A 57,011-nucleotide genomic window follows, 5' to 3' on the forward strand; every position below is an offset into this window, starting at 1 on the left:
GAGCCTTACGGCTCAAGCCAAAGGGTGGGTCAGTTTGAGATGGAAATGGCGGGTCAGTTTTGCGTGGAAATTAACAGTACGGTGTGATGTGTAGCTTCCTGCCTTGCTTGGTTCTGGTAAATATGCGCTTGGAAACTCCCTGGTAATGCTTGGTCAGAGCATCTGGGTCTGGAATTGCTCGAAGGGAGCCCTGCATCCTTGAACTCTTGGATGAACCAGTAGGGGGATGATTTCGCAGATCTGCAGCTCAAATCTCCGCTCGACTTGCCCTGCTCAGGGTTTGCTGTTCAGCAGCTGTATCGCAAGCCAACTCTGCGGTTGCTAGTGAAGCCTCTGGAGTCCTTGCAGTCTCACCTGCGGCCTTGTTGCTGGATGGCTTTTCACCCAGTCTTGGGGATGGCTGCAGGACCGCAAATTCGCCGTCCGCGGCGGACGTTGCATTTGCGAGTGCTTGGCTAAGCTAGTCCGCCAGTTCCGGGCAGATGCGAGCCACATTATTAGAACTCTGCGAGAGCTTCGCGTCTTCGGTTCTGATAATGTGTTGAGCATGACTACGACTTGCCAGGACATGTAGCTGCGCTTGGTGATACTGGCCATCTCGTACTCCTCGTGCCTGTGGCATGTTGCGGAGTTCATTGGCGCAGAATTAGCACCGGGTCACGAAATTACATGTTGAACATGCGTCAATGGGATAAATCGGAAGAATAACAAAAAACCCTCTTAAATCAACGACTTAAGAGGGTTTTTGTCTGGTGCGCGATACATGGATCGAACATGTGACCCCTGCCGTGTGAAGGCAGTGCTCTACCGCTGAGCTAATCGCGCTTTAACTGGTGGGTGATACATGGATCGAACATGTGACCCCTGCCGTGTGAAGGCAGTGCTCTACCGCTGAGCTAATCACCCGAAGACCGCAATTCTAGCAGCAACTTTGGGCGTCTTCGGGAAAACTCGTAAATTTTCTGAAAAAACTCAGTTCGAGCGCAGTTCGCGCCGCAGGATCTTGCCCACATTGGTCTTGGGCAGTTCGTCGCGGAACTCGATATAGCGTGGCCGTTTGTAGCCGGTCAACTGCTCCTGGCAGTAGCGCATGACTCGATCCTCCGTCAGCGAGGGGTCGCTGCGCACCACATAGACCTTGATCGATTCGCCCTGCTGATCGTCCTTGACGCCCACGGCTGCGCATTCGAGCACGCCGGGGCACATGGAGATGACGTTCTCCAGCTCGTTTGGATAGACGTTGAAGCCGCTGACCACCATCATGTCCTTCTTGCGGTCGATGATGCGGGTGTATCCCTCGTCGTCCAACACACCGATATCGCCGGTGCGCATATAGCCGTCGGCCGTGAAGGCCTTGGCGGTCTCTGCAGGCTGGTTGTAGTAACTGTGCATGACGTTGGGGCCCTTGATGCAGAGCTCTCCCGCCTGGCCGTTCGGCAGGTCGTGGCCTTCATCGTCCTTGATGGCGATCGAGATGCCGGGCAGAGGCAGGCCTATGGTGCCGGTGAACTCCTTGTTGGTGACGGGATTGTTCGTGCCTATGGCGCAGGTCTCGCTCATGCCCCAGCCTTCGATCATGGCGCAGCCCGTGGTCTGCTGCCACTGACGCGCCGTGCCTTCGGACGCCGCCATGCCGCCGGCCTGGGAGATGAATAACTGCGAGAAATCGAGCTGGCGGAACTCCGGGTTGTTGAGCAGCGCATTGAACAAGGTGTTCACCGCAGGCAGCACATGGAAGGGCCGCTTCTTGAGCACCTTCACAAATTTCGGGATATCGCGTGGGTTGGGGATCAGACTGAGGCTGCCGCCCAGCCGCATGGCGAACAGGCTCACGGTGAGCGCGAAGATGTGATAGAGCGGCAAGGCCGCCACGATATGGGTTTCATTGGCCTTGACCCTGCCTTCCAGCGCAGGCGTGAACCAGGTGTGGGCCTGCAGCGTGGCGGCGACGATATTGCGATGGGTCAGTACTGCCCCCTTGGACAGGCCTGTTGTGCCGCCCGTGTATTGCAAAAAGGCGATCGAGTCCAGCGTGGCCGTGCTGGGGATGAGCTTGCGTCCAGTGCCCTCGGCTAGGGCCTTGCTGAACTGGGTGACCTGGCGCGGTTGGCTGCCGGCGCCTGAATCCGAACCAAGGGGCAGGTCAAAGGCCGGCACCATCTTGGCCAGGTGGCGCACGGCAAAGGTGATCCAGCTGCCGTACAGGCCGCCGAGCAGATCGCCCATGCTGGTCAGGCAGATATGGCGGATATGGCTGCGCTCCAGCACCTGGGCCAGGGTGTGGGCAAAGTTCTCCAGGATGATGATGGCCGTGGCACCCGAGTCCTTGAGCTGATGCTCGAGCTCGCGTGCGGTGTAGAGCGGATTGACGTTGACGCAGGTAAAGCCTGCGCGCAGCACGCCGGCCATGCTGACGGCGAACTGCGGCACATTGGGCAGCATGATGGCCACGCGTGCCCCTGGCTCCAGACCCAGGCTCTGCAGCCAGGCCCCCATCTGCGCGGATAGCTTGTCCAGCTCGGCATAGCTCATCCAGCGGTCCATGCAGACGGAAAAAGGGCGTTCTGCATGCTGGGAAAAGGCTTCTTCGAGCAGGTGTACCAGCGAGCGGTACTGCTCGGGCTGTACATCGTGCGGCACATTGGGCGGATAGTTCTTGAACCAGGGAGCGGCAGCGTCCATAAAAGAGGTACCTTGCAGAAGCCGCTCGTCGTCCAGGGAAGCGGGCGGCGGGTTGAACAAAGAAGGCCAGCGTGCAAAACCTGCGCTGCGGCTGATTCTGCGGATGCGCTCTGTCAGGGTCTACGGGGGCTTGTCCTAGGCGCTGAGCGGCATGCTTGCTACGGTAGTGCTTGGAGGTGCAGGCTTTGAATACCTGGTTCTGGCGCGCAGTGGTGATGGGCAGCTGGCTGGCGCTGCTGCTCTGGTGCGGCTATTGGTGGCCGCGCTCAGTTGCTGTGGCACTGCTGGGCGCGGGCCTGATTGCGGGCGGAGCCGGGCTGCAGCTGGGCACGCAGATGCTGATGATGCGCATGGTGCTGCGCCGCCGCGGTGTGCCGCTGCCATCCGCCATGATTGCGCTGCGGGCCTGGCTGTCGGAGTGGCGCTGGGCCTGGCGGTTGTTTGGCTGGCAGATTCCTTTTGGCGAACATGCAGAGCCCGATGGAGTGCCTGTAGATCGCGAGGACATGCAGCTGCAAGGGCAGGTGCAAGGGGAGGTGCAAGGCCAGGTGGGCGTGGTGCTGGTGCACGGCTATTTCTGTAACCGTGGCGTGTGGACCGTCTGGCTGCGCAGGCTCAAGGCGCGCCGCATTGCCTGCATGGCCATGACGCTGGAGCCCGCGCATGGCAGTCCTGTCGACGCCATGGTGGACGATCTCGACAGATGCGTGAAAGCCATGGTCCAGCAAACCGGCCGTGCCCCGCTTCTGGTTGCGCACAGCATGGGCGGTCTGGTGGTGCGGGCCTGGCTCAAGCGGCTCGATGCCGATGAGCGTGCGCGCCATGCGGCCCATGTGGTCACCGTGGCCACGCCGCATGGCGGAGCCTGGCTGGCGCGGTTTGCGCAGCGCCTGCCGGCCGTGGAGATGCGCGAAGGCAGCGACTGGCTGCAGCGGCTGGGGCCGCCGCCCCAGGATGTGTCATTCAGCTGCTGGTGCAGCAGCAGCGACAACATCGTCTTTCCTCCCGATCTGGCGGTCCTGCCGAATGCGCAGTGTCATCAGGTCGACGATGCAGCGCATATGCAGTTGCTGTTCGATCCTCGGGTCTGGCAGCACTGCCTGCAGTTGCAGGCGCAACTGCAGGCACGACCTCAGGAGCGATCGCAGGAGCGGTATCAGGCAGCCGAGGTGGGCGCTTCCGCAGCCGACGCCGGGGCACGGGCCTGCGGGTCTTGAATCAGGTGGATGTCGGTGGCGGAAACCAGGGCGATCTTCTGCTCGGCGCAGCGCTGCAGCAGGCCGAACAGCAGGTCGCTGCGCGTGCTGTAGACATTGCGCGAACTGGAGACATGGCCGAAGCTGGTGATGTTGACCACGCTGCCATTGATGGAGTCCACATACATTGAAGGGGCCGGGGTGCTCAGCACGGCCTCATGCTCGGCATAAAGGCCCAGCAGCACCTCGCGCAGCTTGACGATATCGGTGTTCAGCGGCACCGAGAACGCGATCGAGATGCGGCCCAGCGCGCCATCCATGGTCAGGTTCTGCACGGACTTGGTGATGAACTCCGAGTTGGGCACGATGACGGTGGATTTGTCATCGGTCTGGATCTCGGTGGCGCGCACGCTGATGCGGCGGATGTCGCCGACCTGATCGCCGATGCGCACGCGGTCGCCCAGCTTCACGGGGCGCTCGGCCAGCAGAATCAGGCCCGAGACGAAGTTCTGCGTGATGGCCTGCAGACCGAAGCCGATGCCGACGGACAAGGCGCTGGCCAGCAGAGCCACTTTTTCAAAGCCTATGCCCAGGGCCGCCAGCGTCCATAGGCCGGACAGCAAAATGCCCATATAGCGGGCCACGGTGCTGATGGAGTTGCGTGCGCCTATATCCAGCTCGGTCTTGGGCAGAAAGGTCTCCACCAGCCAGTGCTGCAAGGCACCAAACAGCGTCAGCCCCGCAACCAGCACCAGCAGGCCGCGCAAGATTGTCATGGGGCGCAGGAAGGAGTCGCCAACGGGCAGACCGTTGGTCAGCGTATCGGCCAGCACGATCAGGCTGCTGGAGTTGCCAAAGGGCGCGATCAGCGCCATCAGCCCCAGCAACAGCAGACAGACACGCGTGAGAGCCGACAACAGCACGCCGACCTGCTCCAGGCGCGAGGGCTTGAGCCCCGTGCCGGCAGCGAAGCCCTGGCCGATACGGCTCTCGCTGGAGCACAGCCAGGTAAAGACGTCGTCGGCAAACTTCATCAGCAGCGAGGTGGCCAGAACCACCACGGTGATCCAGACCATTTGCGTGGCTGCGAATACCGAGAAGTTCAGATAACCGATCAGCGCTGCGATGAGCGCGGCCAGCACCGTCAGATGCCCGCCCAGCCAGGCCAGCATCAGCCAGCGACTGGTTGCCGCAGGCCGGTAATCGTCACCATGATGAGCGGCCTTCTCGCGCTCGGCCAGTTGCTGGCGCTTGCGTTGCTTGTTGATGACCATCAGCACCGACATGATGAGCAAGGCATAGACGAGCGCAATCAGTCCGTCCAGGGCCACGCTGCTGACGGCACTGGTGCGTGCGGCAATGTCCACCGCGTTGAGCATCATGGAGAACCAGGTCAGACCGGCGGCTCCCCAGGCAAAGCGTGTGAGCGCAGGGGCGGCGATGTCGTCGATGTTGAGCAGTCGCCAGGTCGGACGCTTGGGCACCAGCAGGCAGGCGCTGACGGAGAGGAAGAAGGCGGCGACAAATGAGGATTGAATCCAGGCATCGGCCACGGTCTGCAGGCGCGGTGCAATCGCGTCTATGGAGCGCAGGCTCTCGATGAATACCAGGCTGGCCAGGCCGGGCAGGGCCGTGCCCACTACCAGCATCCAGACAGCCAGACCCGTGCGGCGCAGCCGTCCGTTGGGCGCGCGTTCGGAGGACGCAAATTTTCGGCCCGCGTAGCGCAGGCCGATGCGCAGCGGAAACATCACAAACAGCGCCAGGGCGATGCCGTTCAGCGTGGCCGACCAGCCATGTTCGGCAATGGCTGCCGCAAAGCTGGCCTGGCCCTGGCGTGTCAGGGCCGCAATGCGCTGCAGGTCGGTCGGCAGATGCTCGGCAAACTGCTTCCACAGCGAGGGCGACAGCGGCGATGCCACCTTGCGGGCGATCTGTGCGTTGAACTGCTGGGTGCGGATTTTCTCGATGCTGTCCGTGGTCTGTTTGGCCTCCATGGACAACAGCTTGCCGCGCTTGAGCGCGGAGTCCAGCTCGCTGTGCTGCTGCGCCAGATCCTTGCGCTGCAGGCTCAGTTCGGGGGATTCCTCGCTGCCTTCGGCCACCGGACCCAACTGGGCAATGCGAGCGTCGATTTGCTTGAGCAGCGGCTCCAGCGCCGTGACGGCATTGTCGGCATCGCGTTTGGACTGCAGGGCTTTTTCGGACAGTGCCTGCAGCGTTTCGGAGGTGTCGGCGTCATCGAGCGACTGGCGTACCTTGTCCAGGGTGTTCGATGCCTGTTGAATCTGGGCGATGGACGTGGTCTGGATATCGCCATTGGCAGGCAGCTCGGCCGCGACGGCCAGACCTATGCAAAGTTGGAGCGCTAAAAGCCAGCGCAGCAGTTGGTTGCAGCGGTAATGCATTGTGAAGAAGTGAGTGGGCGGCAGTTTGCCTCTGGCGCTCACTATAGGTGCAACGCTGCGGTCAGGGTTTCAGGGCGCAGCCAAGTCATGCAGGGCTTGCAGCCTGGATATTCTGCGTCGGATGCTATTGAAAATGGAGCTTTATGCGCTTTTCTGGAAAGGAATAGAGCCGAATTCTCATCTGACAATTCGGCTCTTGACCTCGCGCTTGCCATGGCGCGTGCCGGTATACATCCGCTGACTAAATCAGCTGCTCGCCGGGCAGCAACTCCTTGGCGCCAATGGTGGGCAGCTGACGCAGCTGCTCGTACAGCGGCGCAAAGTCGGCATCGGCCAGGTTCAGCAGGTGGGGCATGTCATCAATCACGAAATAGGTCTGCTGATAGGTGTCGATCTTGTAGAGCGTGCGCATGGTGCGCTCCAGTTGCAGCGGCAGACGATGCGGCTGCGGGCTGTTGACGCTGTACTCCAGCTCGCCCACGGAGCTGAGAATGCCTGCGCCATAGGCACGCACGCCGCCGCTCTCACGGATCAGACCGAATTCCACCGTGTACCAGTACAGGCGCGACAGCATCTCGCAGGCGCCGAGCTCGGCGGCCTTGAGGCCGCCCTGTCCGTAGGCCTGGATGAAATCGGCCATGACGGGGTTGAACAGCAGCGGCACATGGCCGAAGAGGTCGTGAAAGATGTCGGGCTCGACGATGTATTCAAACTCCTCGGGCTTGCGTATCCAGTCCGTGACCGGGAATTTGCGCTGGGCCAGCAGCGAGAAGAACGGTACCTCGGGAATCAGACCTGGAACGCCGACGATCTCCCAGCCCGTGGCCTTGAATAGTCGCTCGTTGATTTCCTCGAAGCGTGGAATGCGCTCCTTGGCGCCCAGCGACGGCAGGGCGTCGATGAAATGCTGGCTGGCGCGGCCCGGCAGCAGCGCGGATTGGCGCTCGTAGAGGCGGTGGTAGGTGTCATGCTCGGCCTCGGTATAGGCGGCATAGTCCTGCGTGCAGGTGTAGTCGGCATGGGCACGCGTGTAGTCGCCGCGTGGCGGGCGGTCGGACTGGCCATAGACGACGGGGGCCGCGCCGATGCCGCCGGCCATGGTGGTGTTGTTCTGGATGCTGTTCATAAGGCACTCCCTGAGATGAGGGGTCGCGAAGGCTGCGACCAGAGCTCGTGGCCGGGGCGCAGCAGGGAAAAGGAGAAGCGAGCCGAAAGCTGGCTCAGTGCATCTGTATCTGGGCGCGCTTGACGAGCTGTCCGTAGCGCGCATGCTCGGCCTGCACCAGGCGGGCAAAGTCCTGCAGACGCAGGTCGTCGCGCACCACGCCCATGGCGTCGAAGTACTGCTGTATATCGGGCCTTTGCAGCGTCTGGGCAAAAGCCTCCGACCAGCGTTTGGCCTGGCTGTCCGTGATGCCGGCAGTGGCAAAGATGCCGAACCAGGTGGTCAGATTCATGCCCTTGATGCTGTCGTCCAGGCTGGGCACTTCCGGCAGAGCCGGCAGCGGCGAGCGCCAGGTCACGCCAATGGCCTTGAGTCTGCCGGCCCGCAGATGAGGCAGAGCCGAGGCGATGTTGTCGAACATCAGATCGGCCGTGCCCTCGAGCAGAGCCGACAGAGCCGGTCTGGCCCCGCCAAACGGCAGGTGCTGGAGCGGAACCTGGGTCAGCGACTGGAACCACTGGCCCGCGATATGGCCGATGCTGCCGTTGCCCGCCGAGGCATAGCGCAGGGGCTGCCGGTGCTTGGACATGAAGCGCAGCAAATCCTCGGGCGTGTAGATGCGCCACTGCATGGCCAGTTCGCTGCGCATGACCAGCACATGAGGCATGCGGGCCACGAGTGTCAGCGGCTGAAAGTCGCGCAGCGGATCGTAGGGCAACTGGGGGTTGAGCCAGGGAAGGATGGCATGTGTGGCCACGGCACCCATCAGCAGCATGGGCTCGCGCGCTCCTGCTCTGGCCACCATGGCTGCACCCGTGGCGCCACCGTCGCCTGCGACATTGAGTACATTGATATTGCCCAGGGCCGTGGTTTCCTGCGTCAGCTTGCGCGCTGCCCGATCCAGCGGCCCGCCCGCCGCATAGGGAACGACCAGCGAGAGTTCGTTGCGGCTGCGGCTGGAATTCGACGGCAGGGCGCTCGCATCCCTGGCAGCATGCGCGCTGTCCGCGATCAGGGATGTCGCCGAAGCCACCGCCAGCGACATGGCCTGGCGGCGGGAAAGGCGCCAGGTGTCGGCAGGCGCGTCCATCCCCGGTGATCTGCAGTCCTCTGGGGCTGTAGCGGGTGGCTGATGTGGTCGCGACACTGGATCCTTCCGGGCGTTGAAGCTGGCGGCAACGCCTCACGCCAGGCGTGGATGCGGCAGTGCAGCATGGCGGGAAGTATAGGGACGGAAATCGGTCGCCACATGGTCCGTTTGATGGAGTGGTAACCATTGGTATCTTTTTGATGTATTGCGTAGCGACGGAGTCCACGCCAGCCATGCTGCAAGCGAGCAGACGAGGCGGGTGCAGGCCGAGGTGGCGCATGGCAGACTCCGTTGATCTGGCTCAGGTCTTGAGCACGCCGCGGCGCATCTGGTCGAGTTCCATGGTCTCGAACAAGGCCTTGAAATTGCCCTCGCCAAAGCCGCTATTGCCCTTGCGCTGGATGAACTCGAAGAAGATGGGACCCAGCTGGTTTTCGCTGAAGATCTGCAGCAGCAGCTCGCCCGGCTGGCCGTCCACCAGGATGTTGCGCGCCAGCAGCTCGGGAATGGGTTCCTGCAGGTCCGGGATGCGCTTGGGCAGCAGCTCGTAATAGGTCTCGCTGGTGTTCAGCAGCTTGATGCCGTTCATCTGCAGACCGTCCACGGTGTCGTAGAGATTGGTCGAGCCCAGCGCGATGTGCTGTATGCCTTCGCCGTGGTACATGTCCAGATATTCCTGAATCTGGCCGGCCTTGTCGTTGCCTTCCTCGTTGATGGGAATGCGGATCTTGCCGCAGGGGCTGGTCATGGCCTTGCTCTTGACGCCTGTGGCCTGACCTTCGATGTCGAAGTAGCGGATCTCGCGGAAGTTGAAGATGCGCTCGTAGAACTCGGCCAGCTCGGCCATGCGGCCGCGGTAGACGTTGTTGGTCAGATGGTCGATATAGGTCAGGCCCAGACCCTCGGGGTGCAGATCGGCACCGGGCAGAGGCTCGAAGTCCACGTCGAAGAAGCTGATATTGCCCAGGTCACCGTCCTTGGCACCATTCTTGCCGCGCCATTTGTCGATGAAATAGATTAGCGAGTCGCCAATGCCCTTGATGGCGGGAATGCTCAGTTCGCCGGGGGCGGCCTGCTGGGCATAGCCCCAGGCACCCAGCGAGGTGGCGCGCTCATAGGCGTACTTGGCGTCGTTGACGCGGATGGCGATGGCGCAGACGCTGGGGCCGTGCAGACGCGCGAAGCGCTGGGCAAAGCTGTCGGGCTCTGCATTGATGATGAAGTTGATCTCGCCCTGGCGATACAGGGTCACGTTCTTGCGGCGGTGCTTGGCGATGGCCTGAAAGCCCATGCGCTCGAACAGCTGACCCATGGCCACGGGATCGGGGGCCGCGTATTCGACGAACTCGAAGCCGTCCGTGCCCATGGGGTTGTCCCAGGTCTGGAACTGGCTGGCGTTGCTTTGAGTCAGTGGGGCGTTCATGGCAGAGGTCTCCATCGGGTAGGGGCGCAACACATGAAGAACAGGTGTCGACGATGGATGCACTGTAGGACAGGGCGTGGACAAGCTTCATGCAAAAATGCCTTGGCTGCAAACAGATCAATGCATGAAAATTGCATAAAAAATTGATTTCATGCAATTTAAATGGTTATCAAGGGTTAACCATTAATAAAAACTGCGCTTTTTTTATAATCTGCCGCCATGAGTTCCATGCACACCATCGACAAACTGGATAAGGCAATTTTGCGCCGATTGCAGGCCAATGGCCGAGAAACTTATGACGTCATCGGGGAGCAGGTCGGCCTGTCGCCCAGCGCCGTGCTGCGCCGTGTCAAGCGGCTGGAGGAAAACGGTGTCATCGACCGCTATGTGGCTTTGGTGCAGCCCGAGACCGTGGGCCTGGGGCTGACCGCCTATATCAATGTGCGTCTGGAAAAATACACCGAAACCAGCAAGCGCAATCCCATGGATGTGTTCCGCGCCAGCGTGCAGACCTGGCCCGAGGTGGTGGAGTGTGTCTCCCTCACTGGCGAGATGGACTATCTGCTGCGGGTGGTGGTGGCAGACATGCAGCATTACAGTCGTTTCATCATGGACACGCTGCTCAAACACCCCAGTGTGCAGGATTGCAAAACCAGCTTTGTCATGGACCGGGTCAAGGTCACGACGGCCGTGCCGCTCTAAGCCTTCGTAGAGGTCCTTCATATGGACCATGACCTAGCCGGAAACAGAAGCTAAGGTGTTGAATTAGCGGAAAATCCTTACAGGATTGTTGCAATGCAATATGTGGCTTGTGAAACCTCGGGTTTTTACCTATATTTCAGGCTATGAACCTCCCCAAAGACTGGTTGACATCGCCCTGGCAGGCCGGCTCAGGCTGGCTGCGAGACATGGGCAAGTCCCATGGCGCCGAGCGTCGCTCGCCGTCCTTGGTCCCCATCCGTTCGCTGAGCCCGCGCCATCGCGACCGCATCATCAAGCATCTGCTCAAGCTGGATGCGCGTGATCGCTATCTGCGCTTTGGCTATGCGGCCAACGACGAGCAGGTGCGCCGCTATGTCGAGCAGCTCGATTTCGAGCGCGACGATATCTTCGGCATCTTCAACCGCCGCCTGGAATTGATCTCCATGGCGCATCTGGCCTTTGCCGGCCACCCCGAGCATGAGAAATGCGCGGAATTCGGGGTCTCCGTGCTCAAGAGTGCACGCGGCAAGGGGCTGGGGGCACGTCTGTTTGCACGTGCAGTGCTGCATGCGCGCAGCAAGAACGTGAGCATGATGTTCATCCATGCGCTGTCCGAGAACACGGCCATGCTCAAGATTGCGCGCAACGCGGGTGCCACGGTCAAGCGAGAAGGTTCGGAATCCGAAGCCTATCTGGAGCTGCCGCCTGCCGACTTCGAGACCCATGTCAGCGAGCTGGTGACGGAGCACCTGGGCGAGATGGACTACCAGCTCAAGAAGCAGGCCGTCAATTTCTGGGCTTTCCTGGCCGGCGTGCAGGAAGTGCGCAAGGGTGTGCAGGAAGGCCGCCATAAATCAGGCGAGTAAATCGTCTTGTGAAGCCGGCAAGGCTGCAGCCCAATAAAGACAAGCGCAAGCAGATATCAAAATAGCTTTGACTGAGTGCGCTCGGTGACAGCCGTTCATGGCTTTTGTGAGCTAGCAAGCCGTCTGTCAACACAATCCGTTATTCTTGGGGACTTGTTCGACTACCGCACGTCCTGCACTCCAAGACAGTGTCTGACCCCCATCCTGCGCGACTTCCCGAGAAGGAAGACAAGCGAAGCTTCCTGCAAAAGGTGGCTGAGTTCATCCATCCGGCACCGGAGTCTCCCGATGAACTGATCGAAACCCTGGCCGAAGCCGAAGACAACCAGGTCATCGGCACCGAGTCGCGTGTCATGCTGGAGCGCGTGATTCGCATGGCCGACATGAGCGCCGGAGAAGTCATGGTGGCCGCGCCACGCATGGATCTCATCAATATCGATGCTCCGTATGAAGAAATCCTGCACCAGGTTCTGACCACGGCGCATTCGCGCTTTCCGGTCTACCAGGGCGAGCGCGAGAACATCATTGGCATTCTCATGGCCAAGGATTTGCTCAAGCTGCAGCGCTCTCCCACCCTGAACATTCGTGCTCTGGTGCGCCCGGCCGTCTTCGTGCCCGAGAGCAAGGGCCTGAACGACTTGCTGCGTGAGTTCCGCGCCAATCGCAATCATCTGGCCGTCGTCATCGACGAGTTCGGCCGTGTGGCCGGCCTGGTGACGATTGAAGATGTGCTGGAAGAAATCGTCGGCGAGATCGAGGACGAGTTTGACATCCCCGAGGACGAGGGCGATATCTTTGCTCTGGCCGACAACAGCTACCGCGTGGCGGGCGATGCCAGCATCGAGCATGTGAGCGAGGAGTTCGAGACTTCGCTGCATGCCAGCGACCCCGATGCCGAGTTCGATACCATTGGCGGATTGATTGCCCATGAAATCGGCCATGTGCCCAAGCGTGGCGAGCAGATTCATCTGGGCGGGCTGGAGTTCACCGTGCTCCACACCAAGGGCGGCGCGGTGCGCTGGTTCAAGGTGGTGCGCGATCCTTCGCCAGACAGCTTGGTTCGCAACTGATCGCGACCTGCGCAAATCCGGGTCAGGCCTGGTGTGATGCCGGTGGAAATACTGGTTGTGCCTCTTGGTTTGCACAAATCTTGGCGATACCTCGTATGCTTGAATTCACCCAACCGCCCGGTTGGGTGTTTTGTTAGTGCCTGCTGATTCCTATGACCACCACTGCCTCTACCGTTCAGACCGCTGCTGCCAGGCCCAAAGGCTGGATGAGCTGGCTTTTGATGCTGATTGCAGGCGGGCTGCAGGCCTTCTCTCTGGCCTGGCCCTGGGCTCGCGGCCAGGGCGACGGCTGGCTGAGCTTGGCCGGAGGCTATGGCCGTCCGCTGTGGTGGCTGCAGATTCTGTCGCTGGCGGTGCTGGTTCATGCGCTGCTGGCTGCCCGTACCGCCGCTCAGGCGGCAGGCCGGGCCTGGCTGTTCGGCACGGCCTGGCTGGCGGCCACCTTCTGGTGGCTCTTCATCTCCATGCACACCTATGGCGGATTGGCGGCGCCATTGGCGGTGGCCGCCGTGTTGGCGCTGGCGGGCTTTCTGGGTGGCTATTACGCCGTGGCTGCATGGTGCTTCAAGCGTTTGGCAAAGGCGCCGGATGCATTGTCAGCGATGGTCTTTGCTGCACTCTGGACGCTGGCCGAGCTGGCGCGTGGCTGGCTCTGGACCGGTTTTCCCTGGGGCGCAGGCGGCTATGCCCATGTGGAAGGTCCGCTGGCCGTGCTGCCGCGCTGGATTGGCGTCTACGGCACGGGGTTTGTGGCGGCCTGGGCTGCAGCCTGGCTGGCGCTGCTGGTCTGGCGCATGCAGACCAGGTCGGCGTTGCTGAAATTCAGGCCGGCCCTGGCATCTGCGGTGGCCCTGGGCCTGGTCTGGGGCGGGCTGTGGTGGTCGCGTGATGCCGCCATTGAAGCACCTGGTCAGCAGCCCGGCATGAGCGTAGAGCTGCTGCAGGGCAATATTCCGCAGGATGAAAAGTTTGAAATGGGTTCGGGCGTGGTGGTGGCTCTGCGCTGGTATGCCCAGCAGCTGCATGACGCCAGGGCCCAGTTGGTCGTGGCCCCCGAGACAGCCATTCCACTGCTGCCTCAGCAGCTTCCCGAAGGCTATCTGGACTTTGTGCGCGCACCTTTTGTCGCCAAGGAATCCAGCCGCGCGGCTCTGGTGGGCCTTCCGCTGGGGAATTGGGACAAGGGCTTCACCAATACGGTCGAAGGCTGGCTGCCGGGGCAGACCCAGGCCTATCAGTACGACAAGCACCATCTGGTGCCGTTTGGTGAGTTCATTCCGCCCATGTTCCGCTGGTTCACCGAACTCATGAATATTCCGCTGGGCGACTTCAATCGCGGCGCACTGGGCCAGCCTTCCATGAGTTGGGCGGGTGAGCGCCTGTCGCCCAATATCTGCTACGAAGACCTGTTCGGCGAAGAGCTTGCGGCCCATTTCGGCAATGCGGCGACGGCTCCCACGGTGCTGGTCAATCTGAGTAACATTGGCTGGTTTGGCGACTCCGTGGCCATCGATCAGCATCTGTCCATCAGCCGCATGCGCGCGCTGGAGTTCGAGCGCCCCATGTTGCGCGCAACGAACACCGGAGCCACGGTGGTGATCGATCACAAAGGGCAAGTGGTGAAAGCACTGGCGCCTTACGAGCGCGCGGTGCTGCAGGGCCGGGTTCAGGGGCGCGACGGGCTGACGCCTTATGCGCGCTGGGTGCATGCTCTGGGTCTGTTGCCTCTGACTCTGTTGTGCCTCGTGTTCTGCGCGCTGGCCTGGATCTCCTTGAGAAAGACCGAGGAAGGCGTAGTGTCCCGCACGGAATAAGCCACCTCGGCATCAGCGGCTGTGGCATTTGTGGCAGAGTCTTGGGCCTGAAAACGGGTATTGTGTCCCGGGTAGGGGCGTGAGCCTTGATAATCCCTGGTTGTACCGCCCGCAGTGGGCGCGCGCAGCGGGCGCGGGTCCCGTCACCCAAAATACAGAGTAACAGGTAGCTTGCACAGGCTGCCGCGGAGCAATTGAGAGAATGGCTGAATCTTTTTCCTACGAACAACTGATCGCGTCCGGCGAAGGCAAGCTGTTTGGTGCCGATAGCGGACGTCTGCCCCTGCCTCCCATGCTGATGTTCGATCGCATCACACATATCTCCGAGGACGGCGGTGCCCACGGTCTGGGCAAGATTGTTGCGGAACTGGACGTCAAGCCCGACCTGTGGTTCTTTGATTGCCACTTCCAGGGCGATCCCGTCATGCCCGGTTGCCTGGGCCTGGACGCCATGTGGCAGCTGATCGGCTTTTACCTGACCTGGCTGCGTTTGCCGGGTCGCGGTCGTGCCCTGGGTGCAGGCGAAGTCAAGTTTACAGGTGAAGTAGGTCCCGATGTCAAACTCGTGACATATGAAATTGATATCAAGCGAGTAATCAAGCGCAAGCTGAACATGGCCATCGGCGACGCACGCCTGCTGGCCGACGGCAAGGAAATTTACGTGGCCAATGACCTGCGCGTGGGTCTGTTCCTGCGTGAAGGTGATGCCAAGGGAACGGCAGCATGAGCAAGAAGCGGGTAGTGATCACCGGCGCGGGCATTGTCTCGTGCATCGGCAATGACCTGGCAACCGTGGAGGCCTCGCTGCGCGAGGGCAAGAGCGGCATCAAGGCCATGCCCCAGTTCACAGAGCTGGGCATGCGCTCGCAGGTGGCAGGCATTCCCGAGATCGATATTGAAGCGCGCATTGACCGCAAGCAGTTGCGCTTCATGGGCGATGCTGCGGCTTATTCGCAGATCGCCCTCGAAGACGCGATCAAGCAAGCGGGCCTCACGCCCGAGCAGGTGAGCAGCCCGCGCACCGGTCTGATCATGGGCTCGGGCGGCGGATCGCCCGCCAACCAGATCGAGGCAGCCGATACGCTGCGTGAAAAAGGCATCCGCCGCGTCGGCCCTTACCAGGTCACACGCTGCATGAGCTCCACGGTGTCGGCCTGCCTGGCAACCAACTTCAAGGTCAAGGGCATCAACTACTCCATCACCTCGGCCTGCTCCACCTCGGCCCACTGCATCGGTGCTGCGGCCCAGCAGATCGCCTGGGGCATGCAGGATGTGATGTTTGCCGGCGGCGGCGAAGAGCTGTCCTGGGGCATGTCGCTGCTGTTCGACGGCATGGGAGCCATGTCCAGCAAGTACAACGAGACGCCAGAGAAGGCTTCGCGTGCCTACGATGCCAACCGTGACGGCTTCGTGATCGCTGGCGGCGGCGGTGCCGTGGTGCTGGAAAGCCTGGACCATGCGCTGGCACGCGGTGCCAACATCCTGGCCGAAGTGGTGGGCTTTGGCGCAACCAGCGACGGTGAGGATATGGTCGCTCCTTCGGGCGACGGCGCCATCGCCTGCATGAAGCAGGCCATGGAAACCGTGGATGCGCCCATCGACTACATCAACACCCACGGCACATCGACCCCTGTGGGCGATATGCAGGAAGTGCGAGCCATGCGCGAGCTGTTCGGTGACCAGGTGCCTCCGTTCTCGTCCACCAAGTCGCTGACCGGCCACTCGCTGGGCGCGACCGGTGTGCAGGAGGCTATTTACTGCCTGATCATGCTGAACAATGGCTTCATCGCAGGGTCCGTGAACGTGGAGACGCCCGATCCGCTGCTGGGCGATATGCCTCTGGTCACCCAGACCCGCGATGCCGAACTCAAGACCGTGCTGTCCAACAGCTTTGGCTTTGGCGGCACCAATGCCTCCCTGGTGCTCAAGCGCTGGGAAGGGCAGTAAGCGCCGGAGTCTTGGATCGCGAGCCCGCTTGGCCTTGAGGTAAGCGGGCTTTTTTCTGTCGTCGACTACTGTCTCCCCCATGAAGATCGCAATTCTTGACCGTGATGGCACCCTGAACCAATGGGGAGCTCAAGGTTTCATTGGCCGGCCCGATGAGTGGGTTGCAGTCCCCAGTGCGCTGGAGGCGGTTTCGCGCCTGAACCGTGCTGGCTGGCATGTGGTGGTCGCCACCAATCAACCTGGGCTGGGTCGCGGGCTGTTCGATGTGATCGAGCTCAACGCCGTGCACGCCAAGATGCACCGGGAGATGGCAGCCGTCGGCGCGCGGGTGGAGGCCGTGTTTTTTTGTCCGCACGCTCCCGATGAAGACTGCCAGTGCCGTAAACCCGGCGTAGCGCTGTTCGAGCAGATTGCCGATCGCTACGGCGCGGAAGGCCATGAAATCTGGGCCATTGGGAGCGGCGTCGAGCATTTGCAGGCGGGCAAGGCTCTGGGCGCCCATCTGGTATTCGTGGAGTCCACCGCCAGGCCCGAGTGCAGCAGCGATGCCGACCTGCCTGAAGGTAGCGAGCGCTATCCGGATCTGGAGGCCGTGGTGAATATGCTGTTGCCGTTGGGAGGCGATGAGGATGCTCAACCCCTGGATTCGGCGCCTGCCCCGCATTGAGCTCGGGTTTCAGGTCAAAATAGACTCAACTGCTTGAAAGAGCAGCGCAAGCTGCTATGTTTCTTGTTGATAACCGTGCCAAATCAATGGGCCAGACTTCAGGTCTGTGCTCACGTCATTCGATTGCTGTCATGTCCCTGATTCGCTCCGTCCTCCACATGTTGTGGATGGCCATTACCGTCATTCCCTACACTTTCGCGGTGCTGCTGGCCAAGTGGACCAGCGGTTCGTCGGCCAAGGCATACAGCGCTGCCCGCGCCTGGCTCAAGCTCTCGGTGGACAGCGCCCGCGTGATCATGGGAGTCAGGTATCAGGTGCAGGGCATGGAGAACCTGCCTGCGGACCCGAATCAAGGGGTGGTGCTGCTGGTCAAGCACCAGTCCACTTACGAGACCTTTCTCATGCCTGCCATCATGCCGCGCCCGCTGGCCTATGTGTTCAAGAAGGAGCTGCTGAAGGTGCCATTCTTCGGTTGGTCCATCGGTGCGCTGGACATGATCCACATCGACCGAGCCCAGCGCTCGCGCGCTTTTCACAAGGTGGTGGAGCAAGGCAAGCGCCTGCTCGACCAGGGCATCTGGGTCATCATGTTTCCCGAAGGTACACGTGTGAATCGTGGAGAGGTGGGCGAGTACAAGACCGGCGCCACCCGTCTGGCCATCATGACGGGTGCTCCCGTGGTACCCATCGCTGTTACCTCGGCCAAGTGCTGGCCGCGCAAGGCCTTCATCAAAAAGCCCGGCGTGGTGGATGTTTCCATAGGCAAGCCCATTTCTTCGGTGGGCCGCAAGCATGACGAGCTGATGGTCGAGGTCGAGGCTTGGATCGAGTCCGAAATGCAGCGCCTGGACCCCGAGGCCTACCGCAAGTAAGGCAAAACTGCCATGTCCACAGGCGATAGCTTGCAGCAAGCTTGGCAATGGCTGGTGCCGCCTGTGGTGGGGGATGGGCGGGGCGGGTTGATGCCGCGCAAGCGCCGGCGCAGCGGCCCTGAAGCCGTTGAACAGCGTTTGGATCAATCCGAGCTGGAATTTGAGAATTATCAACCTGTAGCGCCCGTCAATATTTCGGTGGACGCTATTGATTCGGATGAGGATGAGCTGCCTGCAGAGCCCGCATTTCTGGTACATCCGGAAGCCAGCCACAGCGCCCGCTTGCAAGGGCGTGAGGTGGCTTATCTGCTGCGCCGTTCGGCGCGCCGCAGCATAGGCTTCAGCGTAGGGCTGCAAGGGCTTGAAGTCACCGCTCCGCAATGGGTGGCCATGCGCGAGATCGAATCAGCGCTGCAGACCAAGGCCGGCTGGATTGTGCGCAAGCTGCAGGAAGCCGGACAGCGACAGCAGATCAAGCAGGAAGCGCGCATTCTCTGGCAGGATGGAGGCGTGCTGGACTATCTGGGCCAGCCCATGAGTTTGCGGCTGACCGGGGATGCGCTGCAACTGCTGCGTACGCGCCAGACGCATAGAGAGCAGGGGATCGATGGCTCGCAAAGCCTGCATCTGCCCTTGCCGACAGGGGCACCGCCTGCCCAGGTGCGCGCGGCCGTTCAGGCCTGGATACTGCGGGAGGCGCGCAGCTATTTCACGGCCCGCATGCTGCACTATGCCGCACTCATGGGCGTGCGCTGGAATGCGCTGCGCCTGACAAGTGCCAGCACGCGCTGGGGCAGTGCCAACAGCAGCGGGATCATTCGTCTGAACTGGCGGTTGATGCAGCACAGCCCGCAAATCATCGACTATGTGGTGGTGCATGAGCTCGCCCATCTGCATCATATGGATCACAGCCCGCAGTTCTGGGCTGTGGTGGCTCAGGTGCTGCCCGACTGGAAGCACTTGCGCAGAGCATTGAGAGACAGGCCTCTGCCCGTTTGGGAATAGCGGCAATGACCGATACTAGGAATGAAATGAGCAATACAACCCAAATCCAACTCGCTGCCGGCTATGCCGGCGATGTGCCGGCGGAGCTGGCCTGGCAATGGCTGCAGGCTGGTGAAGCGGTTCTGGTCGATGTGCGCACCGATGCCGAGCGCGAGTGGGTGGGCAAGGTGCCAGGCGCTGTTGCCGTGGCCTGGAAGCAGTGGCCCGGCATGGCAGCCAACCAGAACTTTGACGCCGAGCTGCGAGCAGCGGTACCCGAGGGCAAGAAAGTGGTGCTGCTATGCCGCAGCGGTGTGCGCTCTGTTGCGGCTGCCCAGCGTGCTGCGGGCCTGGGAATCGAGGCCTACAACATTCTTGAAGGTTTCGAAGGCGACGTTGACGCCAACGGCCAACGAGGCCAGTTGGGTGGCTGGCGCAAGCGCGGCCTGCCCTGGCATCAGTAATGCGCAGGGCTTGGCCTGCAGCTTCTAGACCGAGCGATAGCCGTTGGGGTTCTGGCTTTGCCAGCGCCATGTGTCGGCGCACATGGTGTCCAGATCATGCTCGGCTTGCCAGCCAAGGGTTTTCAGGGCGTGGTCGGGGTTGGCGTAGCAACTGGCCACATCCCCGGGGCGGCGGTCTGTAATCGTATAGGGAAGGGTCTTGCCGCAGGCTTTTTCGAAGGCATGCAGCACTTCGAGCACGCTGTAGCCATTGCCCGTGCCCAGGTTGATGGTCAGCAACTCGGGCTTGGCCAGGCCGGCCAGCTTCTCTAGTGCCTTGACATGACCTCGGGCCAGGTCGACGACATGGATGTAGTCACGCACGCCGGTGCCGTCCACGGTGTCGTAGTCGCCGCCAAAGATCTGCAGCTTTTCACGACGGCCCACGGCGACCTGTGCCACAAAAGGCAGCAGGTTGTTGGGAATGTCCGAAGGGTCTTCACCAATCAGGCCGCTGGCATGGGCACCAATGGGATTGAAGTAGCGCAGCACGGCCAGCGACCATTGGGAGTCGGAGTGGTAGAGGTCCGACAGAATCTCTTCCACCATCAGTTTGCTGCGGCCGTAGGGATTGGTGACCAAAGTAGGGTGTACCTCATTGAGAGGCAAATATTGTGGCGAGCCATAGACTGTTGCCGAAGAGCTGAACACCAGACTGCGCACATTGTGCTTTTTCATGGCGCGCAGCAGCACTAGGGTGCCGTTGACGTTGTTGTCGTAGTAGTCCACAGGCTGGGCAACGGACTCGCCCACTGCTTTTTTGCCGGCAAAGTGCACGACACTGTCAATGCCATGCTCCTGCAAGGCCTGCTCAAGCGCAGCTTGATCGCGGACATCGCCATTGATCACGGCAATAGTGCATCCAGTGATTTGCTCCACGCGGCGGATTGCTTCAGGATGGCTGTTGCTGAAGTTGTCGAAAATCACGACTTCATGACCGTGGCTGATCAGTTCGATGGCTGTGTGGCTGCCGATATAGCCGGCACCGCCTGTGAGCAGAGTTTTCATAAGCTGCAGTCTAACTTTGTCACGAATGAAAAAAAAGCGCTCTTCCGAGCGCTTTTTTGCCAACCATATATGCAGGGCCGTATTTACAGCGCCGGGATGCGCAACTTCTGGCCGGGATAGATCCTGTCCGGGTTGCTGAGCATGGGCTTGTTGGCTTCAAAAATCACGTTGTACTTGTTGGCATCACCATAGTACTTCTTGGAGATGGCCGACAGGGTGTCACCGCGTACCACATCGTGGTATTGGGCTTCTGGCTCGGGGTTGGTGACCGTCATCAGGTTGTCCACGGACTGGACATTGGCCACATTGCCGCAGCACAGCGTCACTTTTTCCTTGACAGCCTGAGTGGGAGCCGTGCCATTGACTGTTACCTTGCCTTGAGAAGCATCGAATTGAACCTGCAGATCGGATACGCCCAGATTCTGGGTGTTGATATAGCTGGCGATCGCCTGAGCCGCCTTGGCATTCAAGTCTTCGGCCGGTGCGGCAGCATGTGCGTCGCTGCCGCCAAACAGTTTTTCTCCGGCTTCCTTGATGAAACTGAACAGACCCATGGTTTCGACTCCTCAAAAGTAGTGGAAGAAAGCGGTTCACTTTAACGGGAAATCGAAATGATTTCTTGCAGGACCTGGACTGAGCGCTTTCTTTGACAATTTCCCGCGCACTTGTAATGAATGTGACAAGCGGCTGTCTGTCACAGAGAAAAGTGCTGATAATCCGCCGCATGACATTTTTGGCCATAGACATTGGCAACACCCGTTTGAAGTGGGCCATGTATGAAGATCATCGCCCTGGTGCTGCCTTGCTGGCCCATGGTGCGGAGTTTCTGGAGCATATAGAGCGCCTGGCAGAAGGTGCCTGGGCCGGGCTCCCAGCTCCCGAGCGCATGCTGGGCTGCGTGGTTGCCGGTGAGACGGCAAGGCGCAGGGTGCACGAGCAGATAGAACTCATGCTGGGCTGGAATCTCGAGCCTCAATGGGTAGTCCCTTCTATCGCAGAAGCAGGGGTGACCAATGGCTATGACCATCCTTCCAGGCTGGGAGCGGACCGATGGGTGGCCATGATTGGTGCACGTCACCACATGTTGCAATTGGGAGAGGCCCGGCCCTTGATCACGGTTATGGTGGGCACCGCTGTGACGGTTGATGCCATGGATGCGCAAGGCCGCTTTCTGGGCGGCCTGATCATTCCCGGGCATGGCATCATGCTCAGGGCCCTGGAAGGCGGTACTGCGGGCCTACATGTGCCGACCGGTGAAGTCCGATGCTTTCCCAAGAACACCAGCGATGCACTGACCAGCGGCGGTACCTATGCCATCGCAGGTGCGGTGGAGCGCATGTACCAGCATCTGGCAGAACACTGCGGTGCAGAGCCGATGTGCATCATGGCGGGCGGTGCCGGCTGGAAAATGTCTCCCAGCATGACCAGGCCTTTTGAGCTGATCAACAACCTGATTTTTGATGGCCTGCTGGTGATGGCTGAAAAGCGCTGGGGCTGAGTGCCTGTTTTTGAAATGATTCGATTTTTGATTTGAGGCTGTTTCCATGATTTTCGTAACCGGCGGTGCAGGCTTTATCGGCGCCAACTTTGTTCTCGATTGGCTGGCACATGTGAACGAGCCTGTGGTCAATATCGACAAGCTGACCTATGCGGGCAATCTGGAGAATCTGGCCAGCTTGAAGGGCGATGCCCGCCATGTGTTTGTGCAGGCCGATATCGGCGACAGTGCACAACTGGCGCAATTGCTGGCGCAGTATCAGCCTCGCGCCGTGGTGAACTTTGCGGCCGAGTCGCATGTGGACCGCTCCATTCATGGTCCCGAGGATTTCATCCAGACCAATGTGGTGGGCACTTTCCGCCTGCTGGAGGCGGTGCGCGCCTATTGGAATGGTCTGGTAGGCGAGGCCAAGTCAGCCTTTCGCTTTTTGCATGTCTCCACCGACGAGGTCTATGGGACGCTTGCGCCGACCGATCCTGCATTTACCGAAGAGCACAATTACGAGCCCAACAGCCCGTACTCGGCCAGCAAGGCGGCTTCGGACCACCTGGTACGGGCCTGGCATCACACCTACGGCCTGCCGGTGCTGACGACCAACTGCAGCAACAACTACGGCCCGCTGCATTTCCCCGAAAAGCTGATCCCGCTGGTCATTGTCAATGCGCTGGCTGGCAAGCCGCTGCCCATCTACGGCGACGGCATGCAGGTGCGTGACTGGCTGTATGTGCGCGACCATTGCAGCGCCATCCGCCGCGTGCTGGAGGCCGGCCAACTGGGCGAGACCTATAACGTGGGCGGCTGGAACGAGAAGGCCAATATCGACATCGTCAAGACCGTGTGCAGCTTGCTCGACGAGCTGCGCCCGCGCGCCGATGGCAAGGCCTATGCCGAGCAGATCACCTATGTGACCGACCGTCCCGGCCATGATCGCCGCTATGCGATCGATGCGCGCAAGCTGGAACGCGAGCTGGGCTGGAAGCCTGCCGAGACCTTCGAGACCGGCATTCGCAAGACCGTGCAGTGGTATCTGGCCAACCCCGAGTGGGTGGCCAACGTGCAGTCGGGCGCCTACCGTGACTGGGTGCAAAAGCAGTACACCGGCGAGGCTTTGGCATGAAGCTGCTGCTGCTGGGCAAGAACGGTCAGGTCGGCTGGGAGTTGCTGCGCAGTCTCGCGCCTTTGGGCGAGGTGATTGCGCTGGATCGCCAGAGCGTGAATGTGGATGGGAATGGCCTGTGCGGTGATGTCGGCGATCTGCAGACACTGGCGCAGACCATTCGCAGCGTGCGCCCGGATGTGATCGTCAATGCCGCAGCGCATACGGCAGTGGACAAGGCCGAGAGCGAGCCGGATCTGGCCTTGCGCCTGAACGCCGAAGCCCCTGAAGTCATGGCGCTGGAAGCCAAAAGCCTGGGCGCCCTGCTGGTGCACTACAGCACCGACTATGTCTTCGACGGCTCCGGCAGTGCGGCACGCAAGGAGGGTGATGCAACCGGGCCGCTATCGGTCTACGGTCGCACCAAGCTGGAGGGCGAGCAGCGGATTGCGGCCACGCATTGCCGTCATCTGATTTTTCGCACCAGCTGGGTCTATGCAGCGCGTGGCGGCAACTTTGCCAAGACCATGTTGCGTCTGGCGCAGGAGCGTGAAGCGCTCAGCGTGATCAACGATCAATGGGGGGCGCCGACCGGCGCCGATCTGATCGCCGATGTCACGGCCCATGCCGTGCGCCATGTGAGCGCTCATGACGGCGATGGCGGTCTCTACCATCTGGTTGCGGCAGGAGAAACCAACTGGCATGTCTATGCCAGCCATGTGATCGAGCGCGCCCAAAGCCTGCGACCGGATCTGGACTGGAAGGTGCAAAGCATTGCTGCCGTGCCGACCACGGCCTTCCCGACTCCGGCCGCGCGGCCCTTGAACTCGCGCCTGGATACGCAAAAGCTGCAAGCGGCCATGCAACTGCATCTGCCCGCATGGCAGCAAGGCGTGGAGCGCATGCTGCGCGAAATTCTGTAATTTTCAAATAACTCGCTTTAGGCGCTTATCTGCAAGGCGTTGGAAGCCATCCATTGATTCATCATGACGACACAGCGCAAAGGCATCATTCTGGCTGGCGGCTCCGGCACCCGCCTGCACCCCGCCACCCTGGCCATCAGCAAACAGCTGCTGCCCATCTACGACAAGCCCATGATCTACTACCCGTTGAGCACGCTGATGCTGGCGGGCATCCGGGACATTCTGATCATCAGCACCCCGCAGGACACGCCCCGCTTCCAGCAACTGCTGGGCGATGGCAGCCAGTGGGGCCTGAACCTCCAATATGAGGTGCAACCCAGCCCGGATGGCCTGGCCCAGGCCTTCCTGATTGGCGAGAAATTCCTCAATGGAGCGCCTAGTGCGCTGGTGTTGGGAGACAATATTTTTTACGGTCATGATTTCCAGCGCCTATTGAAGGATGCGGATGCCAAGGAGCACGGGGCGACGGTATTTGCGTATCACGTGCAAGATCCGGAGCGTTATGGCGTTGCTGAATTCGATGCCCAAGGACAGGTTCTCTCTTTAGAGGAAAAACCTGCCGTTGCGAAGTCCAACTATGCCGTCACGGGGCTGTACTTTTACGACGCCCGTGTGGTGGAGCTTGCCAAGTCTGTGAAGCCGTCGCCAAGAGGTGAGCTGGAGATCACTGATCTGAACAAGATTTATCTTGCGGATGGGGCCTTGAATGTGCAATTGATGCGCCGTGGCTATGCCTGGTTGGATACTGGAACCCATGATAGTTTGCTTGAGGCAGGCCAGTTCATTGCAACCTTGGAGCAAAGGCAGGGCCTGAAGGTCTCTTGTCCTGAGGAGATTGCTTTCCGTTCTGGCTGGATTGATGCTAGACAAATGGAGAAACTGGCTCAACCACTGTTGAAGAATGGATATGGGAAATATCTGATGCAATGTTTGAATAGTGTCCTATGAAAATAACTGAACTGGAGCTTTCTGGACTACTATTGATTGAGCCACGCTTGTCATTTGATGATCGCGGATTTTTTTTTGAAAGCTTCAGTAAGCGGGATTTCGAGGCAGTAACGGGGTCCCGGGTTGATTTTGTACAGGACAACCACAGCAAGAGCCATAAAGGAGTACTGAGGGGGCTGCATTATCAAATACCTTCATACGCTCAAGGAAAGCTGGTGCGGGTGGTCCGAGGCGCAGTTTGGGATGTAGCTGTAGATATCCGGAAGAGCTCAAAGACTTTTGGCCAATGGACTGCTCAGTTGTTGACAGAAGAGAATCATTTCCAGATGTGGATTCCTCCTGGATTTGCGCATGGATTTGTGACTCTTAGCGACTCTGCAGAATATCTGTACAAGACAACGGGCTACTATGACCGCAGTTCAGAGCGTGGGATAAGTTGGAATGACCCCGACATAGCTATTGCGTGGCCACAGCTCGATATCGACTTTTCCTTGTCCGAAAAAGATCAGCATCAGCCTGCATTCAAGCAGGCCGAACTGTTCGATTAAGTCTGGTCTGATTCGGCCATCTGCAGAAACGGCTGAATCAGCTGCGCATCGCGCCGCTCGCGCAGACAGTACAGGTATTCGGGAAGACTGGGAACCTCGCCTTGCAGGTCGAGAACGACGAGTTCAGGGTGGGCCGATGCTTCGTGCCGCGCAAAAATGCTGATGCCCATCTGGCGGATCACGGCTTCGCGTATGGACTCGCGGCTGGCAATTTCCAGGATCCGCTGCGGGCTGACCTGGGCCGCTTCCAGCATCTGCTCGGTCAGCTGCCGGGTCATGGAGCCGCGCTCGCGCAGGATCAGCGTGTTTTCTGCCAGATCCTTGATGGCTACGGACTTCTGCCCGGCCAGTGCATGTTGCCGGTGCACGACCAGGGCCAACGGGTCGCGCCCCAGCTCCAGGCGCAGCAGGCGCGGGTCGGTGTCCAGATGCGAAGAGGTTGCCAGATCCACCTGGTACTCGGCCAGCGCCTGAATCATCTGGCGCGAATTGCCGTTGACGATGCTCACCTCCACCAGCGCATATTGCTGCTGATAGCGCTTGACGATGTCCAGAACATAGTAGGGGGCGGTTGCACCTATGCGTAGCTGGCCCTGGTTGACATGGCCCGACTGGCGCAGCGCCGATTCGATCTGGGCCGACTGCAGCAGCAGCTTCTCTATTTCCGGCAGCAGCTTCAGGCCCGCATCGGTGATGGCCAGTCTTCCGCTCTGGCGCGTGAACAGCTCGACCTCATATTGCTCCTCCAAGGCCTTGATCTGCGCCGTGACCGTGGGCTGGCTCAGCCCCAGCTGGCGCGCTGCCTGGGTGATGCTGCCGAGGCGGGCAACCCAGAAAAAGGATTTGAGCTGTGTGGCAAACATGACAAGGTCTTCAAGAACGCGGTACCCGGATTTCAACATGAACGCAGCAGCCGGTAATGCGGATGAGCAGCTTTGATTTCAATAGCTTCTTGCGCATATACGCAATGCCTTTTAGGTGGTTTTATAAAGAAATATGAGACAGATAAGGCGTAAGTTGCTTTTGAATCAATAGCAGCGCGATGACTACAAAGTTTGCTGATGACGCCTTTGCCAGATTTCAGTTCTGTGACACAGGCGTTTCACAGTGAATTTCTACAGTTCCCTCATGTCGCAAACGGCCGCGTTGGTCGGGCGGCAACGATCAATCCAAGGGACTGTCATCCATGCGCCACGCTTTTGCACCCGCCACTCGCCGCTTCACCTTGATCGCCTTTTCCACGGTTGCCACGGCCTTGCTGGGCCTGGCATCCGCGGCCCACGCCAGGACCGATCTGCTGGTGTATTCGGCCCTGGAGGCCGATCAGATCAAGGCCTACAAAGCGGCTTTTGAAAAAGCCCATCCCGACATCGAGCTGAAGTTCGTGCGCGACAGCACGGGCATCATCACCGCCCGTCTGCTGGCCGAAAAGGCCAATCCCCAGGCCGATGTGATCTGGGGCGTGGCCGCCACTTCGCTGATGCTGCTGGACAAGCAAGGCATGCTGCAGCCCTATGCGCCCAGAAACCTGGCCAAGGTGCGCTCCACCATGCGCGATCCGGCAGCCACGCCGACCTGGGTGGGCATGGATCTGTGGTCGTCCGCCGTCTGCTTCAACACCGTGGAAGGCGGAAAGCGCAAGCTGCCCACGCCTGCCAGCTGGGCCGACCTGACCAGGCCCGAATTCAAGGGCTCGATCACCATGCCCCACCCGGCGTCCAGCGGCACGGGCTATCTGATGGTGGCCGCCTGGCTGCAGATGATGGGCGAGGACAAGGGCTGGGCCTATATGGATGCGCTGCACCAGAACATCGGCATCTACACGCACAGCGGCTCCAAGCCCTGCCGCCAGGCCGGCGCGGGCGAGTTCCCCGTGGGCCTGAGCTTTGAATACCGGGCCAACAAGACCAAGAAGGATGGTGCGCCCATCGACATCGTCTTCCCCAGGGAAGGCCTGGGCTGGGATGTGGAAGCCACGGCCATTCTGAAGACCAGCAAAAAGCAGGACGCGGCCAAGGCCCTGGCCGACTGGGCGGTGACGCCTGACGCCAACAAGCTCTACGCCGCCAACTTTGCCGTGCTGGCCCTTCCCGAGGCCCAGGAAAAGCACGAGTTCATTCCGGCCGATCTGGAAAAGCGCCTGGCCAGAAACGATTTCAACTGGGCTGCGGCCAATCGCGATCGCATTCTTTCCGAATGGAGCCGCCGCTACGAAGCCAAGGCGGAAAAAAAGTAATCACCCCCTGAGCGGCTTTGTCTGGGCGGCGCCGCCGCTTCCCCCTCTCTGGCGCTGCGCGCCGGAGGGGGGCACTGCCCTCGCTGCGGGGCGGCCCTTGTTCGGCAGTTCTGAGCTGGGTCAGCGCCAGTTCTACGCAGCAGGTCCTTGGAATTTTTTTGCACGTTGAAAGTGATTGCAGATGCTGCGCATAGAACATATCGCCAAGCAGTACAAAGACACCCCGGTGCTGCGCGACATTGGCCTGTTGGTGGAGGGCGGCGAGTTCGTCAGCCTGCTGGGCCCTTCGGGCTGCGGCAAGACCACGCTGCTGCGCATTCTGTGCGGCATCGAGCAGGCCGACGCGGGCCGCACTCTGTTTCAGGGCGAGGACATCACGCGCTGGCCCGCCGCGCGCCGAGGCTTTGGCGTGGTGTTCCAGAGCTACGCACTGTTTCCTAACCTGACGGCGGCCCAGAATGTGGCGTTTGGTCTCAGGGGCCAGCCTGCGGCGCAAGTGCAGGCCCGGGTGCAGGAGATGCTGGCTCTGGTAGGTCTGGGTGCGCAGGCGCATCGCTATCCGGCGCAATTGTCGGGTGGCCAGCAGCAGCGCATTGCGCTGGCCCGCGCACTGGCGCCACGCCCGCGTCTGCTGTTGCTGGACGAGCCGCTGTCCGCGCTCGATGCCCAGGTGCGCACCGAGCTGCGCAGCGAAATCCGCCAGTTGCAGCGCCAGTTGGGCATTGCCTGCGTGATGGTCACGCACGACCAGGAAGAAGCGCTCTCCATGGCCGACCGCGTGGTGCTGATGCACCAGGGCCGTATCGAGCAGCAGGGCTCGCCCGAGCAGCTTTACGCCAAGCCGGTCAGCCACTTTGCGGCCGGTTTTGTGGGCCGCATGAATTTGCTGCCCGCCGTGGCCGAGTCGGGCGACGCGGTGCGCGTGGGCGAGGGACGGCTTGAATGCAGCACTGCCGGCTTTGAGGACGGTGATGCCTTGCTGGTAGGTGTGAGGCCCGAAAGCGTGGTGCTGCACCCGGCCCAGCCCGCAGCACTGCCCAATCTGTTTCGCGCGCGGGTGGTCGAGACCTCGTTCCTGGGCTCGCTGGTCCTGGTGCGCGTGTTCAGCCCCACGCTGCAATGCCAGATCGATGTGCAATGGCCGCTGCGCCATGACGCGCGTCTGCCCGACTGGCTGCAGGGCGAGGTGTTGCTGGAGTTGCCGGCTGCCGCGCTGCAGTCGCTGGCAGCGCCAGAGATTTTGCGAAAGGCGGCATAAGCATGGATGCCTCTTCTTCCGCGCTGCCCGTGGGGAGCTATGCGCCCGCAGCGGAATCACGTCGGCAGCAAGGCACCGGCCCTGCGGCGCCGCGGCAAACGCGTTTTTTCGATTGGGAAAAGCTGTGGCTGGGCCTGTCGGTGCTGGGCCTGCTGGGCGCGCTGCTGGTGGCCATTGCACTGCCCGTGGGGGCGCTGCTGGGCCACAGCTTTGTGTCGGCCGATGGCAAGTTCTCGGGCCTGGCCCAGTACCTCGCCTATGCACGCACGCCGGGCGTAGGCCAGTCGCTGTTCAACAGCCTGTGGCTGTCTGCCTTCAGCAGCACCTTGTGTGTGGCCCTGGCCTATGGCTATGCTTATGGCGTGATGCGCAGCTGCATGCCGCTGGCCAGGTTCTTTCGCGCCATCGCCCTGGTGCCTCTGCTGGCGCCGTCGCTGCTCATGGCCATCAGCCTGATCTATCTGTTTGGCGCCCAGGGTCTGCTCAAGAGCTGGCTGCTGGGCGGCACGGCCTACGGCCCGTTTGGCATCATTCTCGGCTCGGTGCTGTGGACGTTTCCGCATGCGCTGATGATTCTGTGCACCACGCTGGCCTCGGGCGATGCGCGCCTGTATGAGGCCGCCGCCACGCTGGGCGCGGGGCGCTGGCGCAGCTTCTGCCAGGTCACGCTGCCAGCCAGCCGCTATGGGCTGATGATTGCCTGGATTGTGGTGTTCGTCCTGGTGGTCACCGACTTTGGCGTGCCCAAGGTGATTGGCAGCAACACGCAGATGCTGGCCACCGATATCTACAAGCAGGTGATTGGCCAGCAGAACCTGTCCATGGGTGCCGTGGTGGCCATGCTGCTGCTGGTGCCTGCGGGCCTGGCCTTTGCGGCCGAGCGCCATTTGCGTGCCCGGCAGGCCGCTGCCATGAGCGTGCGGGCCGTGCCTCTGGTGCCGCAGCCCTGTGCGCCGCTCGACCGTGCGCTGCTGGTGTATTGCAGCCTGATGGCTTTGGCGCTGCTGGCGGTGATGGGCGTGGCCGTGCTGGCATCCCTGGTCAGCTTCTGGCCCTATAACCTGACGCTGACCTTCAGGAACTACCAGTTCGACCTGATGGATGGTGGCGGCTGGGCCAGTTACGCCAACTCGCTGACCATGGCCGTGGCCACGGCGGCGACAGGCGCGCTGCTGAGCTTTCTGAGCGCGTATCTGGTGGCCAAGCCCACGGGTTGGGGCCGCGCGCGCCAGTGGCTGCACGCGGTGGCCACGCTGCCCATGGCGGTGCCCGGGCTGGCGCTGGGTCTGGGCTATATCCTGTTCTTCAATGCGGGCGGCAATCCGCTGCACTTTCTGTACGGGTCCATGGGCATTCTGGTGCTGTGCACGGTCGCGCATTTTTTCTCGGTGGCGCACATCACCCAGCTCACCGCCTTGCAGCAACTGGATGCCGAATACGAACGCGTGGCCGATTCCATGGGCCTGCCGTTCTGGACGCTGCTGTGGCGCGTGCACCTGCCCGTGTGCCTGCCTGCGGTGATGCAGGTGGCGGGCTACTTCTTCGTGAATGCCATGACTACGGTGTCGGCCGTGGTCTTCTTGTACTCGCCCGAAACCACATTGGCCTCGGTGGCCGTGCTGGCCATGGATGACGCGGGCGATATCGCTCCCGCCGCCGCCATGGCCACGCTGATCTTCGCGACTGCGGCCGCCGGTCGCCTGCTGATTGCGCTGCTGGATGCCTGGCTGCAGCGGCGTACCCAGCACTGGCGCCAGCGCTGAGGACTTTCTCCACATCACTTGATTCTCCGAACGTCTCTTGCTGCATCGCCTTGGCGCTGCGGCAGGGACTTGGCTTGTCTGCTTTTTCTGTAACGCTATGAAAAATTACGATCTGATCGTCGTCGGCGCCGGCATTGTCGGCCTGGCCCATGCCTATACCGCTGCCACGCGCGGCCGCTCTGTGCTGGTGATAGAGCGCGACGGCGCCTGCCTGGGGGCATCGATTCGCAACTTCGGCTTTGTCACCATCACCGGCCAGCGCGCCGGTGCCCATTGGCAGCGCGCCATGCGCTCACGCGATGTCTGGGCAGAGATTGCCCCCAAGGCCGGTATAGATGTCCTGCATGCCGGCCTGTGGCTGACGGCTCGCCGTCCTGCTGCCGCTGCAGTGCTTGAAGCCTTTATGCACACCGAAATGGGCGCAGGTTGTGAACTGCTGACGCCAGCCCAGGCCGCGGCGCGCCACCCGGCGCTGCGCACCGACGGGCTGCAGTCCGTGCTCTACAGTCCGCATGAGCTGCGCGTGGAGTCGCGCACCGCCATCCCGCAACTGGCCCTGTGGTTGCAGCAGGATCTGGGAGTGGATTTTCGCTTTGGCGAAAGCGTGACGGAGGTGGCAACGCCGCGCGTGACCACCTCGCGTGGCCGCTATCACGCCGAACGTGTGGTGGTCTGCAACAACGCCGATCCAGGTGGGCTGTTTGCAGGCGAATGGACTGACAACAAAGTGCAGCTGTGCCAGTTGCAGATGCTGCGCGTCAAGCCGCAAGCGGGCTTCAAGCTCGAAGGATCGGTCATGGGGGATCTGAGCCTGGTGCGCTACGAGGGCTATAGCGCGCTGCCCGAAGCCGCAGCATTGCGCGCCGAGCTGGAGCGCGAGGAGGCCGACAGCCTGAAGCACGGCATCCACCTGATCGCCGTGCAAAGCGCCGATGGTTCGCTGGTGGTCGGCGATTCGCACCACTACGGCAGCGCGCCCCAGCCTTTTGCCAGCGAAGCTGTCGACCAGCTCATGCTGCGGCATATGCACGAGGCGCTGCATATCGACAAGGCCCAGGTTGTGGAGCGCTGGACGGGCATCTACCCCTCCAGTGCCGAAGCCCCTTGTTTTGTCAAAGCGCCCGATGCCGCGACACGTGTGGTGGCAGTGACCAGCGGCTCGGGCGCGAGCACGGCGTTTGGTCTGGCCGAAGAAGTGTGGAAGGCCTGGTAGCTGCTACGGATTGAATAGCTGCTGGCGCTTGTAGGTTCTTGAATTTCAAGAAAATGAATTCAGAATCTTTATCTATCAAGTGTAAGTAGCTATCAAAGAATGAGCATCACTGCTGCACGAACAGCGGCGCAATCAGCATGACGAGCAGGATGGCGGCCAGTACGGCAAATAGGATCTTGACCCAGCTGTAAGGCCGCTCGCCCGCAATCTGACCGGTATAGCCATTGGCCACGATCTGGTAGGTCTTGCTGCCATAGGTGTAGCCGACCAGCCAGACCGGCACCAGCGTGTGCTTGAAGCTGCGGCCCGAGTATTGGCGCTGGACCTGCAGATTGCGCTGAGTGTCTCCAGGAACCTCGCGCGAGCACATGCTGCGCAGCTGGCTGTCCATGTCTTCTTCGTTGATTCTGGCGGCATTGGATAGGTCCACCTGGTAGCGCTCCACTGTCCAGCCTCGCACGAACTCCGGGCTGTAGGGCTTGAGGTCGGTAGTGGTCGGGAAGGGCTCCACCTGGCGCAGCAGATGGGCGTGCACGCCCACGGTGCCCGGCACCAGCTCATCGTCGAAGAAATGCTGCAAGCTGCCCGATGCCGGCTCCCAGCGCACATGCTGGACCTGGCGGGTCTGCAGATTGCCGTTGCCGTCGCGATAGGACTCGGTGGTGTAGTAGTAATAGCCGGCCTCTGCCCACCACTGCGCGCTGGCATGGGCGTCAAAGGTCCAGTAAGGCAGATAGACGCCGTGCAGGGTGTCCGTCAGCGCGGCGCTCTTGAGCTTGCTGGGCGCAAACCAGCGGCTGCCATACCACTGGCGGATCTTGTCGCGAATCTGTCCGTCGCTGATCTTGAACGGCAGAATGCTCTGCGGCGTGATGGCGTCGCTGCGCTCCTCATGGGCGACGATGGCCGGCGAGCCGCAGAAGTCGCAGCGCTGGGCCACGTTCTTGCCGAGAAACACCGAGATGGCGCGGCAGTTCTGGCACTGCACCTCATAGCGCTCGTCCGATCCCCAGCCGCGACCGCTGGCCGGGTTGCGCAAGGCATCGGCCAGATCCTGCTCCACGACGGCGCGTCCCAGCTCGGGCTGCGTCTGCTCGCTCCAGGGAACGACGGTGCCGCAGTATGGACATCTGAGCGACTGGGCCTTGGCATTCCACTCCAGATTGCCGCCGCATTCGGGGCAGACATGCTTGCCCACCATGGAAGGGGGCGCCGTCTCGGAGACAGGGGTGAATGAAGAACCGGAAGAGCGAGAAGAAGCAGGTGTGGCCACGGCAAAAACGGGTTCAGGCGGCAACAGCGGCGGGATGGGTTTCGTAGAAGGTCACGCAGTTGCCATCCTCGTCGAGAAGACTGAATTCCTGGGTGCCCCAGGGCTGCTGGCGCAGACCGCCATTGGGGTGAACCGCATTCTCGGCCAGGCATTGCGCATGAAGGGCGGCAATTCCCGCCACCTGGATGCGGCAGCTGGTCTGCCTGGGAATCTCCGGGTCCTGGCAGGCCCAGAAATGCAGCTCCAGGCCGCCCAGCGAGACGATGGCGTACTCGCCGGGCTGGGCGTAAATGGTTCTGGCGCCCAGCACGCGGGCGTAGAAAGCCACGGTGCGCGCCATGTCCAGCGATGCCAGCACCGGAGTGGTGCTGATGAAAACCGGTTTGTGTTCATTCATGACGTGCACCCCGATGCCATGGATTGCGGATCAGCCGCGCAGGAACTCGTCCAGCGCAGCCTGGGCGATGCGCCACTGGCTGCCGATCTGGCGGGCCTTGAGGTTGCCGGCCTGGATTTCGGCCATCACATCGGCCTCGGCCACGCCCAGCACCTGGGCCGCCTGGGCGGGAGTCAGCACCTGCAGGCCGGCGGCGGCCGGGGCGGCAGGCGTCTGGGCGGCAGGCGTCTGGGCGGCTTGGGCTGCGGCCGGCGAGAAGGGGTCTGCCACAGCTGCGGCCGGGGCGCCTGCAGCGCCACCGCCTTGCATGCCCTTCATCATTTCCTGAGCCATGCCGAAGCCCATGGCCATGGTGGCCGGAATGGTGGCCGCCGCAGCGCCTTCGCCGCCATTGGCCATGGCCTGGCCCATCTGGTACTTCACATAGTCGTTGAGGTTGCCGATGGCGCCCATGCTGGAGCGCTTGTCGATGGCCTGCTCCACTTCGGGCGGCACGGAAACGTTCTCCAGCAGGAAGCTGGTGATTTCCAGGCCGTATTTCTCGCTGACGGCCGGGTTGATGAGCTGCAGCAGCGCGTCGCCCAGCTCGCTGTAGCGCTGGGCCACATCGAGTGCCGGCACCTGAGCCTTGGCCAGTGCCTCGGAGAAGATGCTGACGATGCGCGAGCGCATGGTGTCGGCAAACTCGTCGATGCGGAAGTTCTGGTCCGTGCCCGCCACTTCCTTGAGGAACAGGGCGGCGTTGGTGATGCGGAAGTCATAGGTACCGAAGGCGCGCAGACGGATCACGCCAAAGTCCTTGTCGCGCATCATGATGGGGTTGGAGGTGCCCCATTTGTTGCCGGTGAACAAGCGCGTGTTGATGTAGTAGACATCGCACTTGAAGGGCGAGTTGAAGCCGTACTTCCAGCCGCGCAGCGTGGACAGAACCGGGATGTTCTGCGTGGTCAGCAGGTGGCGGCCCGGGTTGAACAGGTCTGCGAACTGGCCTTCGGAGACGAACTGCACCTGCTGCGACTCACGCACGATGAGTTGGGCGCCGTTCTTGATTTCCTTGTCTTCATCGGGCCAGCGATACGACAGCGTGTCGCGCGAATCATCGGTCCATTCGATGATTTCGATCAGTTGCTTGGTGATGATTTTCATGAAATCCATGACGTGCTCCGAATGAGGATGACGGGAAAGGAATCATTCTAGGAGGCAAACCGCAGCAGCCGGTTCCGGGATGCATGGCAGTTGCGCGGAAATTGTTAAAAAGTGAGCGCACTGCGCTCGTTATCCAATGGTTTCATGGTCTATTGATGCTGAAACTGTCTATTCATGGGTGGTAAGTGCTAGCGTTTTGCTTTTCACATTTTGAAATCACTGGCTGGGCCGTTTCGTGAAAATGCCCGCTGTGGGGCTGCGCAGACAGACTACGCCCGTGATCAGTGGCACAGACTTAGAATCTACCGCTTATGCGGTCGATACCGCCCAGAACACCTCTTAATGAAGATGCCGCCCGCAATCGCCAGTGATTGCTGACGCGCGAACGTATACAAGTCATGCTGACCTTCCAACAAATCATTCTGAAACTGCAGTCCTACTGGGCCGAACAGGGCTGTGCATTGCTCCAGCCCTATGACATGGAAGTCGGCGCCGGCACTTCGCACACCGCGACCTTTCTGCGCGCCATCGGCCCCGAGCCCTGGAAGGCCGCCTATGTGCAGCCCAGCCGTCGTCCCAAGGACGGTCGCTACGGCGAGAACCCCAACCGCCTGCAGCACTACTACCAGTTCCAGGTCGTGCTCAAGCCCGCTCCCGACAATATTCTCGAGCTGTACCTCGGCTCGCTCGAAGCCCTGGGCTTCGATCTGAAGAAGAACGACATCCGCTTTGTCGAGGACGACTGGGAAAACCCCACGCTGGGCGCCTGGGGCCTGGGCTGGGAAGTCTGGCTCAACGGTATGGAAGTGACCCAGTTCACCTATTTCCAGCAGGTCGCCGGCATCGACTGCAAGCCCGCCACCGGCGAAATCACCTACGGCCTGGAACGTCTGGCCATGTATCTGCAGGGCAAGGAGTCGGTGTACGACCTGGTCTATACCGACGGCCTGTCCTACGGCGACGTGTTCCACCAGAACGAAGTGGAGCAGTCCACCTACAACTTCGAGCATTCGAATGCAGAGTTCCTGTTCAGCGCCTTTGCGGCCCACGAAGGCACGGCCAATCAGCTGATCGACGCCCAGCTGGCGCTGCCCGCCTATGAGCAGGTGCTCAAAGCCGCCCACACCTTCAACCTGCTGGACGCCCGTGGCGCCATCTCGGTGACCGAGCGCGCTGCCTATATCGGCCGTATCCGCAACCTGGCCCGCGCCGTGGGCAAGAGCTATCTGGACAGCCGCGCGCGCCTGGGCTTCCCCATGGCGCCCAAGGCCCATGCCGACGAGGTGCTGGCCGAGCTGGCCAAGGCCGCAGAGCAGGCAGCCAAGAAAGCCGCATAAGCGGCTTCAGGCTTCATTTCGACCCATATCCCAAAATTTCAGCGGCCAGCCTGGATCTAGCAAGCGCTGGCGGCTATCAAGATCATCATGAACGCATCGAATCTACTGGTTGAACTGTTTGTCGAAGAGCTGCCGCCCAAGGCACTGCAAAAGCTCGGCGATGCTTTTGCCGCTGTCATCTTCGAGCAGCTCAAGGCCCAGGGACTGCTGGCATCGACCGAGTCGCGCCTGACGGCCTACGCGTCGCCCCGCCGTCTGGCCGTGCACATCACCGAAGTGCTGCCCCAGGCCGAAGACAAGGCTGTCTCGCAAAAGCTGATGCCTGTCTCGGTGGCGCTGGATGCCGAAGGCAAGCCCACGGCGGCACTGCTCAAGAAACTGGCGGCCCTGGGGGCCGACGAATCCGCAGTGGCCGCTCTGAAGCGCCAGGGCGAAGGCAAGGCCGAAGCCCTGTTCTACGAATCCACGGCCAAGGGCGTGCTGCTGACCGATGGCGTGCAAAAGGCGCTGGACGAAGCGCTGGCCAAGTTGCCCATCCCCAAGGTCATGCGCTACCAGTTGCAGGACGGCTGGACCAGCGTGCACTTTGTGCGCCCGGCCCACGGCCTGGTCGTGATGCATGGCACCCAGGTGCTGATCGGCGTGAAGGCCCTGGGCCTGACCGCCGGCGCTGCCACGCATGGTCACCGCTTTGAAGCCGCTGTGGACCCCGTGGTTATCCAGAACGCCGACAGCTATGCCGAGCAACTGCGTGAAGAGGGCGCCGTGATCGCCAGCTTTACCGAGCGCCGTGCCGATATCGCCCGCCAACTGCAGGCGGCTGCCGAACGCATTGGCGGCGACGTGCGCCCCATCGACGACCCGGCCCTGCTGGACGAGGTGACGGCCCTAGTCGAGCGCCCCAATGTGCTGGTCTGCGAATTCGAGAAGGAATTCCTGGCCGTGCCCCAGGAATGCCTGATCCTGACCATGAAGGCCAACCAGAAGTACTTCCCGCTGCTGGACGCCAATGGCAAGCTGACTCATCAATTCCTGATCGTCAGCAACATCCAGCCCCAGGACGCGTCGGCCGTGGTCGGCGGCAACGAACGTGTGGTGCGCCCCCGTCTGGCCGACGCCAAGTTCTTCTTCGACCAGGACCGCAAGAAGACCCTGGCCAGCCGCGTAGAGCAACTGGACAAGGTGGTCTATCACAACAAGCTGGGCACCCAGGGCGAGCGCATCGCGCGCGTACGCGCCATCGCCAAGAGCATTGCCCAGCAGCTGGGCAACTCCGAGCTGGGCCGTCTGGCCGATCAGGCTGCCATGCTGGCCAAGACCGATCTGGTCACCGACATGGTGGGCGAGTTTCCCGAGCTGCAAGGCATCATGGGCCGCTACTATGCCCAGAACGACGGCCTGGATGTGGCCGTGGCCGATGCCATCGAAGACCACTACAAGCCCCGCTTTGCCGGCGACGAACTGCCGCGCGGCGATGTCGGCGTCATCGTGGCCCTGGCCGACAAGCTCGAAACCCTGGTCGGCATGTTCGGCATCGGCAACCTTCCCACCGGCGACCGCGACCCCTTCGCCCTGCGTCGTCATGCACTGGGCGTGATCCGCATGCTGGTCGAAAAGGATCTGGAGCTGGATCTGGAAACCCTGCTGGTCAGCACCTTGCCCGCCTTTGGCGACAAGATCCAGGACGCCACGCCCCAGCTGGTCGAATTCATCTACGACCGCCTGGCCAATATGTTCCGCGAACAAGGCTACAGCGCCCAGGAAGTGGAGGCCGTGCTGGCCCTGCAACCCCAGCGCCTGTCCGACGTGCAAAAGCGCCTGGAAGCCGTGCGCGCCTTTGCGACCCTGCCCGAGGCTGCTGCCCTGGCTGCTGCCAACAAGCGTGTGGGCAATATCCTGAAGAAGGCCGAAACCGACGTTCAGCCCCAGGTGAACGAAGCGCTGCTGGTGGAGCAGGCTGAAAGAGACCTGTATACAGTGCTGCAGCAGGTGGCGCCCAAAGCCCAGCAACAGTTTGCAGCAGGTGATTACACCGCCAGCCTGCAAACACTGGCAGCATTGCGTGAGCCTGTCGATGCCTTCTTTGAGCATGTGATGGTGAATACAGAGAATCTGAAATGCAGAGAAAACAGACTAAACCTATTGCTTTCACTGCACCAATCTATGAACAAAGTTGCAGATTTGTCTTGGATCTGAAATGAAAAAAGAAATATATGTGACGCAACCCTCTTTACCTCCTCTGGAGGAGTTCATTCCTTATTTGGAGAGAATATGGGAGAGCAAGGTTCTGACAAACGGTGGTGATTTTCATAAGAAACTGGAAGAGGCCTTATGTTCTTATTTAGGGGTTAAATATATATCTCTATTTAATAATGGAACATCTGCATTAGTGACAGCACTTCAGGCTTTGAATTTGAAGGGCGAAGTAATTACCACACCATACTCATTTGTGGCAACGGCCAATGCCATCGTTTGGAATAATCTCAAACCTGTGTTTGTGGATGTTGATAAAGAAACTCTAAATATAGATCCATTAAAAATTGAAGCGGCCATTACAGAGAGAACTTCTGCAATATTACCAGTGCATTGTTACGGAAACCCATGCGATGTTGATGCGCTCGAAAATCTGGCTTCAAGGTATGGATTGAAAGTTATTTATGATGCTGCCCATGCTTTTGGCGTGAAGAAAATTAGTGGTAATAGTGTTTTAAATTATGGGGATCTCTCCATTCTAAGTTTTCATGCTACAAAAGTTTTTAATACTTTCGAAGGCGGTGCTATCGTATCGCATGATAAAGCGACGAAAGATTGCATTGATCAACTTAAGAATTTTGGATTTATAAATGAAAGCTCACTCGTACATGCAGGGCTTAATGGGAAGATGAGTGAAGTCAATGCTGCATTTGGGATGTTGCAGCTATCAAAAGTAGATAAAGAAATAGAAAAGAGAAGATTGATTAGTGAAAGATACAAGACGCGCTTGAATAAAGTCAATGGAATCAATTGCGTTGATTTTTTGGTAGGTTGGGAAAGTAATTTTTCATATTTTCCTATCCTTGTTGAGGATAACTATCGAATGAGTAGAGATGAACTTCATTCGAAGCTGAAAAGCAATAATATCAACGCTAGAAAATATTTCTCCCCATTGATTAGTGATTTCGAATTCTATAGAAAAGAGTGTGGTAGTGATTATATTCAGGCTTCATGCATTTCAAGAAAAATATTGTGCTTACCTATTTATTCAAATCTTGAATCAGATATCCAAGATAAGATAATTAACCTTATCGAGTTCTGAATTAATTTGGACATTTTGTGTCGTTAAAAAAAAATATAATTGTTAGCTATATAAGCCAAATATATGTGGCTATTATTGGTATTTTAATGGTCCCAGTATATATCTCGTATATGGGGGCTGAAATTTATGGGTTGATTGGGTTCTTCGCAATGTTGCAAATGTGGTTTCAGCTCTTGGATATGGGACTGACTCCGACGATGGCTCGTGAAACTGCTAAATTTCGAGGGGGGGGAGTTGAAAAAAGAAAAATATGGGCATTGCTAAGAACTTTGGAAGTTGTTTTTCTTTTTATCGGTTTGGTTGGGTTTTTTTTAGTTTATTTATTTTCTGATTTCATTTCTTCTAAATGGTTGAAAATAAATTCTTTAAATGTTTATGATGTGAATGAAGCCATCGTTTTGATGGGCGGAGCAATTGTTTTTCGATGGATGAGCGGGCTCTACAAAGGAGTTGTAAGTGGATTTGAAAAAATTTCATGGCTCGGTTGGTTTAATATATTAATAGCTTCCTTGAAATTTGTAGCTGTGCTTCCTGTTATTTTATTACTTGGGGGGTCACCATTTATTTTCTTTTCTTATCAGTTAATAATAGCATTTATTGAAATGTTGTTTTTGCTGTTTAAAAGCTACAGAGAAATGCCTAAGAGAAATTGTGAGAAGCGATTTTTTTTCGATGTTTCTTCATTGCGTGATGTTGTCAGATTCTCTTCCTCAATTGCATTCACCAGCAGTGTTTGGATCATCATTACTCAATCTGATAAGTTGATACTTTCGAAAGTGCTGACGTTAAGTGATTATGGAGTTTTTACAGTAGCCGTTTTAGCGGCTAGCGGAGTACTGGTAGCAAGTACTCCTGTGAGCTCTGTATTGATGTCTCGCTTGACTGTTTTAGCAACTCAGTCTAAAGAGGATGAGTTCCTGAGTGTTTACAGAAAAATGACGCAATTGGTATGTGTTGGTGCACTATCCATTGCAGTAGTTCTCACTATTTTTTCAAAACAAGTACTCTTGGCCTGGACAGGGGATAAAAATATTGCGGAAAATGCTTATCAAGTTCTTTCCTTATATGCTTTAGGTAATGGGATTTTGGCATTAACCGCCTTCCCATATTACTTGCAATATGCTAAAGGCGACTTGAAACTTCATCTACTAGGAAATGTGATATTTGTTTCTTTCCTAATCCCATTAATAATTGCATTTTCATATTATTTTGGTGCAATTGGTGCAGGTTGGGTTTGGTGCTTATCGAATCTGATCTATTTTTTATTTTGGGTTCCAAAAGTACATCATAAATTCTTTAAAAATCTCCATGCCAATTGGATTTTGATTGACATACTACCTATATTGGCTGGGTCATCTAGCGTGGCGCTTTTTATTTTTTACTTCATGAGATTTTCTGAAGGTAGATGGTATTTGATTTTTGAGCTATTCATTATTGGAATTTCTGTTCTTGTTGTATCGGTAATTTCATCTGCATATTTCATTGCAAAAATAGGAAATATCTTGTGCCTCAAAAAATAAAACTATCAATTTGCATCGTGACGTTTAATCATGAGAAATTCATTTATGAATGTTTGGATAGTGTGGTCAAACAAGAAGTGAATTTTTCTTTTGAAGTTATTGTTGCTGATGATTTTTCTCAGGATAAAACAAGAGAAATAATTGTTGATTTTCAAAAAAAATACCCGAAAATAATTAAACCAATATTCAGGAAAGAGAACATTGGTTCAGTCCATAATTACATGGATGCGCATTCCAAAGCTGTCGGAGAATATATTGCTCATGTTGATGGAGATGACTTCTTGCTGCCGTCTAAGCTCCAATTGCAGGTAGATAGATTCGATAGCGATCCATCATTAAATATAGTATGGCATCGTATGATGTTTTTTAACGCAGAAAGAAATATAAAAGTACCTCATCCCGATGTTAAATCACCATTTATAGATAGAAAGTTTTCAAGGCGAGATCTCATGCTCTATGGAACTGTTGGTTCCCATAGTTCCATGATGTACCGTAAAGAAAATTTTTCATTGAGATATAAAGATTTTGCTGCGTTAGATTGGCTCATCGCCGTTGACGTGATTGGAGATGGTTACGGCATCGTGATGCCTGAAGTTTTAGGTGCTTACAGAGTACATGCACATGGAATGTCGGGTGGGGCATCTGCAAATTACAAAATTAGAGAGCTTTTTTGTAATTGTCAGTTAGAAGCAATAAAAAGGTTTCCTGAGTTTAAATCAGAAATAGCGGCAAGAGCGTTTGTTCTAATGTTGGCTGACTTAAAATCGAAAAAATGGTTTTTTACAAAATCATTGAAAGTTCTTCTGAAGTCAATGAGAATTCCTAGAATTGATTTTATTTTTGAAATCATAAATTTCTATAATTTTTCTAAATTGCCATCGGAGTTTAAAATCTAATTTTATTATGCGATTAGATAAATGTTTTTATGTGATTTTCGTTATTGTTCTGGCATTTATATGCGGAAATAGAGGGGTGGATGTTGGCACGGATACTGAAAATTATATTAATTATTTTATTAATTTGCATCAAGAAATTCAGCATGCTGATCAGGCAAGATTGGAGCCGGGATTCTACTTTTTTACCAAATTCTGCTCACTTATAATTAGCTCACCTTCAGTATTTCTTTCGATAATATTTTTTATTCAGTTTATTGGGTTTTCAGGTCCGTTTTTCAGGAGAAGTGATTTATTTAAAAACTATTATTTTTTGGCGATTATTTGGTTGTCATTTCCTTTTTTTTATTCTGTCTCTTTAAATGTTCTGCGTCAGGGAATGGCCTTCTTTTTTGTCGTTTATGCATTTGATAGATTTCTTGTTGGTGAAAAAAAATGTGCATATTTGATGGCGTTTTTTGCAATGCTTTTTCATTATGTCTCATTTGTCTATATTTTAAGTATTAAGTTTAGTCAGCTTGGATTCAAGCCTCTGGTTTTTATTTTTATTCTTTCTGTAATCATGTCATTTCTTAATCTGCAAGAATATGTAGTTTCATTGATTTCGATGGTGCTGTCGAATTTTGGAATCGATGAATATTATTTGAACTATTTCAGTGGTTTGAATTCATCAGATTATGAAAATGGGTTCAAATTGATTTTTCTCTTGGCGATATCTGCACCGATGATTTTGTATTTGTTTTTTTTCAAGAAGTTCTCAAAAAGCAGTGAATTTTTGATGAAAAATTACATAATTCTTTCTTCTATTTATTTTTTATTTACTAATATTCCTTATAGCGATAGATTTGCGTTGGCAGCATGGTTGATTTTGCCATTTATCATGATTGATTTTTTTCGCTTTCGAAAGAATGCAATTAATATAATTTTCTTATTTTCATCGCCTATTTCAGTGTTGATTTTTTTAAGCTATAACCAAATAATTTGAAATGATGAAAATAGCAATCATTACAAGTCATGCTAATTCATTGGTGAATTTTAGAAGCCATTTGATAGTAGACTTGCACCGAAATGGCCTGGATGTTTTTGCATTGGCTCCGGATTTTAATGAAGAAATAAAAAACAAAATCTGCTCTCTGGGGGCAACACCTGTTGATATCAGAATGAACCGAGCGGGTATGAATCCATTCGAGGATTTAATATCAACTATCCAAATTTATTGGAAATTAAAAAAATTAAAAATTGATATTGCATTTTCATATTTCATAAAACCAGTTGTTTTTGGGATAACGGCCGCGTGGCTAGCAAAAGTCCCACGACGCTATTCCATGATCGAAGGATTAGGATTTGTTTTTACTGAATCCTCCGATAATAAAAATGGAATAATAAGATTATTTCTGAAATTCATAGTGAAAAATTTATATAAATTTTCTTTGTCATTGACAGATAAAGTTATTTTCTTGAATCCTGATGATATCAATGAATTCTCTAACCAAGGAATTGTAGATCCCCGGAAGACTTTTCTTCTTGGGGGAATTGGAGTTGATCTGGATACCTGGAGATACTCTACTCCTAAAATAGAACCTGTCACATTTTTAATGGTTTCTCGCTTGTTGAAGGAAAAAGGGATTAGAGAATATGTTGCCGCAGCAAAGCTAGTGAAAGAGAAATATCCGAAATGCAGATTCATTTTGCTTGGAGGCCAGGATGATAATCCCGGGTCTATCTCAAAAGAAGACGTAGACGCTTGGGCTAAAGAAGGATGCGTTGAATGGCATGGGCATGTCTCTGTAGCTCCATGGATGCAGCAAAGCAGCGTCTTTGTGCTGCCCTCTTACCGGGAGGGTGTGCCCTTGAGCACTCAGGAAGCGATGGCATCGGGACGTGCAATTATCACAACGGATGTGCCTGGGTGTCGCGAAACAGTGATTGATGGATTAAATGGATACTTGATTCCTTCCAAGGACCATGTAAAATTGGCCGATGCCATGACTAGGTTTATTGAAGACACTGATTTAATTTTTACTATGAGCTTGGAAAGCCATAATATGGCGAAAGATAAATTCGACGTCAAGAAAAAAAATGAAAAGCTACTAAGCATTATTTTGAGTAAATAATATGAAGCGATTTTTTGAAATATTGCTGATTTTGATAGTTCTGATACCTGTTGGAGTCATACTAATTATTCTGGGTGTCTTGGTTAGAATTAACTTAGGGGCCCCTGTGTTTTTTAAACAGAAAAGAGCGGGTAAAGACGGTCAGCAGTTCGAGATGATAAAATTCCGAACAATGAGAGAGTCTTATGATTCGAGTGGAGTGCCTTTGCCGGATGCTCAAAGAATGACATCTTTCGGGAATTTTCTTCGCTCTAGTAGCTTGGATGAATTACCAGAATTATGGAATGTTTTGAAGGGTGAAATGAGTTTAGTGGGGCCTAGGCCGCTTTTGATGCAATACTTACCCTTGTACTCAAAAGAGCAGGCTCGTAGACATGAGGTGAAGCCTGGTATAACTGGGTGGGCTCAAGTCAATGGTCGAAATAATATTGGCTGGGATGAAAAATTCGCTCTTGATGTTTGGTATGTTGACAACCGAAGTTCATTCCTTGACGTGAAAATATTATGGCTTACCATAAAAAAAGTACTTATCCGAGATGGAATCTCATCTGAAGGGAATGCTACTATGAGTGAATTTACTGGAAGCAAGAAAAATGAGGAAAATAAATGATAAATATTTATTCTCGCATTAAAGAAATTTCCATTTTTACACCAGAAAATAAACTCACAAATAAAGAGTTGTCGGATATTTACCCTGATTGGTCGGAAAATAAGATTTTTGAAAAAACTGGAATAAAATCCAGACCTATAGCCGACGAAGGCCAAACAGCCGGCGATCTTGCATATGGAGCTGCTAAAAATATCTTTGATAATACGTCGACAAAACCTGGAGATGTAGATTTTTTAATTCTCTGCACTCAAGCTCCAGATTATTTTTTACCGACGACGGCATGTCTTCTGCAAGAGAGATTGGGTCTAAATAAAAATATAGGGGCACTTGATGTAAATTTGGGTTGCTCAGGTTTTGTTTATGGTCTCTCGCTGGCAAAAGGGTTGATAGAAACAGGGTTGGCAAAATGTGTTCTGCTTTTAACTGCAGATACATATTCAAAATACATTCATCCGCTGGATAAGAGTGTTCGCACACTTTTTGGGGACGCTGCGGCAGCTACCGTTATTGTCGCTGAGGAGGATGTAAATAGGACTAAGCCTTTTATCGGACCTTTCGTATTTGGCACTGATGGTCGTGGCGCAAAAAATTTGATTGTTGAGGCCGGCGCTGCAAGGCTATCCAAGTCTGATGTAACCGGTGTTGAGATCAGCGACCCATCTGGAAATACACGGAGTATAGATAATCTCTATATGAATGGTGCAGAGGTTATGACTTTTTCTTTGAAGGAGGTGCCTAAAGCGGCATCTAATTTATTGGATAAGGCAAAAATTTCCGCTGAAGAAATTGACTTTTTTGTGTTGCATCAAGCTAATAAATTCATGCTTGATGCATTGCGAAAAAAAATGAAAATAGATGTAGAGAAGATGCCGATATTTGTTGAGGAGTATGGAAATACTGTATCTTCAACAATTCCAATTGCATTGTTTGAGATGAAAAAAAATAAATTGATTAAATCGGGCAAAAAAATAATGCTTCTGGGCTTTGGTGTAGGTTATTCTTGGGCAGGCTGTTTGGTTGATTTTTAACTAGGAGTGAATGATGAGCGATTTTTATAACGGTATGGCCGAAATTTTGGAAGTTGAAGAGGTGAAAATTTCCCCAACTTTTGAATTGCATTCTGGTGAGGCTGCTTGGGATTCCTTGGCAATTGTTTCGACTATTGCGCTGGTCGATGACTGCTTTAATGTTATGTTGGAGGGAAAGGCATTGATGGAATGTAAGACGGTATCTGACATTGAACAGCTCATTGCTGCTGCAAAGGGATAACTATGTCCGGTCCAGCTGCAGTTATTGGCCGTCAGATTCAAACATCTGGCGCAGAGATTGTTGGTGTTGTGAGCTGCTTGCCTTCACGAGAAATCTTGAACAGTGAATTCTTTTCACAGTTTGGAGATTCCGCGGTGCACGATGTTGTCAAGATGATTGGTGTCGAGAAGCGCCATTGGGTCGATGAAAAGACAACTACACTGGACTTGTGTGCTGCAGCTGGAAAGCAATTATTGAGTGAGTTGAAGTGGGAGCCTGAAACAATTGACGCAATTCTTTTTGTTTCTCAGACTCCAGATTTTCGCTTGCCAGCATCAGCCTGTTGTCTACAGGCCAAGCTGCAGCTGTCCAAGGCTACGATAGCTTTCGATGTAAATCTCGGCTGCTCCGGCTATCCCTATGCGCTGTGGTTGGGGATGACGATGGTTCAAACCGGGGCTGCAAGACGAGTTCTATTGGCGGTAGGAGATACGATTAGCAAAATCGTTGATCCAAGTGATCGTTCGACTGCATTGCTGTTTGGTGATGCTGGAACGATGACTGCGATACAAAAAAGCGACGATGGCAGCGCTTTTTTTGTTTTAGGAACAGATGGGAGCGGTGCTTCGCACCTGAATGTTCCAAGCGGCGCCTTTCGTACTGGCGTGGAAGAATCGGATAGCCGGTTAAAAGATAAAAATTCATCCTGTCTTTTCATGGATGGAGGTGAGATCTTTAACTTTACCTTAAAGTCAGTTCCTAAGCTAGTCGAGGAAACCTTGCGGTTCTCTGATTCCTCGATAGAGGATTATGGTTATTTCTTATTTCATCAGGCCAATATGTTTATGGTCAAGCATCTGGTGAAGAAGTCGAAAATTCCTCAGGAAAAGGCGCCAATAAATATTGATAAGTTTGGGAATACCAGCTGTGCATCCATTCCTCTCTTGATGACGTCGGAGCTCGCAGAGGTTTTGAAGTCCAAAAAACTAAAAATAGGTATGTTCGGCTTTGGTGTTGGCTACTCCTGGGGAGGGGCATCGATAGATGTAGGACCTTTGAAATGCATTAGGACAATAAACATATGAATATCTTTAGCAAAGATTGCCTAGCCGGCAAAAAATATTTGGTCACTGGTGCATCTTCGGGCATTGGTCGCACATCAGCTGTTTTGATGTCTCAATGTGGTGCTCAGCTTATCCTTGGCGGGCGCGATGAGTCGCGCTTGAATGCGTGTTTGTCAGAGCTGCATGGGCAAGGGCACTGCATGAAAATTGCTGATTTGGAGTCAGCGGATACGACATATGATTGGCTGAGTTCACTAATTAATGAAGTGGGCCCTTTGGATGGCGTTTTTCATTGTGCTGGGATCGAGTTTATTCGACCTGCAAAAATGCTAAAACAGACTCATATCGATAAAGTTTTTGAAAGTAGCTTGTTTGCTGCCTTTGGAATTTGTCGTGTATTGAGTAGCAAAAGGGCGCTGAATGATAATGGTTCGCTTGTTTTTATGTCCTCGGTCGCCGGTACCACCGGTCAGAACGGTATGAGCGTATACAGTGCTGCAAAAGCAGGTATTGACGGGCTTGTACGATCTATGGCCTGCGAGTTTTCTAGTCGAGGAGTTCGTGTTAACTCTATTGCAGCCGGCGCAGTTATGACTGCGATGCATGATCGTCTTGTCAAAGGCAGTGGAGATGAAGCGACAACTGCTTATGAAAAGTCTCATTTGCTGGGATTTGGCCATGTTGAAGACGTGGCGAATTCCGCCATTTTTCTGCTCAGCGATGCTGGTCGTTGGATTACTGGAACCACATTAGTCGTTGACGGCGGGTACAAGGTGCGCTAATGGAAAAACGCATCATTCTCGTTGGCGCAGGTGGATTGGCGCGTGAAATTCTTAGTTTTTTTGATTTTGTGGATGTTTTCGGAGATTTGTTGAGAATCGATTTTTACATTGATGATACTGGCCCATCTCTTGAGAAATTTGATTATAAGATAAATTATCTCGGTCCTGTTTCTGATTTTATTCCTAATAGTGAAGATTATTTCATAATGGCAGTGGCTGATCCGAATATAAAGCACAATTTATTCGATAAGCTCGTCAATTTTCATGAGCGTTTTTTGAAAATAATTCATCCTACTGCGATAGTTGCAAAAACTTCGAGAATAGGCTGTGGTAGTGTGATTTTTCCTTATGCTGTCATTTCAGCTGATTCTGAAATTGGAAATTTCGTTAATATTAACTCCATGTCAAGTGTTGGACATGATGCATTTGTCGGAAATTTTTCGACGTTAAGCGCTCATGTTGATATTACTGGCGGAGTTCGTGTGGGTGCTGATGTCTTTTTTGGAACCAGCGCATGTGTGATCCCGCGTCTAAAAATAGGTGATGGAGCCAAAATTGGTGCGGGGGCCACAGTTATGCGCAGCATTAAGGATGGCCAGACGGTTTATACCATGCCTGCGAAGAGGTTGTAAAATGAGCATTGATGAAAAGATTTTTTCAAAATTTTGGCACCTGCTTTGTCATCGTAAAGAAGTTGAAAATAATAATGACTATTTGAAAATAAAGACTCCTATCGGTGACGTCGTTGCTTTTAACGATAATGGAAATATCGTAGTTTTTGATAATATTTGTCCGCATCGGGGGTCATTCATATTTTCAGAATCCCACGGGAGAAAATCTGCAACATGTCCATACCATGGATGGACATTTGCATATGGTGAGATGATAATACCCTCTGGAGATTTTTTTAAAAAATGCAAAGTTGATAAAGCTAGCTTACGTTTTTTTAAAATTGAGTGGGTTGGGGATTTTATTTTTTTTGGTGTTGAGCCTGAGCTGGATGTTTATGAGCAACTGGGAGCGGTTGCAGAAATTTTAGAAAATATCTCATTTAATTTAAATGAGCGAATTGATTTTAGTCATTACGAGTATGAGTGCTCATGGCCTTTGGCTATAGAGAATGCATTAGAGCCTTACCATATTTCTATGGTGCATGGAGAAACACTCGCTAAATTGAAGCTGGAAGAGGGTGTTAATGAGTTTTTCGGAGTAAATTCAATTTGGAAAACAAATGTAGGAGATAAAGGAGTTGAGAAAAAATTATTGGGATTGAATAAGTTTTTTAATATTGATTATCAACATCCTGGATATGTGAATATTTTCATATATCCATTTTCTATGATTTCATCTACATTTGGATATTCTTATTCATTGCAGAATTTTTTTCCTCACAAGAGTGATCGGGAAAAAACATATTTTTATAGCAGATTGCTTTCTGCAAATATTAAAAAACCAGAATTTTCTAAAGTTTTAGAGGGTTTTTTTGAATCCACTGCATCTGTGAATAGAAAGGTATTCCAGGAGGATCATGATGTGTGTAAAAATATACCGCTTACAAGCTGGTCAATGGAACCTTTGAAGTATCCGAATATTATGGAGGAGCGGATTGATCATTTTAGATCAGTTTGCAAAAAATATGCTGAATACTAAATTTTCACCTTGGCCTAGCTTTACAACTGAAGAGGCCAATGTTGTTCAGCAGGTGCTGTTGTCCAATAAGGTGAACTATTGGACAGGCCAAGAATGTCGAGAGTTTGAGCAAGAGTTCGCAGGTTGGGCGGAGTCTCGTTATGCCGTAGCGTTGGCTAATGGCACTTTGGCACTGGATGTAGCGCTCAAGGCGCTGGGCATTGGCCCAGGAGATGAAGTGGTGGTGACGCCCCGTACTTTCATTGCCAGCATTTCATGCGTAGTGAATGCTGGGGCAACTCCGGTGTTCGCTGATGTGGAGCTCGATAGCGGCAATATTTCTGCCGCGACCATTGTTAAGGTGCTGACGCCACGAACCAGGGCTGTCATTTGCGTGCATTTGGCTGGCTGGCCCTGCGACATGGACCCGATCATGGAGCTGGCCGAGCAGCATGGGCTGAAGGTCATCGAAGACTGTGCCCAGGCGCATGGTGCTCGGTACAAGGGGCGTAGCGTGGGAAGCATTGGCCATGTGGGAGCCTGGAGCTTTTGCCAGGACAAGATCATGACCACGGGCGGCGAGGGCGGCATGGTGACTACCAATGACGAAGCCCTGTGGCGAGCCATGTGGAGCTTCAAGGATCATGGCAAGAGTTATGCAGCAGTGTATGAGCGTGAACATGCACCGGGTTTCCGCTGGCTGCATGAGAGCTTTGGCACAAATTGGCGCATGTTGGAGATGCAGGCTGTAATAGGCCGTATTCAACTCAAGCGCATGCCGGAGTGGACTGCATTGCGTACGCGAAATGCGCTGAGCATTCTCGCTGCCTGCCGTAAATCCTCGGCATTACGGGTGCCTGAAATTCCTGAAACTATCGTTCACGCGCACTACAAGTGCTATGCATATGTGGAACCCAATCAGCTTGCAGAAGGCTGGAGCAGGGACCGCATTGTCTCGGAAATCAATGCTCTAGGCGTTCCCTGCTACCAAGGCTCATGCTCAGAGGTCTACTTGGAGAAAGCTTTTGATTCCACGGGATGGAGACCGGCAGAGCGTTTGCCTTCCGCAAAAGAGTTGGGCGATTCCAGCGTGATGTTCCTAGTCCACCCAACCTTGACAGAGGCGGAAATTCAACAGACCTGCGATGCGATCAACACGGTTATGGAAAAAGCATGTCGTTGAATGCATTGGCCGACCACCTATTGAGGCTGCCACGCTTGTTGAAGCAAGTGGTGGTTTTGGGGGTGGATGTATCCATGGCAGTCTTGGCTGTCTGGCTGGCGTTCTATCTCCGCATTGATCAGGTCGGAGCACCGGTGTTCGATCAAGGCTATGTCTATGGTCTGGCGATCGTGCTTTTTGTGCCGGTCTTTGTTCGGATGGGTTTATACCGCGCCATCTTTCGCTACGCTGGTATGCCTGCAGTGGTGGCCACCGCGGTTTCCGTTCTCATCTATGGCATCTTCTTTTTTGCAGTTTTGCTGTGGATGCGCTGGGACGGTGTGCCGCGCAGCATCGGCTTGATCCAGCCGATTCTGTTCCTGTTATTGGCCGGGGGCTGGCGTATTGTGGCGCGCTACTGGCTGTCCGAGGTGAATGATTCCGAGCGTGAGTCGACCCCCAAAAAGCACCTGTTGATCTACGGTGCGGGGGAAGCGGGGGTTCAGACCGCATCAGCGCTGGATGTGATGCGCGAGTTTTCGGTGCGTGGCTTCGTCGACGACGATCCAGGCAAGATCGGACGAACCATCAACGGCGTCCCGATCATTGCTCCCGAAGATGTTGCTGAGTTCATCGGAAAGCACAAGATATCCGATATCTTGCTGGCCATCCCCTCCCTGAACCGCTTGCGGCGTCGGGAGATCATCGACCAGTTGCAACTGCTGCCAGTACATGTGCGCTCTCTGCCCGGCATGATGGATCTTGCCTCGGGCAAGGTCACGGTGGCGGATTTCCAGGAACTGGATATCGAGGATCTGCTGGGCCGCGATCCGGTGGCACCCGATCCACAGCTGTTGGCCAAGAACCTGGCCGGCAAGGTGGTGCTGGTGACGGGGGCTGGTGGGAGCATTGGCAGCGAGCTGTGCCGTCAGATCATTCTGGAACGTCCGCAGGCTCTGGTGCTGGTGGAGCACAATGAATATGGGCTTTACGCAATCCACCACAATCTGGAGCTGCTGTGCAAGGAGCATGGCCTGTCAGTGCAATTGCTGCCGCGACTGGGAAGTATTCGGAACCTGCGTCGCCTGCGCGCCATTTTTGCGGATTGCAAACCTCACACGGTATATCACGCTGCGGCTTATAAACATGTGCCTCTGGTGCAGGAGAATCCGGCCGAAGGCATTTTGAACAATGTCTTCGGCACGCTCAATGTGGCGCGCGTGGCCATGGAGTGCAGCGTAGAGCGCTTTGTGCTCATCTCGACTGACAAGGCAGTGCGGCCTACCAATGTCATGGGTGCCAGCAAGCGTATGGCGGAGCTGGTGTTGCAGGCCATGGCTGAGGCATCAAGCGTGGACTTCGCGCCTATTGATGAGGAGTCTGCGGGCAGGCATACAGAGAATCGCACTTGTTTTTGCATGGTGCGCTTCGGCAATGTGTTGGGCAGCAGCGGCAGCGTGGTACCGTTGTTTCGTAGTCAGCTACGTAACGGAGGGCCGCTGACGGTCACGCATGCTGGCGTGACCCGCTATTTCATGACGATTCCCGAGGCTGCCCAGCTGGTATTGCAGGCTGGAGCCATGGGCAATGGCGGCGACGTGTTTGTGCTCGACATGGGCAAACCCGTGAAAATCATTGACCTAGCTAGAAGGATGATTCAGTTGTCCGGTTTGACCGTCAAGGATGGGTCTCATGCGTCGGGAGATATCGAGATTCAGGTGGTGGGATTAAGGCCTGGTGAGAAGCTCTACGAGGAGTTGCTTATTGGCGACAATCCCGAGACCACTGAACATACTCGTATCATGAAGGCACATGAGAAATTCCTGTTCTGGAATGAGTTGTTGCCGCATTTGCTGGTCCTACGACGCGCTGCCAAGTTGGGAGATGACGCGACGATCCATGCAGAGCTGTTGCAATTGGTCAGTGGCTATGTCGCTCCTGATGAATTGGAACAAGCACGTCAGGGAAGTGCGAAAACTCGCAAACTGCTGACAATGTAATGCGTGTATTGCGGCAAAATCTATGCCGAACGACGAAGGCTGCAAGAGCAGCCTTTGGTTTTTGAATCTTTAGTGTCCTGCGGTTGCGGGCCCGATTAAATGACTGATACCACCACCCAAATCGCCCCCCGCGACAAAGCTGAAATCCTCGCGCAAGCGCTGCCCTACATCCGCAAGTTCCATGGCAAGACCATGGTCATCAAGTATGGCGGCAACGCCATGACCGATCCTGCCCTGCAGGCGGACTTTGCGGAAGATGTGGTGTTGCTCAAGCTGGTGGGTATCAATCCTGTGGTGGTTCATGGTGGTGGGCCTCAGATTGAAGCGGCGCTGGGTCGTCTAGGCAAGAAGGGTGAATTCATTCAGGGCATGCGTGTCACGGATGAAGAGACCATGGAAGTGGTGGAGTGGGTGCTGGCCGGCGAGGTGCAGCAGGACATCGTGGGTCTGATCCATCAGGCCGGCGGCAAGGCCGTGGGCCTGACGGGGCGGGATGGTGGCTTGATTCGTGCCAAGAAGCTCAAGATGCTGGATAACAAGGATCCGAGCATCGAGCACGATGTGGGTCAGGTGGGCGATATCGTTGCCATCGATCCCAGTGTGGTGAAGGCGCTGCAGGACGATGCTTTCATTCCAGTGATCAGCCCTATCGGTTTTGGTGAGGAGAACGAAAGTTACAACATCAACGCCGACGTGGTTGCAAGCAAACTCGCAACAGTGTTGCAAGCTGAAAAGCTGGTGCTTTTAACCAACACTCCGGGCGTTCTGGACAAGGCCGGCAATCTGCTGACGGATCTGACGGCGCGCGAGATTGATGCGCTGTTTGCCGACGGTACGATTTCCGGCGGCATGCTGCCCAAGATTTCGGGCGCTCTGGATGCCGCCAAGGCGGGTGTGAATGCGGTGCACATCATCGATGGACGCGTGCCGCATTCCATGCTGCTGGAAATTTTGACGGACCAGGCGTATGGCACGATGATTCGCAGCCATTGATGAGCCTGTCTGGCCCTGACATATGGTTGCTCTTCTCGAGTGACTTTTCACATATGGCGTTAACATCGCCGCAGGGCTTTCCCGGGTGGAGTCGCGCTCAGGACTCCGCTGCAAGCCGCCTTTGGGCGGCTTTTGTTTTTGAGCAAGGTAGGACTTTATGCGTTTGCTTCTGGTGGAAGATGATGTGATGGTGGCCAGCGGTATCAAGCTGGGTCTTTCCGATGCCGGTTATGCCGTGGACTGGGTGGGAAGTGCCGAGCGTGCACTGGAAGTGCTGGCCCAGGAAGCGTTCGATGTGGCGGTGATCGATATCGGCCTGCCGGGCATCAACGGCCTGGAGCTGACGCGTCGCCTGCGCAGCAGCGATGTGGAAAGCAAGGCCATGCCGGTGTTGATCCTCACGGCGCGCGATGCGCTGCAGGACCGGGTGCAAGGCCTGGACTGGGGCGCCGACGACTATATGGTCAAGCCTTTCGAGCTTCCCGAGTTGCTGGCGCGCCTGCGTGCGCTGATGCGCCGCTCCCAGGCAGCAACTTCTGCTGTCCTGAACTTTGGCTGTATCGAGCTGGATACGGCGGGCCGCCGGGCCGGCGCACGCCAGCTGCCGCAGGAGGGCGAAACTGAAGGCAAGCTGCTGCCCATCGATCTGGGGCCACGTGAATGGACGGTGCTGGAGTATCTGCTGCTCAATGCCCCCAAGCCCGCCAGCAAGGAAAAGCTGCTGCAGGCCCTGACCGGTTGGGACCGTGAAATCACGCCGAATGCCGTGGAAGTTTATGTGTCCCGCCTGCGCAGCAAACTGGAGCCGCATGGCGTGGCCCTGCGCTCCATTCGGGGCTTCGGTTATCGGCTGGAGTTGATGCCTGAATCTGTTTGATTCTCTATTTGATAGCTGTCAGCGATTGATTGATATGGAATTCAGTTATTTATATATCTGAATCGGTTATTAATGAAGCGCTTGTAGCTATGAAAATTGAATACTCCGATTTCTCATTCAATAAACATTAATGACCGCCAATCTGCGTTTTCGGCTGCTGGTTCTGCTTTTGGTGCCGCTGATGCTGTTGGCGGCCATGGGTGGCTGGTTCAGCTACAGCGCCGCCGATGAGGCCTCCACCCAGCATGACCAGCGTTTGTTGCGCTTGCTGCCGGCCCTGGCCGATTCGGTGCTCGCGCCCTCGATTGCGGACGGCACGCCGCCGCTGGTGTCGCTGACGCCAAGCGTCGAAGACTTTCTGCGCAATCAGGGTGATGAAGCAGGCTATGCCGTGGGCGATCTGCAGGGCAATGTGGTGGCAGGCGATACCTGGATCAACTTCGATGTGCCGGCGACCGGCACGGCGGAATTCCATAGCCAGGAGCATGACGGTGTGACCTATCGCGTTGCCGTGCTCAAGGCCGAAACCTATGGCGCCGGCGAGATGGTCGTCATGCTGGCCGACAGCAGCGATGTGCGCCAGCAATGGGTGCGCCAGCTGCTGATGCATGTGCTGCTGCCCAATCTGCTGCTGATTGCGGGCGCGGCAGTGGCCATTTATTGGTCGGTGAGCCGGGCTTTCAAGCCGCTGCACAAGCTGACTCAGGCGGTGGAGCGCCGCTCGCCGCGCGATCTGAGCCCGATCGACGAGCAGACCTCGCCAGCCGAGGTCCGCCCGCTGGTGCGCTCGCTCAATCGCCTGTTCTCCCTGGTCAATGCCCAGGCCGAAGGCCAGCGCCGTTTCGTCGCCGATGCGGCCCATCAGCTGCGCACGCCGCTGGCGGCCTTGCAGACCCAGGTGGAGGCCTGGGCCCTGAGCGGGCAGGAGGCCAGGCGCCTGGCCAAGCGTACGGGGGAGCAGGCGCAGGTCGTGCTCACGGTGGAGCAGATCGAGCAGTTGCGCGATGCAACCCGGCGCACCTCCCAGCTGGCGCGTCAGTTGCTGGCCCTGTCGCGTGCCGATGCGCGCAATGCCGAGGTGCAGCCGCTGCAGGAGGTGGACCTCAAGGAACTCTGCGAGAGCATGCTCGAGACCTTTATCGACCGTGCCTCGATCAAGCATCTGGACTTTGGCCTCGAGGTCGAGCCTGCATCGGTCTGGGGCCATAGCTGGTTGCTGCGCGAACTGGTTTCCAACCTGGTGGAAAACGCCATCAAGTACACGCCCAGGGGCGGCAGCGTCACCTTGCGCTGCGGTCTGCGCCCCCGGCCCGTGGGCACGGACGATGCCACCTTGCTGCAGATCGCGGGTGTGCAGCAATGGGCTTTTGTCGAGGTTGACGATGACGGGCCCGGCGTGCCCGAGGAAGAGCGCAGCCAGATTACCCAGCGTTTCTATCGCGCCCAGGGAGTGATTGAAGAAGGAACCGGTCTGGGCCTGGCAATTGCCGATGAAATAACGCAATTGCATCAAGGTGTGCTGAGTTTTTCAGATGGAAGTTTCGGTAAAGGCCTATTAGTAAGACTTGAAATTCCGGTTCAATCAGTTTCAGAAGGCAGTCATGAGGTATCTGAAGCTCTCAAAGGTTAATTTCTCGGTTACGCTTGCGTGTTGGTGAGAGCGGGGGTGAAAGTTCGGGGTGGAGACCGCAAGCCTGCTGTGTATTAAGGTTGGTTTGACGCACCTGACACCTACCGGTAAGGATAGTCGTGTGCTTAACAGTGCAACTGGCTGTGAGAAAATTGCTAATAAATACTGAGTCGCCTATGTCTGAGTCTGAAGTCCTGTCGCCTGTTTCCAATATTGAAAATTCCGCGGAGGACAGTCCTGCCGCTCCTGCCATGGCTCCTGCGCGCAAGCGCCCCAAGCCCGGCGAACGCCGCGAGCAAATCCTGCAGGCATTGGCCTCCATGCTGGAAAAGCCCGGTGCCGACCGTATCACCACGGCAGCCCTGGCTGCCCACCTGAGCGTGAGCGAGGCGGCCCTGTACCGTCACTTCGCCAGCAAGGCCCAGATGTTCGAGGGACTGATCGAGTTCATCGAGCAGTCCGTCTTCACGCTGGTGCAGCAGATTGTGGGCCGCGATGTGCCCGAGGCCGCGCATGATCCGGTCACTAGCGTGCGCAATGCCAACCGCGTGGTGGCATTGCTGCTGCAGTTTGGCGAAAAAAACCCCGGCATGGTGCGCGTGATGGTCGGCGATGCCATCGTTTTCGAGCACGAGCGTCTGCAGACCCGCATGAACCAGTTCTTTGACCGCATCGAGTCCACCTTGCGCCAATGCCTGCGCCCTGCCGCCGGCGCCATGGGCTCTGCTGCACCGACGGCCGAAGCATCGGTCGCTGCCAGTGTGCTGACCTCGTTTGCGCTGGGACGTCTGCAGCGCTATGCCCGCTCGGGCTTCCGCCGCCTGCCCACCGAACACCTGGATGCCAGCCTGGCCATGATGGTCGTGGTCTGAGTCGCTCCTCAGGCACTCTTTCAGGAACGCCGCAGTCTCAGGACTGGCGGCGTTTTTTATTGCGCATCGAGGCAGCTGAGTCGGCAAAAGTCCTGACAGGGAAAGGCTAAGTATTTACCCTTGATGGATTCAAAACCGGCCGGAAATTGTGCAAAATAGAACGAACGTTCGTTTTATTGAGAGTTTCATGGCCTCGTCCTCCGCTTCCCGTTCTTCAACTTCGCCCGCAGGTCGGGATGTGGCGCACCCGGCTGGCCGCGGGGGGGCTGCGAGCAGGAAGACCAGCGCA

52 protein-coding genes and 2 tRNA genes (1 of these 54 running past the window's edge) are annotated in these 57,011 nt (G+C 56.3%); 41 read left to right on the plus strand and 13 right to left on the minus strand.

Annotation, left to right across the window (positions count from 1 at the left end; all coding sequences use genetic code 11):
* Positions 1–750 precede the first annotated feature (750 nt).
* The 3 genes from ACWGXF_RS17185 to ACWGXF_RS17195 all read right to left on the minus strand — a co-directional run bounded on the left by ACWGXF_RS17185 (position 751) and on the right by ACWGXF_RS17195 (position 2,682).
* Positions 751–825: transfer RNA gene (locus ACWGXF_RS17185), tRNA-Val, on the minus strand.
* Positions 826–831: 6 nt separating this feature from the next.
* A tRNA-Val gene (locus tag ACWGXF_RS17190) sits at positions 832–906 on the minus strand.
* Positions 907–972: 66 nt separating this feature from the next.
* The gene (locus ACWGXF_RS17195) at positions 973–2,682 is read right to left on the minus strand and encodes an AMP-binding protein (RefSeq protein ID WP_256628667.1); all 1,710 of its coding nucleotides are present in this window, start codon (positions 2,680–2,682) and stop codon (positions 973–975) included.
* Between the two features lie 176 nt (positions 2,683–2,858).
* Between ACWGXF_RS17195 and ACWGXF_RS17200 the strand changes: the two genes are divergently transcribed.
* Positions 2,859–3,899 (plus strand): esterase/lipase family protein, encoded by a 1,041-nt coding sequence (locus ACWGXF_RS17200; protein WP_452102197.1) that lies wholly within the window; start codon positions 2,859–2,861, stop codon positions 3,897–3,899.
* On the opposite strand, the gene ACWGXF_RS17205 is transcribed toward ACWGXF_RS17200, so the two are convergent.
* The 4 genes from ACWGXF_RS17205 to hppD all read right to left on the minus strand — a co-directional run bounded on the left by ACWGXF_RS17205 (position 3,839) and on the right by hppD (position 9,964).
* Positions 3,839–6,286, minus strand: coding sequence for a DUF3772 domain-containing protein (locus ACWGXF_RS17205; RefSeq protein WP_256628663.1), 2,448 nt, complete (start codon positions 6,284–6,286; stop codon positions 3,839–3,841). The two genes, ACWGXF_RS17200 and ACWGXF_RS17205, sit on opposite strands and share 61 nt — an antisense overlap.
* A 241-nt stretch (positions 6,287–6,527) precedes the next feature.
* Positions 6,528–7,412, minus strand: coding sequence for a phenylalanine 4-monooxygenase (phhA, locus tag ACWGXF_RS17210; protein WP_452102198.1), 885 nt, complete (start codon positions 7,410–7,412; stop codon positions 6,528–6,530).
* A gap of 94 nt (positions 7,413–7,506) precedes the next feature.
* Positions 7,507–8,541 carry a Bug family tripartite tricarboxylate transporter substrate binding protein gene (locus ACWGXF_RS17215; protein ID WP_003068008.1) on the minus strand — a complete coding sequence of 345 codons (1,035 nt, stop codon included), beginning with the start codon at positions 8,539–8,541 and terminating at the stop codon, positions 7,507–7,509.
* 301 nt (positions 8,542–8,842) lie between these two features.
* A complete protein-coding gene (hppD, locus tag ACWGXF_RS17220) occupies positions 8,843–9,964 on the minus strand; it encodes a 4-hydroxyphenylpyruvate dioxygenase (protein WP_012839929.1) in 1,122 nt (373 codons plus the stop codon).
* 219 nt (positions 9,965–10,183) lie between these two features.
* On the opposite strand from hppD, the gene ACWGXF_RS17225 reads away from it, so the two are divergent.
* The 10 genes from ACWGXF_RS17225 to ACWGXF_RS17270 all read left to right on the plus strand — a co-directional run bounded on the left by ACWGXF_RS17225 (position 10,184) and on the right by ACWGXF_RS17270 (position 19,350).
* Positions 10,184–10,666, plus strand: a complete 483-nt coding sequence (locus ACWGXF_RS17225) for an Lrp/AsnC family transcriptional regulator (RefSeq protein WP_034354614.1) — start codon at positions 10,184–10,186, stop codon at positions 10,664–10,666.
* A gap of 143 nt (positions 10,667–10,809) precedes the next feature.
* Complete coding sequence (locus ACWGXF_RS17230; RefSeq protein WP_034354611.1) at positions 10,810–11,532, plus strand: GNAT family N-acetyltransferase; 723 nt, start codon at positions 10,810–10,812, stop codon at positions 11,530–11,532.
* Between the two features lie 188 nt (positions 11,533–11,720).
* Positions 11,721–12,602 (plus strand): HlyC/CorC family transporter, encoded by an 882-nt coding sequence (locus ACWGXF_RS17235; protein WP_003068015.1) that lies wholly within the window; start codon positions 11,721–11,723, stop codon positions 12,600–12,602.
* A 152-nt stretch (positions 12,603–12,754) separates the two neighbouring features.
* A complete protein-coding gene (gene lnt / locus ACWGXF_RS17240) occupies positions 12,755–14,416 on the plus strand; it encodes an apolipoprotein N-acyltransferase (protein ID WP_452102199.1) in 1,662 nt (553 codons plus the stop codon).
* Between the two features lie 202 nt (positions 14,417–14,618).
* Positions 14,619–15,143 (plus strand): bifunctional 3-hydroxydecanoyl-ACP dehydratase/trans-2-decenoyl-ACP isomerase, encoded by a 525-nt coding sequence (gene fabA, locus ACWGXF_RS17245; protein WP_003068017.1) that lies wholly within the window; start codon positions 14,619–14,621, stop codon positions 15,141–15,143.
* Positions 15,140–16,363 (plus strand): beta-ketoacyl-ACP synthase I, encoded by a 1,224-nt coding sequence (gene fabB, locus ACWGXF_RS17250; RefSeq protein ID WP_256628655.1) that lies wholly within the window; start codon positions 15,140–15,142, stop codon positions 16,361–16,363. Before fabA ends, fabB begins: the two co-directional genes overlap by 4 nt.
* Before the next feature lie 79 nt (positions 16,364–16,442).
* A complete protein-coding gene (locus ACWGXF_RS17255; protein ID WP_003068019.1) occupies positions 16,443–17,030 on the plus strand; it encodes a D-glycero-alpha-D-manno-heptose-1,7-bisphosphate 7-phosphatase in 588 nt (195 codons plus the stop codon).
* A 131-nt stretch (positions 17,031–17,161) separates the two neighbouring features.
* Positions 17,162–17,902 (plus strand): lysophospholipid acyltransferase family protein, encoded by a 741-nt coding sequence (locus tag ACWGXF_RS17260; protein WP_003068020.1) that lies wholly within the window; start codon positions 17,162–17,164, stop codon positions 17,900–17,902.
* A gap of 12 nt (positions 17,903–17,914) precedes the next feature.
* Positions 17,915–18,907 (plus strand): M48 family metallopeptidase, encoded by a 993-nt coding sequence (locus ACWGXF_RS17265; RefSeq protein ID WP_256628652.1) that lies wholly within the window; start codon positions 17,915–17,917, stop codon positions 18,905–18,907.
* Positions 18,908–18,933: 26 nt separating this feature from the next.
* Positions 18,934–19,350, plus strand: coding sequence for a rhodanese-like domain-containing protein (locus ACWGXF_RS17270; protein ID WP_256628650.1), 417 nt, complete (start codon positions 18,934–18,936; stop codon positions 19,348–19,350).
* Between the two features lie 24 nt (positions 19,351–19,374).
* Here ACWGXF_RS17270 and galE read toward each other — a convergent pair whose 3' ends face one another.
* On the minus strand, positions 19,375–20,397 hold the full coding sequence (galE, locus tag ACWGXF_RS17275; protein WP_256628648.1) for a UDP-glucose 4-epimerase GalE: 1,023 nt from the start codon (positions 20,395–20,397) through the stop codon (positions 19,375–19,377).
* 83 nt (positions 20,398–20,480) lie between these two features.
* The gene (gene lysM, locus ACWGXF_RS17280; RefSeq protein ID WP_114863300.1) at positions 20,481–20,951 is read right to left on the minus strand and encodes a peptidoglycan-binding protein LysM; all 471 of its coding nucleotides are present in this window, start codon (positions 20,949–20,951) and stop codon (positions 20,481–20,483) included.
* 170 nt (positions 20,952–21,121) lie between these two features.
* Between lysM and ACWGXF_RS17285 the strand changes: the two genes are divergently transcribed.
* The 5 genes from ACWGXF_RS17285 to rfbC all read left to right on the plus strand — a co-directional run bounded on the left by ACWGXF_RS17285 (position 21,122) and on the right by rfbC (position 25,410).
* A complete protein-coding gene (locus ACWGXF_RS17285) occupies positions 21,122–21,895 on the plus strand; it encodes a type III pantothenate kinase (protein ID WP_012839921.1) in 774 nt (257 codons plus the stop codon).
* 46 nt (positions 21,896–21,941) lie between these two features.
* Entirely contained in the window at positions 21,942–23,012 is a 1,071-nt protein-coding gene (rfbB, locus tag ACWGXF_RS17290; protein ID WP_256628644.1) for a dTDP-glucose 4,6-dehydratase, read from the plus strand.
* Positions 23,009–23,914, plus strand: coding sequence for a dTDP-4-dehydrorhamnose reductase (rfbD, locus tag ACWGXF_RS17295; protein ID WP_256628642.1), 906 nt, complete (start codon positions 23,009–23,011; stop codon positions 23,912–23,914). The genes rfbB and rfbD overlap by 4 nt, the downstream gene beginning before the upstream one ends.
* Positions 23,915–23,977: 63 nt before the next feature.
* Positions 23,978–24,862, plus strand: a complete 885-nt coding sequence (rfbA, locus tag ACWGXF_RS17300) for a glucose-1-phosphate thymidylyltransferase RfbA (RefSeq protein ID WP_256628640.1) — start codon at positions 23,978–23,980, stop codon at positions 24,860–24,862.
* Positions 24,859–25,410: a dTDP-4-dehydrorhamnose 3,5-epimerase gene (rfbC, locus tag ACWGXF_RS17305; protein ID WP_256628638.1), complete on the plus strand. Its 552-nt coding sequence runs from the start codon at positions 24,859–24,861 to the stop codon at positions 25,408–25,410. The genes rfbA and rfbC overlap by 4 nt, the downstream gene beginning before the upstream one ends.
* On the opposite strand, the gene ACWGXF_RS17310 is transcribed toward rfbC, so the two are convergent.
* A complete protein-coding gene (locus tag ACWGXF_RS17310) occupies positions 25,407–26,273 on the minus strand; it encodes a LysR substrate-binding domain-containing protein (protein WP_256628636.1) in 867 nt (288 codons plus the stop codon). The genes rfbC and ACWGXF_RS17310 overlap by 4 nt on opposite strands.
* Before the next feature lie 323 nt (positions 26,274–26,596).
* Between ACWGXF_RS17310 and ACWGXF_RS17315 the strand changes: the two genes are divergently transcribed.
* The 4 genes from ACWGXF_RS17315 (at position 26,597) to ACWGXF_RS17330 (ending at position 31,880) form a co-directional block, all read left to right on the plus strand.
* Complete coding sequence (locus tag ACWGXF_RS17315; protein WP_256628634.1) at positions 26,597–27,646, plus strand: putative 2-aminoethylphosphonate ABC transporter substrate-binding protein; 1,050 nt, start codon at positions 26,597–26,599, stop codon at positions 27,644–27,646.
* 181 nt (positions 27,647–27,827) lie between these two features.
* Positions 27,828–28,904: an ABC transporter ATP-binding protein gene (locus tag ACWGXF_RS17320; RefSeq protein ID WP_452102200.1), complete on the plus strand. Its 1,077-nt coding sequence runs from the start codon at positions 27,828–27,830 to the stop codon at positions 28,902–28,904.
* A gap of 2 nt (positions 28,905–28,906) precedes the next feature.
* Positions 28,907–30,667 carry a putative 2-aminoethylphosphonate ABC transporter permease subunit gene (locus ACWGXF_RS17325; RefSeq protein ID WP_452102201.1) on the plus strand — a complete coding sequence of 587 codons (1,761 nt, stop codon included), beginning with the start codon at positions 28,907–28,909 and terminating at the stop codon, positions 30,665–30,667.
* A gap of 97 nt (positions 30,668–30,764) precedes the next feature.
* Entirely contained in the window at positions 30,765–31,880 is a 1,116-nt protein-coding gene (locus ACWGXF_RS17330) for a TIGR03364 family FAD-dependent oxidoreductase (protein ID WP_256628631.1), read from the plus strand.
* 106 nt (positions 31,881–31,986) lie between these two features.
* Here ACWGXF_RS17330 and ACWGXF_RS17335 read toward each other — a convergent pair whose 3' ends face one another.
* From ACWGXF_RS17335 to ACWGXF_RS17345, 3 genes are all read right to left on the minus strand, one after another.
* Positions 31,987–33,081 (minus strand): TFIIB-type zinc ribbon-containing protein, encoded by a 1,095-nt coding sequence (locus ACWGXF_RS17335; protein ID WP_256628629.1) that lies wholly within the window; start codon positions 33,079–33,081, stop codon positions 31,987–31,989.
* A gap of 85 nt (positions 33,082–33,166) precedes the next feature.
* Positions 33,167–33,550: a bleomycin resistance protein gene (locus ACWGXF_RS17340; RefSeq protein ID WP_256628628.1), complete on the minus strand. Its 384-nt coding sequence runs from the start codon at positions 33,548–33,550 to the stop codon at positions 33,167–33,169.
* Positions 33,551–33,580: 30 nt separating this feature from the next.
* Positions 33,581–34,705, minus strand: a complete 1,125-nt coding sequence (locus ACWGXF_RS17345; RefSeq protein ID WP_256628627.1) for an SPFH and helix-turn-helix domain-containing protein — start codon at positions 34,703–34,705, stop codon at positions 33,581–33,583.
* 389 nt (positions 34,706–35,094) lie between these two features.
* Between ACWGXF_RS17345 and glyQ the strand changes: the two genes are divergently transcribed.
* The 21 genes from glyQ to ACWGXF_RS17450 form a co-directional block, all read left to right on the plus strand.
* The gene (glyQ, locus tag ACWGXF_RS17350; protein ID WP_003068041.1) at positions 35,095–36,033 is read left to right on the plus strand and encodes a glycine--tRNA ligase subunit alpha; all 939 of its coding nucleotides are present in this window, start codon (positions 35,095–35,097) and stop codon (positions 36,031–36,033) included.
* 87 nt (positions 36,034–36,120) lie between these two features.
* Complete coding sequence (gene glyS / locus ACWGXF_RS17355) at positions 36,121–38,229, plus strand: glycine--tRNA ligase subunit beta (RefSeq protein WP_452102202.1); 2,109 nt, start codon at positions 36,121–36,123, stop codon at positions 38,227–38,229.
* A gap of 1 nt (position 38,230) precedes the next feature.
* A complete protein-coding gene (locus tag ACWGXF_RS17360; protein ID WP_256628625.1) occupies positions 38,231–39,328 on the plus strand; it encodes a DegT/DnrJ/EryC1/StrS family aminotransferase in 1,098 nt (365 codons plus the stop codon).
* Between the two features lie 17 nt (positions 39,329–39,345).
* A complete protein-coding gene (locus ACWGXF_RS17365) occupies positions 39,346–40,848 on the plus strand; it encodes an oligosaccharide flippase family protein (protein WP_256628624.1) in 1,503 nt (500 codons plus the stop codon).
* On the plus strand, positions 40,833–41,744 hold the full coding sequence (locus tag ACWGXF_RS17370; protein ID WP_256628623.1) for a glycosyltransferase family 2 protein: 912 nt from the start codon (positions 40,833–40,835) through the stop codon (positions 41,742–41,744). The genes ACWGXF_RS17365 and ACWGXF_RS17370 overlap by 16 nt, the downstream gene beginning before the upstream one ends.
* Before the next feature lie 31 nt (positions 41,745–41,775).
* A complete protein-coding gene (locus tag ACWGXF_RS17375; RefSeq protein WP_452102203.1) occupies positions 41,776–42,726 on the plus strand; it encodes an EpsG family protein in 951 nt (316 codons plus the stop codon).
* A gap of 1 nt (position 42,727) precedes the next feature.
* Positions 42,728–43,855 (plus strand): glycosyltransferase family 4 protein, encoded by a 1,128-nt coding sequence (locus ACWGXF_RS17380; protein WP_256628621.1) that lies wholly within the window; start codon positions 42,728–42,730, stop codon positions 43,853–43,855.
* 1 nt (position 43,856) lies between these two features.
* Complete coding sequence (locus ACWGXF_RS17385) at positions 43,857–44,465, plus strand: sugar transferase (protein WP_256628620.1); 609 nt, start codon at positions 43,857–43,859, stop codon at positions 44,463–44,465.
* A complete protein-coding gene (locus tag ACWGXF_RS17390; protein WP_452102204.1) occupies positions 44,462–45,493 on the plus strand; it encodes a ketoacyl-ACP synthase III in 1,032 nt (343 codons plus the stop codon). Before ACWGXF_RS17385 ends, ACWGXF_RS17390 begins: the two co-directional genes overlap by 4 nt.
* A gap of 13 nt (positions 45,494–45,506) precedes the next feature.
* On the plus strand, positions 45,507–45,734 hold the full coding sequence (locus ACWGXF_RS17395; protein ID WP_256628619.1) for an acyl carrier protein: 228 nt from the start codon (positions 45,507–45,509) through the stop codon (positions 45,732–45,734).
* A gap of 2 nt (positions 45,735–45,736) precedes the next feature.
* A complete protein-coding gene (locus ACWGXF_RS17400) occupies positions 45,737–46,798 on the plus strand; it encodes a ketoacyl-ACP synthase III (RefSeq protein WP_256628618.1) in 1,062 nt (353 codons plus the stop codon).
* Complete coding sequence (locus tag ACWGXF_RS17405; RefSeq protein ID WP_256628617.1) at positions 46,795–47,559, plus strand: SDR family NAD(P)-dependent oxidoreductase; 765 nt, start codon at positions 46,795–46,797, stop codon at positions 47,557–47,559. Before ACWGXF_RS17400 ends, ACWGXF_RS17405 begins: the two co-directional genes overlap by 4 nt.
* Positions 47,559–48,191, plus strand: coding sequence for an acetyltransferase (locus ACWGXF_RS17410; protein WP_256628616.1), 633 nt, complete (start codon positions 47,559–47,561; stop codon positions 48,189–48,191). The genes ACWGXF_RS17405 and ACWGXF_RS17410 overlap by 1 nt, the downstream gene beginning before the upstream one ends.
* A gap of 1 nt (position 48,192) precedes the next feature.
* The gene (locus ACWGXF_RS17415) at positions 48,193–49,209 is read left to right on the plus strand and encodes an aromatic ring-hydroxylating oxygenase subunit alpha (protein ID WP_452102205.1); all 1,017 of its coding nucleotides are present in this window, start codon (positions 48,193–48,195) and stop codon (positions 49,207–49,209) included.
* The gene (locus ACWGXF_RS17420) at positions 49,196–50,371 is read left to right on the plus strand and encodes a DegT/DnrJ/EryC1/StrS family aminotransferase (protein ID WP_256631281.1); all 1,176 of its coding nucleotides are present in this window, start codon (positions 49,196–49,198) and stop codon (positions 50,369–50,371) included. Before ACWGXF_RS17415 ends, ACWGXF_RS17420 begins: the two co-directional genes overlap by 14 nt.
* A complete protein-coding gene (locus ACWGXF_RS17425) occupies positions 50,362–52,350 on the plus strand; it encodes a nucleoside-diphosphate sugar epimerase/dehydratase (protein WP_256628614.1) in 1,989 nt (662 codons plus the stop codon). Before ACWGXF_RS17420 ends, ACWGXF_RS17425 begins: the two co-directional genes overlap by 10 nt.
* Before the next feature lie 99 nt (positions 52,351–52,449).
* Positions 52,450–53,343 (plus strand): acetylglutamate kinase, encoded by an 894-nt coding sequence (gene argB / locus ACWGXF_RS17430; protein ID WP_063663799.1) that lies wholly within the window; start codon positions 52,450–52,452, stop codon positions 53,341–53,343.
* Between the two features lie 157 nt (positions 53,344–53,500).
* Positions 53,501–54,220 (plus strand): response regulator transcription factor, encoded by a 720-nt coding sequence (locus ACWGXF_RS17435; RefSeq protein ID WP_003068054.1) that lies wholly within the window; start codon positions 53,501–53,503, stop codon positions 54,218–54,220.
* Between the two features lie 130 nt (positions 54,221–54,350).
* Positions 54,351–55,850 (plus strand): sensor histidine kinase, encoded by a 1,500-nt coding sequence (locus tag ACWGXF_RS17440; protein WP_012839900.1) that lies wholly within the window; start codon positions 54,351–54,353, stop codon positions 55,848–55,850.
* Between the two features lie 176 nt (positions 55,851–56,026).
* On the plus strand, positions 56,027–56,722 hold the full coding sequence (slmA, locus tag ACWGXF_RS17445) for a nucleoid occlusion factor SlmA (protein ID WP_034391067.1): 696 nt from the start codon (positions 56,027–56,029) through the stop codon (positions 56,720–56,722).
* Positions 56,723–56,909: 187 nt separating this feature from the next.
* A protein-coding gene (locus ACWGXF_RS17450) for a TetR/AcrR family transcriptional regulator (RefSeq protein ID WP_122974662.1) crosses the window boundary here: on the plus strand, positions 56,910–57,011 show its 5' end (the start). 693 nt of this gene lie beyond the right edge of the window; the window shows 102 of its 795 coding nt (coding positions 1–102); it begins with the start codon at positions 56,910–56,912; the stop codon falls past the right edge of the window.

It is taken from the genome of Comamonas sp. HJ-2, from assembly GCF_053615495.1.

What these genes read in the sequence shown, in the direction of transcription:
- ACWGXF_RS17195 (WP_256628667.1), bottom strand. Translation starts at nt 2,682, where the DNA reads ATGGACGCTGCCGCTCCCTGGTTCAAGAACTATCCGCCCAATGTGCCG.
- ACWGXF_RS17205 (WP_256628663.1), bottom strand. Translation starts at nt 6,286, where the DNA reads ATGCATTACCGCTGCAACCAACTGCTGCGCTGGCTTTTAGCGCTCCAA.
- phhA (WP_452102198.1), bottom strand. Translation starts at nt 7,412, where the DNA reads ATGAACAGCATCCAGAACAACACCACCATGGCCGGCGGCATCGGCGCG.
- ACWGXF_RS17215 (WP_003068008.1), bottom strand. Translation starts at nt 8,541, where the DNA reads ATGGACGCGCCTGCCGACACCTGGCGCCTTTCCCGCCGCCAGGCCATG.
- hppD (WP_012839929.1), bottom strand. Translation starts at nt 9,964, where the DNA reads ATGAACGCCCCACTGACTCAAAGCAACGCCAGCCAGTTCCAGACCTGG.
- ACWGXF_RS17225 (WP_034354614.1), top strand. Translation starts at nt 10,184, where the DNA reads ATGAGTTCCATGCACACCATCGACAAACTGGATAAGGCAATTTTGCGC.
- ACWGXF_RS17230 (WP_034354611.1), top strand. Translation starts at nt 10,810, where the DNA reads ATGAACCTCCCCAAAGACTGGTTGACATCGCCCTGGCAGGCCGGCTCA.
- lnt (WP_452102199.1), top strand. Translation starts at nt 12,755, where the DNA reads ATGACCACCACTGCCTCTACCGTTCAGACCGCTGCTGCCAGGCCCAAA.
- fabA (WP_003068017.1), top strand. Translation starts at nt 14,619, where the DNA reads ATGGCTGAATCTTTTTCCTACGAACAACTGATCGCGTCCGGCGAAGGC.
- fabB (WP_256628655.1), top strand. Translation starts at nt 15,140, where the DNA reads ATGAGCAAGAAGCGGGTAGTGATCACCGGCGCGGGCATTGTCTCGTGC.
- ACWGXF_RS17255 (WP_003068019.1), top strand. Translation starts at nt 16,443, where the DNA reads ATGAAGATCGCAATTCTTGACCGTGATGGCACCCTGAACCAATGGGGA.
- ACWGXF_RS17260 (WP_003068020.1), top strand. Translation starts at nt 17,162, where the DNA reads ATGTCCCTGATTCGCTCCGTCCTCCACATGTTGTGGATGGCCATTACC.
- ACWGXF_RS17265 (WP_256628652.1), top strand. Translation starts at nt 17,915, where the DNA reads ATGTCCACAGGCGATAGCTTGCAGCAAGCTTGGCAATGGCTGGTGCCG.
- ACWGXF_RS17270 (WP_256628650.1), top strand. Translation starts at nt 18,934, where the DNA reads ATGAGCAATACAACCCAAATCCAACTCGCTGCCGGCTATGCCGGCGAT.
- galE (WP_256628648.1), bottom strand. Translation starts at nt 20,397, where the DNA reads ATGAAAACTCTGCTCACAGGCGGTGCCGGCTATATCGGCAGCCACACA.
- lysM (WP_114863300.1), bottom strand. Translation starts at nt 20,951, where the DNA reads ATGGGTCTGTTCAGTTTCATCAAGGAAGCCGGAGAAAAACTGTTTGGC.
- ACWGXF_RS17285 (WP_012839921.1), top strand. Translation starts at nt 21,122, where the DNA reads ATGACATTTTTGGCCATAGACATTGGCAACACCCGTTTGAAGTGGGCC.
- rfbB (WP_256628644.1), top strand. Translation starts at nt 21,942, where the DNA reads ATGATTTTCGTAACCGGCGGTGCAGGCTTTATCGGCGCCAACTTTGTT.
- rfbD (WP_256628642.1), top strand. Translation starts at nt 23,009, where the DNA reads ATGAAGCTGCTGCTGCTGGGCAAGAACGGTCAGGTCGGCTGGGAGTTG.
- rfbA (WP_256628640.1), top strand. Translation starts at nt 23,978, where the DNA reads ATGACGACACAGCGCAAAGGCATCATTCTGGCTGGCGGCTCCGGCACC.
- rfbC (WP_256628638.1), top strand. Translation starts at nt 24,859, where the DNA reads ATGAAAATAACTGAACTGGAGCTTTCTGGACTACTATTGATTGAGCCA.
- ACWGXF_RS17310 (WP_256628636.1), bottom strand. Translation starts at nt 26,273, where the DNA reads ATGTTTGCCACACAGCTCAAATCCTTTTTCTGGGTTGCCCGCCTCGGC.
- ACWGXF_RS17315 (WP_256628634.1), top strand. Translation starts at nt 26,597, where the DNA reads ATGCGCCACGCTTTTGCACCCGCCACTCGCCGCTTCACCTTGATCGCC.
- ACWGXF_RS17320 (WP_452102200.1), top strand. Translation starts at nt 27,828, where the DNA reads ATGCTGCGCATAGAACATATCGCCAAGCAGTACAAAGACACCCCGGTG.
- ACWGXF_RS17325 (WP_452102201.1), top strand. Translation starts at nt 28,907, where the DNA reads ATGGATGCCTCTTCTTCCGCGCTGCCCGTGGGGAGCTATGCGCCCGCA.
- ACWGXF_RS17330 (WP_256628631.1), top strand. Translation starts at nt 30,765, where the DNA reads ATGAAAAATTACGATCTGATCGTCGTCGGCGCCGGCATTGTCGGCCTG.
- ACWGXF_RS17335 (WP_256628629.1), bottom strand. Translation starts at nt 33,081, where the DNA reads ATGGTGGGCAAGCATGTCTGCCCCGAATGCGGCGGCAATCTGGAGTGG.
- ACWGXF_RS17340 (WP_256628628.1), bottom strand. Translation starts at nt 33,550, where the DNA reads ATGAATGAACACAAACCGGTTTTCATCAGCACCACTCCGGTGCTGGCA.
- ACWGXF_RS17345 (WP_256628627.1), bottom strand. Translation starts at nt 34,705, where the DNA reads ATGGATTTCATGAAAATCATCACCAAGCAACTGATCGAAATCATCGAA.
- glyQ (WP_003068041.1), top strand. Translation starts at nt 35,095, where the DNA reads ATGCTGACCTTCCAACAAATCATTCTGAAACTGCAGTCCTACTGGGCC.
- glyS (WP_452102202.1), top strand. Translation starts at nt 36,121, where the DNA reads ATGAACGCATCGAATCTACTGGTTGAACTGTTTGTCGAAGAGCTGCCG.
- ACWGXF_RS17360 (WP_256628625.1), top strand. Translation starts at nt 38,231, where the DNA reads ATGAAAAAAGAAATATATGTGACGCAACCCTCTTTACCTCCTCTGGAG.
- ACWGXF_RS17380 (WP_256628621.1), top strand. Translation starts at nt 42,728, where the DNA reads ATGATGAAAATAGCAATCATTACAAGTCATGCTAATTCATTGGTGAAT.
- ACWGXF_RS17385 (WP_256628620.1), top strand. Translation starts at nt 43,857, where the DNA reads ATGAAGCGATTTTTTGAAATATTGCTGATTTTGATAGTTCTGATACCT.
- ACWGXF_RS17390 (WP_452102204.1), top strand. Translation starts at nt 44,462, where the DNA reads ATGATAAATATTTATTCTCGCATTAAAGAAATTTCCATTTTTACACCA.
- ACWGXF_RS17395 (WP_256628619.1), top strand. Translation starts at nt 45,507, where the DNA reads ATGAGCGATTTTTATAACGGTATGGCCGAAATTTTGGAAGTTGAAGAG.
- ACWGXF_RS17400 (WP_256628618.1), top strand. Translation starts at nt 45,737, where the DNA reads ATGTCCGGTCCAGCTGCAGTTATTGGCCGTCAGATTCAAACATCTGGC.
- ACWGXF_RS17405 (WP_256628617.1), top strand. Translation starts at nt 46,795, where the DNA reads ATGAATATCTTTAGCAAAGATTGCCTAGCCGGCAAAAAATATTTGGTC.
- ACWGXF_RS17410 (WP_256628616.1), top strand. Translation starts at nt 47,559, where the DNA reads ATGGAAAAACGCATCATTCTCGTTGGCGCAGGTGGATTGGCGCGTGAA.
- ACWGXF_RS17415 (WP_452102205.1), top strand. Translation starts at nt 48,193, where the DNA reads ATGAGCATTGATGAAAAGATTTTTTCAAAATTTTGGCACCTGCTTTGT.
- ACWGXF_RS17420 (WP_256631281.1), top strand. Translation starts at nt 49,196, where the DNA reads ATGCTGAATACTAAATTTTCACCTTGGCCTAGCTTTACAACTGAAGAG.
- ACWGXF_RS17425 (WP_256628614.1), top strand. Translation starts at nt 50,362, where the DNA reads ATGTCGTTGAATGCATTGGCCGACCACCTATTGAGGCTGCCACGCTTG.
- argB (WP_063663799.1), top strand. Translation starts at nt 52,450, where the DNA reads ATGACTGATACCACCACCCAAATCGCCCCCCGCGACAAAGCTGAAATC.
- ACWGXF_RS17435 (WP_003068054.1), top strand. Translation starts at nt 53,501, where the DNA reads ATGCGTTTGCTTCTGGTGGAAGATGATGTGATGGTGGCCAGCGGTATC.
- ACWGXF_RS17440 (WP_012839900.1), top strand. Translation starts at nt 54,351, where the DNA reads ATGACCGCCAATCTGCGTTTTCGGCTGCTGGTTCTGCTTTTGGTGCCG.
- slmA (WP_034391067.1), top strand. Translation starts at nt 56,027, where the DNA reads ATGTCTGAGTCTGAAGTCCTGTCGCCTGTTTCCAATATTGAAAATTCC.